56 protein-coding genes, 1 pseudogene and 1 riboswitch (1 of these 58 only partly in view) are annotated in these 55,971 nt (G+C 72.3%); of the genes and pseudogenes, 27 read left to right on the top strand and 30 right to left on the bottom strand.

The genetic code is table 11. The annotated features are described in order from the left end of the window. The 3 genes from tpiA to EBO15_RS18060 all read left to right on the top strand — a co-directional run. Window positions 1-476, top strand: partial view of a triose-phosphate isomerase gene (gene tpiA / locus EBO15_RS18070; RefSeq protein ID WP_122195570.1) — the 3' portion only. Its footprint begins 325 nt before the window's first position; only the last 476 of its 801 coding nucleotides appear in the window; its start codon lies beyond the left edge, outside the window; it ends in the stop codon at window positions 474-476. A 181-nt stretch (window positions 477-657) separates the two neighbouring features. Next, window positions 658-891, top strand: coding sequence for a preprotein translocase subunit SecG (gene secG / locus EBO15_RS18065; RefSeq protein WP_122195569.1), 234 nt, complete (start codon window positions 658-660; stop codon window positions 889-891). 130 nt (window positions 892-1,021) lie between these two features. After that, a complete protein-coding gene (locus EBO15_RS18060; protein ID WP_122195606.1) occupies window positions 1,022-1,393 on the top strand; it encodes an RNA polymerase-binding protein RbpA in 372 nt (123 codons plus the stop codon). 137 nt (window positions 1,394-1,530) lie between these two features. Here the strand turns inward: EBO15_RS18060 and EBO15_RS18055 are convergent, their stop codons facing one another. Next, entirely contained in the window at window positions 1,531-2,814 is a 1,284-nt protein-coding gene (locus EBO15_RS18055) for an acyltransferase family protein (protein ID WP_122195568.1), read from the bottom strand. Between the two features lie 77 nt (window positions 2,815-2,891). Then, a riboswitch (ZMP/ZTP riboswitch) is annotated at window positions 2,892-2,979 on the top strand. Between the two features lie 61 nt (window positions 2,980-3,040). On the opposite strand from EBO15_RS18055, the gene EBO15_RS18050 reads away from it, so the two are divergent. The 3 genes from EBO15_RS18050 to EBO15_RS18040 all read left to right on the top strand — a co-directional run bounded on the left by EBO15_RS18050 (window position 3,041) and on the right by EBO15_RS18040 (window position 5,874). Beyond that, entirely contained in the window at window positions 3,041-4,312 is a 1,272-nt protein-coding gene (locus EBO15_RS18050) for a serine hydroxymethyltransferase (protein WP_122195567.1), read from the top strand. A 132-nt stretch (window positions 4,313-4,444) separates the two neighbouring features. Further along, window positions 4,445-4,984 carry an RNA polymerase sigma factor gene (locus EBO15_RS18045; protein ID WP_122195566.1) on the top strand — a complete coding sequence of 180 codons (540 nt, stop codon included), beginning with the start codon at window positions 4,445-4,447 and terminating at the stop codon, window positions 4,982-4,984. Then, on the top strand, window positions 4,981-5,874 hold the full coding sequence (locus tag EBO15_RS18040; protein ID WP_122195565.1) for a hypothetical protein: 894 nt from the start codon (window positions 4,981-4,983) through the stop codon (window positions 5,872-5,874). The genes EBO15_RS18045 and EBO15_RS18040 overlap by 4 nt, the downstream gene beginning before the upstream one ends. A 62-nt stretch (window positions 5,875-5,936) precedes the next feature. On the opposite strand, the gene EBO15_RS18035 is transcribed toward EBO15_RS18040, so the two are convergent. Both EBO15_RS18035 and EBO15_RS18030 read right to left on the bottom strand, forming a co-directional pair. Then, entirely contained in the window at window positions 5,937-6,719 is a 783-nt protein-coding gene (locus EBO15_RS18035; RefSeq protein WP_122195605.1) for a class I SAM-dependent methyltransferase, read from the bottom strand. 39 nt (window positions 6,720-6,758) lie between these two features. Then, complete coding sequence (locus EBO15_RS18030) at window positions 6,759-7,826, bottom strand: GNAT family N-acetyltransferase (RefSeq protein ID WP_122195564.1); 1,068 nt, start codon at window positions 7,824-7,826, stop codon at window positions 6,759-6,761. A 195-nt stretch (window positions 7,827-8,021) separates the two neighbouring features. Here EBO15_RS18030 and EBO15_RS18025 point away from each other — a divergent pair, with 195 nt between their 5' ends. Genes EBO15_RS18025 through EBO15_RS18015 form a run of 3 tightly spaced genes read left to right on the top strand, consistent with a single transcriptional unit; the run spans window position 8,022 to window position 10,696 of the window. After that, window positions 8,022-8,609 carry a GNAT family N-acetyltransferase gene (locus EBO15_RS18025; protein WP_122195563.1) on the top strand — a complete coding sequence of 196 codons (588 nt, stop codon included), beginning with the start codon at window positions 8,022-8,024 and terminating at the stop codon, window positions 8,607-8,609. A gap of 26 nt (window positions 8,610-8,635) precedes the next feature. Beyond that, window positions 8,636-10,078, top strand: coding sequence for an NAD(P)/FAD-dependent oxidoreductase (locus tag EBO15_RS18020; protein ID WP_122195562.1), 1,443 nt, complete (start codon window positions 8,636-8,638; stop codon window positions 10,076-10,078). Window positions 10,079-10,096: 18 nt separating this feature from the next. Next, window positions 10,097-10,696, top strand: a complete 600-nt coding sequence (locus EBO15_RS18015; protein WP_122195561.1) for a class I SAM-dependent methyltransferase — start codon at window positions 10,097-10,099, stop codon at window positions 10,694-10,696. A 22-nt stretch (window positions 10,697-10,718) separates the two neighbouring features. Here EBO15_RS18015 and EBO15_RS18010 read toward each other — a convergent pair whose 3' ends face one another. The 4 genes from EBO15_RS18010 to EBO15_RS18000 are packed head-to-tail and all read right to left on the bottom strand — an operon-like array spanning window position 10,719 to window position 14,484. After that, window positions 10,719-11,654 (bottom strand): sugar kinase, encoded by a 936-nt coding sequence (locus EBO15_RS18010; RefSeq protein WP_122195560.1) that lies wholly within the window; start codon window positions 11,652-11,654, stop codon window positions 10,719-10,721. Continuing rightward, window positions 11,651-12,358, bottom strand: coding sequence for an SDR family NAD(P)-dependent oxidoreductase (locus tag EBO15_RS45350; protein ID WP_199744624.1), 708 nt, complete (start codon window positions 12,356-12,358; stop codon window positions 11,651-11,653). The genes EBO15_RS18010 and EBO15_RS45350 overlap by 4 nt, the downstream gene beginning before the upstream one ends. A gap of 59 nt (window positions 12,359-12,417) precedes the next feature. Then, on the bottom strand, window positions 12,418-13,308 hold the full coding sequence (locus EBO15_RS45345; RefSeq protein ID WP_199744623.1) for a dihydrodipicolinate synthase family protein: 891 nt from the start codon (window positions 13,306-13,308) through the stop codon (window positions 12,418-12,420). Further along, window positions 13,309-14,484, bottom strand: a complete 1,176-nt coding sequence (locus tag EBO15_RS18000; RefSeq protein WP_122195559.1) for a mandelate racemase/muconate lactonizing enzyme family protein — start codon at window positions 14,482-14,484, stop codon at window positions 13,309-13,311. Between the two features lie 47 nt (window positions 14,485-14,531). Here EBO15_RS18000 and EBO15_RS17995 point away from each other — a divergent pair, with 47 nt between their 5' ends. From EBO15_RS17995 to EBO15_RS17970, 6 genes are all read left to right on the top strand, one after another. Then, the gene (locus EBO15_RS17995; RefSeq protein WP_122195558.1) at window positions 14,532-15,350 is read left to right on the top strand and encodes an IclR family transcriptional regulator; all 819 of its coding nucleotides are present in this window, start codon (window positions 14,532-14,534) and stop codon (window positions 15,348-15,350) included. Further along, window positions 15,347-16,267 carry a carbohydrate ABC transporter permease gene (locus EBO15_RS17990; RefSeq protein WP_122195557.1) on the top strand — a complete coding sequence of 307 codons (921 nt, stop codon included), beginning with the start codon at window positions 15,347-15,349 and terminating at the stop codon, window positions 16,265-16,267. Before EBO15_RS17995 ends, EBO15_RS17990 begins: the two co-directional genes overlap by 4 nt. Beyond that, window positions 16,264-17,190, top strand: a complete 927-nt coding sequence (locus tag EBO15_RS17985; RefSeq protein ID WP_122195556.1) for a carbohydrate ABC transporter permease — start codon at window positions 16,264-16,266, stop codon at window positions 17,188-17,190. The genes EBO15_RS17990 and EBO15_RS17985 overlap by 4 nt, the downstream gene beginning before the upstream one ends. Window positions 17,191-17,281: 91 nt before the next feature. Continuing rightward, the gene (locus tag EBO15_RS17980) at window positions 17,282-18,577 is read left to right on the top strand and encodes an extracellular solute-binding protein (protein WP_122195555.1); all 1,296 of its coding nucleotides are present in this window, start codon (window positions 17,282-17,284) and stop codon (window positions 18,575-18,577) included. 11 nt (window positions 18,578-18,588) lie between these two features. After that, window positions 18,589-19,851, top strand: coding sequence for a BNR-4 repeat-containing protein (locus tag EBO15_RS17975; protein WP_122195554.1), 1,263 nt, complete (start codon window positions 18,589-18,591; stop codon window positions 19,849-19,851). Beyond that, complete coding sequence (locus tag EBO15_RS17970; RefSeq protein WP_233616274.1) at window positions 19,848-20,450, top strand: bifunctional 4-hydroxy-2-oxoglutarate aldolase/2-dehydro-3-deoxy-phosphogluconate aldolase; 603 nt, start codon at window positions 19,848-19,850, stop codon at window positions 20,448-20,450. The genes EBO15_RS17975 and EBO15_RS17970 overlap by 4 nt, the downstream gene beginning before the upstream one ends. Here EBO15_RS17970 and EBO15_RS17965 read toward each other — a convergent pair. Beyond that, entirely contained in the window at window positions 20,447-20,737 is a 291-nt protein-coding gene (locus EBO15_RS17965; RefSeq protein ID WP_122195553.1) for a hypothetical protein, read from the bottom strand. The two genes, EBO15_RS17970 and EBO15_RS17965, sit on opposite strands and share 4 nt — an antisense overlap. 181 nt (window positions 20,738-20,918) lie before the next feature. Here EBO15_RS17965 and EBO15_RS17960 point away from each other — a divergent pair, with 181 nt between their 5' ends. Both EBO15_RS17960 and EBO15_RS17955 read left to right on the top strand, forming a co-directional pair. Then, window positions 20,919-21,341 (top strand): DUF3592 domain-containing protein, encoded by a 423-nt coding sequence (locus EBO15_RS17960; protein ID WP_122195552.1) that lies wholly within the window; start codon window positions 20,919-20,921, stop codon window positions 21,339-21,341. A 772-nt stretch (window positions 21,342-22,113) separates the two neighbouring features. Beyond that, a complete protein-coding gene (locus tag EBO15_RS17955) occupies window positions 22,114-22,431 on the top strand; it encodes a hypothetical protein (RefSeq protein WP_122195551.1) in 318 nt (105 codons plus the stop codon). Window positions 22,432-22,471: 40 nt separating this feature from the next. Here the strand turns inward: EBO15_RS17955 and EBO15_RS46115 are convergent. After that, window positions 22,472-22,765 (bottom strand): annotated as a pseudogene (locus EBO15_RS46115) (hypothetical protein); the annotation flags it as partial. Between the two features lie 133 nt (window positions 22,766-22,898). On the opposite strand from EBO15_RS46115, the gene EBO15_RS17945 reads away from it, so the two are divergent. From EBO15_RS17945 to EBO15_RS17930, 4 genes are all read left to right on the top strand, one after another. Then, window positions 22,899-23,474: a hypothetical protein gene (locus EBO15_RS17945; RefSeq protein ID WP_122195550.1), complete on the top strand. Its 576-nt coding sequence runs from the start codon at window positions 22,899-22,901 to the stop codon at window positions 23,472-23,474. Between the two features lie 54 nt (window positions 23,475-23,528). Beyond that, window positions 23,529-23,852 (top strand): putative quinol monooxygenase, encoded by a 324-nt coding sequence (locus EBO15_RS17940; protein WP_122195549.1) that lies wholly within the window; start codon window positions 23,529-23,531, stop codon window positions 23,850-23,852. A gap of 237 nt (window positions 23,853-24,089) precedes the next feature. Then, window positions 24,090-25,694 (top strand): alpha/beta fold hydrolase, encoded by a 1,605-nt coding sequence (locus EBO15_RS17935; RefSeq protein WP_158628264.1) that lies wholly within the window; start codon window positions 24,090-24,092, stop codon window positions 25,692-25,694. Between the two features lie 125 nt (window positions 25,695-25,819). Further along, entirely contained in the window at window positions 25,820-26,257 is a 438-nt protein-coding gene (locus EBO15_RS17930; RefSeq protein ID WP_199744622.1) for a nuclear transport factor 2 family protein, read from the top strand. Window positions 26,258-26,306: 49 nt separating this feature from the next. Here EBO15_RS17930 and EBO15_RS17925 read toward each other — a convergent pair whose 3' ends face one another. Beyond that, on the bottom strand, window positions 26,307-26,942 hold the full coding sequence (locus tag EBO15_RS17925) for a response regulator (RefSeq protein WP_122195547.1): 636 nt from the start codon (window positions 26,940-26,942) through the stop codon (window positions 26,307-26,309). Then, complete coding sequence (locus EBO15_RS17920; protein WP_122195546.1) at window positions 26,935-28,335, bottom strand: sensor histidine kinase; 1,401 nt, start codon at window positions 28,333-28,335, stop codon at window positions 26,935-26,937. Before EBO15_RS17920 ends, EBO15_RS17925 begins: the two co-directional genes overlap by 8 nt. Window positions 28,336-28,502: 167 nt before the next feature. Between EBO15_RS17920 and EBO15_RS17915 the strand changes: the two genes are divergently transcribed. Beyond that, on the top strand, window positions 28,503-29,591 hold the full coding sequence (locus EBO15_RS17915) for an ABC transporter permease (protein ID WP_122195545.1): 1,089 nt from the start codon (window positions 28,503-28,505) through the stop codon (window positions 29,589-29,591). Further along, window positions 29,588-30,298, top strand: a complete 711-nt coding sequence (locus tag EBO15_RS17910) for an ABC transporter ATP-binding protein (protein ID WP_122195544.1) — start codon at window positions 29,588-29,590, stop codon at window positions 30,296-30,298. The genes EBO15_RS17915 and EBO15_RS17910 overlap by 4 nt, the downstream gene beginning before the upstream one ends. A 90-nt stretch (window positions 30,299-30,388) precedes the next feature. On the opposite strand, the gene EBO15_RS17905 is transcribed toward EBO15_RS17910, so the two are convergent. Continuing rightward, on the bottom strand, window positions 30,389-30,937 hold the full coding sequence (locus tag EBO15_RS17905; RefSeq protein WP_122195543.1) for a hypothetical protein: 549 nt from the start codon (window positions 30,935-30,937) through the stop codon (window positions 30,389-30,391). A gap of 26 nt (window positions 30,938-30,963) precedes the next feature. Further along, window positions 30,964-31,572 carry an NADPH-dependent F420 reductase gene (locus EBO15_RS17900; RefSeq protein ID WP_122195542.1) on the bottom strand — a complete coding sequence of 203 codons (609 nt, stop codon included), beginning with the start codon at window positions 31,570-31,572 and terminating at the stop codon, window positions 30,964-30,966. 90 nt (window positions 31,573-31,662) lie between these two features. Here EBO15_RS17900 and EBO15_RS17895 point away from each other — a divergent pair, with 90 nt between their 5' ends. Next, a complete protein-coding gene (locus EBO15_RS17895; RefSeq protein ID WP_233616273.1) occupies window positions 31,663-32,016 on the top strand; it encodes a winged helix-turn-helix transcriptional regulator in 354 nt (117 codons plus the stop codon). A 68-nt stretch (window positions 32,017-32,084) separates the two neighbouring features. Next, window positions 32,085-32,603 carry a pyridoxamine 5'-phosphate oxidase family protein gene (locus EBO15_RS46820; RefSeq protein WP_122195541.1) on the top strand — a complete coding sequence of 173 codons (519 nt, stop codon included), beginning with the start codon at window positions 32,085-32,087 and terminating at the stop codon, window positions 32,601-32,603. Between the two features lie 819 nt (window positions 32,604-33,422). On the opposite strand, the gene ctaD is transcribed toward EBO15_RS46820, so the two are convergent. The 8 genes from ctaD to EBO15_RS17845 all read right to left on the bottom strand — a co-directional run bounded on the left by ctaD (window position 33,423) and on the right by EBO15_RS17845 (window position 41,720). Then, window positions 33,423-35,078 (bottom strand): aa3-type cytochrome oxidase subunit I, encoded by a 1,656-nt coding sequence (gene ctaD / locus EBO15_RS17880; protein WP_122195600.1) that lies wholly within the window; start codon window positions 35,076-35,078, stop codon window positions 33,423-33,425. Window positions 35,079-35,354: 276 nt separating this feature from the next. Continuing rightward, window positions 35,355-35,966 (bottom strand): hypothetical protein, encoded by a 612-nt coding sequence (locus EBO15_RS17875; protein WP_122195539.1) that lies wholly within the window; start codon window positions 35,964-35,966, stop codon window positions 35,355-35,357. Between the two features lie 80 nt (window positions 35,967-36,046). Next, window positions 36,047-36,715: a response regulator transcription factor gene (locus tag EBO15_RS17870; protein ID WP_122195538.1), complete on the bottom strand. Its 669-nt coding sequence runs from the start codon at window positions 36,713-36,715 to the stop codon at window positions 36,047-36,049. 37 nt (window positions 36,716-36,752) lie between these two features. Next, complete coding sequence (locus EBO15_RS17865; RefSeq protein ID WP_199744621.1) at window positions 36,753-37,931, bottom strand: sensor histidine kinase; 1,179 nt, start codon at window positions 37,929-37,931, stop codon at window positions 36,753-36,755. 127 nt (window positions 37,932-38,058) lie between these two features. Next, a complete protein-coding gene (locus EBO15_RS17860; protein WP_122195536.1) occupies window positions 38,059-38,829 on the bottom strand; it encodes an ABC-2 transporter permease in 771 nt (256 codons plus the stop codon). Further along, window positions 38,826-39,770: an ABC transporter ATP-binding protein gene (locus EBO15_RS17855; RefSeq protein ID WP_122195535.1), complete on the bottom strand. Its 945-nt coding sequence runs from the start codon at window positions 39,768-39,770 to the stop codon at window positions 38,826-38,828. The genes EBO15_RS17860 and EBO15_RS17855 overlap by 4 nt, the downstream gene beginning before the upstream one ends. A gap of 92 nt (window positions 39,771-39,862) precedes the next feature. Continuing rightward, complete coding sequence (locus tag EBO15_RS17850; RefSeq protein WP_378238883.1) at window positions 39,863-40,516, bottom strand: response regulator transcription factor; 654 nt, start codon at window positions 40,514-40,516, stop codon at window positions 39,863-39,865. Between the two features lie 19 nt (window positions 40,517-40,535). Next, a complete protein-coding gene (locus tag EBO15_RS17845; RefSeq protein WP_122195533.1) occupies window positions 40,536-41,720 on the bottom strand; it encodes a sensor histidine kinase in 1,185 nt (394 codons plus the stop codon). A 104-nt stretch (window positions 41,721-41,824) separates the two neighbouring features. Here EBO15_RS17845 and EBO15_RS17840 point away from each other — a divergent pair, with 104 nt between their 5' ends. After that, the gene (locus EBO15_RS17840) at window positions 41,825-42,535 is read left to right on the top strand and encodes an SDR family NAD(P)-dependent oxidoreductase (protein WP_233616272.1); all 711 of its coding nucleotides are present in this window, start codon (window positions 41,825-41,827) and stop codon (window positions 42,533-42,535) included. 170 nt (window positions 42,536-42,705) lie between these two features. Here EBO15_RS17840 and EBO15_RS17835 read toward each other — a convergent pair whose 3' ends face one another. Next, complete coding sequence (locus tag EBO15_RS17835; protein WP_122195532.1) at window positions 42,706-43,308, bottom strand: CGNR zinc finger domain-containing protein; 603 nt, start codon at window positions 43,306-43,308, stop codon at window positions 42,706-42,708. 65 nt (window positions 43,309-43,373) lie between these two features. On the opposite strand from EBO15_RS17835, the gene EBO15_RS17830 reads away from it, so the two are divergent. Then, complete coding sequence (locus tag EBO15_RS17830) at window positions 43,374-43,763, top strand: RidA family protein (protein WP_122195531.1); 390 nt, start codon at window positions 43,374-43,376, stop codon at window positions 43,761-43,763. Window positions 43,764-43,838: 75 nt separating this feature from the next. On the opposite strand, the gene EBO15_RS17825 is transcribed toward EBO15_RS17830, so the two are convergent. From EBO15_RS17825 to tkt, 8 genes are all read right to left on the bottom strand, one after another. Next, entirely contained in the window at window positions 43,839-44,996 is a 1,158-nt protein-coding gene (locus EBO15_RS17825; RefSeq protein WP_233616271.1) for a L,D-transpeptidase, read from the bottom strand. Window positions 44,997-45,150: 154 nt separating this feature from the next. Beyond that, window positions 45,151-45,933 carry a 6-phosphogluconolactonase gene (pgl, locus tag EBO15_RS17820; protein ID WP_122195530.1) on the bottom strand — a complete coding sequence of 261 codons (783 nt, stop codon included), beginning with the start codon at window positions 45,931-45,933 and terminating at the stop codon, window positions 45,151-45,153. After that, on the bottom strand, window positions 45,930-46,976 hold the full coding sequence (gene opcA / locus EBO15_RS17815) for a glucose-6-phosphate dehydrogenase assembly protein OpcA (protein WP_122195529.1): 1,047 nt from the start codon (window positions 46,974-46,976) through the stop codon (window positions 45,930-45,932). The genes pgl and opcA overlap by 4 nt, the downstream gene beginning before the upstream one ends. A gap of 3 nt (window positions 46,977-46,979) precedes the next feature. Further along, window positions 46,980-48,509 carry a glucose-6-phosphate dehydrogenase gene (gene zwf, locus EBO15_RS17810; RefSeq protein ID WP_122195528.1) on the bottom strand — a complete coding sequence of 510 codons (1,530 nt, stop codon included), beginning with the start codon at window positions 48,507-48,509 and terminating at the stop codon, window positions 46,980-46,982. 259 nt (window positions 48,510-48,768) lie between these two features. After that, on the bottom strand, window positions 48,769-50,460 hold the full coding sequence (locus EBO15_RS17805) for a phosphoheptose isomerase (protein ID WP_122195527.1): 1,692 nt from the start codon (window positions 50,458-50,460) through the stop codon (window positions 48,769-48,771). 180 nt (window positions 50,461-50,640) lie between these two features. After that, on the bottom strand, window positions 50,641-52,299 hold the full coding sequence (locus EBO15_RS17800) for a glucose-6-phosphate isomerase (protein ID WP_122195526.1): 1,659 nt from the start codon (window positions 52,297-52,299) through the stop codon (window positions 50,641-50,643). Further along, complete coding sequence (tal, locus tag EBO15_RS17795; protein ID WP_122195525.1) at window positions 52,296-53,411, bottom strand: transaldolase; 1,116 nt, start codon at window positions 53,409-53,411, stop codon at window positions 52,296-52,298. Before tal ends, EBO15_RS17800 begins: the two co-directional genes overlap by 4 nt. Window positions 53,412-53,431: 20 nt before the next feature. Then, window positions 53,432-55,558 carry a transketolase gene (gene tkt / locus EBO15_RS17790; protein WP_122195524.1) on the bottom strand — a complete coding sequence of 709 codons (2,127 nt, stop codon included), beginning with the start codon at window positions 55,556-55,558 and terminating at the stop codon, window positions 53,432-53,434. Between the last annotated feature and the right edge of the window lie 413 nt (window positions 55,559-55,971).

The raw sequence follows: 55,971 nt of genomic DNA, 5'->3' as shown, positions 1-55,971 counted from the left end.
AGCGCCGCCAGTACCACCACGAGGACGACGCGCTGGTCAACGCCAAGGCCAGGGCCGCGATCGCGAACAAGATCACTCCGATCGTGTGCGTCGGCGAGGGCCTGGAGGTGCGCAAGGCGGGCGAGCACGTCGGCCACTGCCTGAGCCAGGTCGAGGGCGCGCTGGAGAAGATCACCGCCGAGCAGGTCGCCGAGCTGGTGATCGCCTACGAGCCGGTCTGGGCGATCGGCACGGGCGAGGTCGCCACCCCGCAGGACGCGCAGGAGGTCATCGGCGCGATCCGGGCCCGGGTCGGCGAACTGCACGACGGCGAGACCGCCTCGAAGGTGCGGATCCTGTACGGTGGCTCGGTCAAGGGGAACAACATCGCCGGGATCATGGCGCAGCCCGATGTGGACGGCGCTTTGGTCGGAGGTGCCAGTCTGGACGCGGGTGAGTTCGTCAAGATCTGCCGGTACCGGGACCTCCCGGCCTGATTCCGGCGGAGCGGGACCGGTGACTTGAGATCAATTCGGTCTCGACCCGCCGGTTCTTGCCGAACCAGCGAAGAGTTCGTCGTACCCTGCGGGGGTGACGGGTAAACGGCCCGGCTAGATCCTCCGTCCAACATCAGACAGGCCCCGCCTCGGCGGGGCAGGCCAGAGAAGGCGCGCAACTGTGATCATCGCTTCGTCCATCGTGCTTATCATCACGAGCTTGCTGATGGTGGTTCTCGTCCTGATGCACAAGGGCAAGGGCGGGGGACTGTCCGACATGTTCGGTGGCGGCATCTCGTCGTCGCTGGGCGGATCGTCGGTGGTCGAGCGTAACCTGGACCGGCTGACCATCGGTGTCGGCGTCGTCTGGTTCGCCTCGATCATCGTGCTCGGCCTGCTGTTCAAGCACAGCTGAGCCGCGTTCACCGGGTCTGGTCCCGTAGCACCTGAGCCGAAGAGAAGAACACCAACACCGCCGAGCCGCCGCCCGGCTCCCCAGAGCGACCTCGAAGCGGGCGGCGGCATATCGACCGAGGAGTATGTCCGTGGGTAGTGGCAACGCGATTCGGGGAAGCCGTGTCGGCGCCGGTCCGATGGGTGAGGCCGAGCGTGGGGACGCGGCGCCTCGCGTCTGGGTGACCTTCTACTGCGCCAACCGGCACGAGACCCGTCCGAGCTTCGCGACCGACGTCGCGGTTCCCGACACGTGGGACTGCCCGCGCTGCGGGTTCCCGGCCGGGCAGAACAAGGACGCCCCGCCGGCGCCGCCGAAGACCGAGCCCTACAAGACGCACCTCGCGTATGTGAAGGAGCGGCGCAGCGACGCCGACGGTGAGGCCATCCTCGAGGAGGCCCTCAACAAGCTCCGCGAGAAGCGTGCCGCCGTGAAGCGCGCCATGGAGGCCGCGCGCTCCTGACGCGCGTTCTCCGGCCCGGTACCCGACACCAGGGGCCCGGGCCGTTCCGTTTCCGGCGTCGCCGGCACGAAGGCCCGGCCCCTCCGCGTCCCCTGCGGAGGGGCCGGGCTTTTCCGCGTCCGCTCTCGTCGCGTTCGTCAGGAGGCCGCCGATGCGCGGGACGGCTCGGCGGCGGGCGCCGGGGCCGGGTCGGGGTCGAAGCGGCGGGCGAGGACCCGGCCGAGGCGCTGGCCGGGCTTCTCGATCCAGCGGTGGGACGCCCAGCTCGCGGCCAGCAGGAGCGCCAGGAACGGGACGAAGAGCAGCGGCTGGTCGCCCTTGGGTCGTCCGATGGTCATGTCCAGGAGCATGAGCAGCAGCTCGTGCAGCAGGTAGGCGGAGTAGCTGACGACGCCGGACCAGGCCAGCCAGCGCGGGACATGCCGGTGCCGCAGCGCGTACCCGATCCCGAACAGGGCGAACGCGCCGATGACGGCGAGCGCCCAGGCGCGCTTCTCGCCGAGGTCGGTGTCCCAGGTGGTGTAGTGCCGGACGCGCCAGATCCCGGTGCCCGCCGCGCTGACCATGACCAGCAGGCAGACGGCGAGGGCGGTCCGGGGGCGGATCTGGCCGCGTTCGGCGCGGTGGACGACCGTCCCGGTGAACATGACGGCGAGGATCGCCAGGCCCTGCCAGGGGTCGACGCGTCCGTTCACCAGGACGAGGGTGAGCGCGAGGGCGCCGCCGGCGAGGGCCCCGGCCCGCGCGACGGCGGTCCGGCGCGCGCAGGCGAGCGTGATCGAGGCGGCCATCAGCACGAACGCGGCGAGGGAGACCCGGCCCTCCCCGAACCGGGTGGACAGCGCCGTGGCGGGCAGGACGAGGGCGAGCGCGGGCGCCGCGACCGCCAGCGTGGACGCCGTGGCGACCGACCGGCGGTGCCATCCGACGGAGAAGAGCGCGACGACCAGCAGGTAGAAGGCCATCTCGTAGGAGAGCGTCCAGAGCACGTTGATCGCGCTCGGGATGCCGAGGAGGTCCTGCATCATCGTCAGGTGGGACAGGGCGACCGCGACCGGGTGGTAGGCGGTGGCGAGCCCGTCCCGCAGCTCGTACCGGCCCGTCACGTGCAGGACGACGACGAACGCGATGGCGGCGAGCAGCAGCGGGTAGATGCGGAAGAGCCGGCCGGTCCAGAACCGCCGCATGGATCCGCGCCGTTCCAGGGACGCGGGGACGATGTAGCCGCTGACCAGGAAGAACACCAGCACTCCGAACGACCCCGGGTCGATCCATTCGAGGAGTGTCCGGCGGAAGTCCGGCAGGTAGTGGTAGGACGCGTGGTGCAGGGCCACGGTGATCGCGGCGACACCGCGCAGGGCGTCCAGCCAGCCCAGACGGACGGTCGCGTCCGGCCTGCGAAGGGGGAGTTCGGAACGCATCCCTGGCACCTTAGCGGGTCAAAGGTGGCGAAGGCGTGGAAAAGGATCATTAGGCACTTTCACCAGGGCCGCTATGATGACCCGCAAGCGACTGGCGCAGTCAAGGTGGAGCCGACCACCGGGGAGCGAACCGCCGTCCGCACACCGCGCGCCTGGGTGTACGGGACACCTCATCATGCCGGGGTGCCCGACACTGAGCCTCCGGCCCGACTTCGCGGAGGCAGCCATGCACGAGCCGTCGATCCCCCATCTCGCCGCCGAGGACCCCGAGATCGCCGGGCTGGTGGAGGCCGAGGCGCGCCGCCAGTTCGAGAAGATCCGGCTGATCGCCTCGGAGAACTACGTCTCGCCCGCCGTCCTGGAGGCGACCGGCAGCGTCCTGACCAACAAGTACTCGGAGGGCTACGCGGGCCGCCGGTACTACGAGGGACAGCAGAACATCGATCCGGTCGAGCTCGCCGCGATCGAGCGGGCCAAGGCCGTGTTCGGCGTCGACCACGCCAACGTCCAGCCGTATTCGGGCTCGCCCGCCAACCTCGCCGTCTACATGGCGTTCCTGAACCCGGGCGACACCGTCCTCGGGCTGTCGCTGCCGATGGGCGGGCACCTCACCCACGGCTGGTCGGTGTCGGCGACCGGCAAGTGGTTCAACCCCGTCCGGTACGGGGTGCGCGCCGACACCGGCCGCGTCGACATGGACGAGGTCCGCGACCTGGCGCTGCGGGAGCGGCCGAAGCTGATCTGGTGCGGCGGGACGGCCATTCCGCGCACCATCGACTTCCCCGCGTTCGCCGAGATCGCGCGGGAGACCGGCGCGGTCCTGGCCGCCGACATCGCGCACATCGCGGGCCTGATCGCGGGCGGCGCGCACCCGTCCCCCGCCGGCCACGCGGACGTGATCACCACGACGACGCACAAGACGCTGCGCGGCCCGCGCGGCGCGATGGTGATGTCGACCGAGGAGCACGCCAAGGCCGTCGACAAGGCGGTCTTCCCCGGTCTCCAGGGCGGCCCGCACAACCACACGACCGCGGCCATCGCGGTGGCGCTGCGCGAGGCGGCGCAGCCGGACTTCCCCGTCTACGCCCGCCAGGTCGTCGCGAACGCCCGCGCGCTCGCGGCGGCGCTGCTCGCGCGCGGCTACGACCTGATCTCCGGTGGCACCGACAACCACCTGATCCTCATCGACCTGACGAACAAGGGCGTCGCGGGCAAGCCCGCCGCGCAGGCGCTCGACCGGGCGGGGATCGAGCTGAACTACAACGCCGTCCCGTTCGACCCGCGCAAGCCGTTCGACCCGTCCGGGCTGCGCATCGGCACGGCGGCCGTGACGACGCGCGGGCTCACCGAGCGGCACATGGAGCCGCTCGCCGCGTGGATCGACGAGGTCGTCCAGGCCGCCGCGAAGGGCGACGAGGCCGTGGTGGGGCGGGTCGCCGCCGAGATCCGCGACCTGATGGCCGCGCACCCGATGCCGGGCTGGTCCGCGACGCCGTGAGCGGGCGTCCGGCCGGAGGACGGTCGTCCGGATTTCCGAGGGGGTGAAAGAACCGGGCGTGCTCCGGACATGTGCAGGTGATCGTTCACCAAGGGGTCACATGTTCAGGAGGTCGGATGTTGAGGAACCCGGATGGGTGAGGACGAGTTCGCGGACGTCTACGCCGCCACCTACAAGCCCCTGCTCGGGTACGCCCTGCGCCGGTGCGACTCGCCCGAGGACGCGGCCGACGTGGTGGCGGAGACGTTCGCGATCGCCTGGCGGCGCGCGGCGGAGATGCCGTCCGGGGACGAGGCCCGGTTGTGGCTGTACGGTGTCGCGCGCCGTGTCCTGGGCAACCAGCGGCGCGGGGCGCGGCGCCGCGGTCTGAAGACGGCGGCGCTGATCGCCGAGTTGTCCGTCGCCGCGCCGTCGCGGGACGGCTCCTCGGTGGTCGCCGACGTCTTCGGCCGGCTGCCGGATCGCGATCGTGAGCTTCTCGCGCTCGTGGCCTGGGAAGGGCTGTCCACCACCGAGATCGCGACGGTGCTCGGTTGTTCGTCCAACGCCGTGAGCATTCGCCTGCACCGGGCCCGCAAGCGCTTCGCGCGCGCCCTGCGGTCCGCGGGCGTCGACCGTCCGCCCGCAGCAGTACGGGCCAGGCCCGTTCTTCAGGAGAGTGATCTGACATGACGTCCCGTATCGACGATCTCGTGGCGGGCCTGGCGACGGTGCGCGACGGCGACATCACGAGCGAGCCGGACGGCGCCGGAGGGCGTTCGCTGCTCGCGGCCATCACCGCCGAGGACGCGCCGGCGCCTCGACGCCGCCGTCCCCGGCGCCTTCCCGGCCTGGTGGGCGCCGCGGTGGTCGTCTCGGCCGCCGCTGCCGCGGTGGCCGTCCTCCTACCGCACGGCGGGCGTCCGGTGCCGCTGCGCAGCTACGCCAACGCGGCCATGTCGATCCAGGTCAAGGGCACCGAGTACGAGGTCGAGGTCAAGGACGCCTACGCCGACCAGCGCGAGTTCGGCAAGGCGTTCGCCAAGGTCGGCCTGGACGCCAGGCTGCGCATCGTTCCGGTCACGCCGGAGCATGAACGCGAGATCGTTCAGAGCGGCTCGCTGCACGCGCCCAAGGGCGGCGAGTCCACGGTGGGAATGCTGGGGATGTCCGACATCGTGATGAAGTGCCCGCCGGGCCAGAGCGCCTGTCCACTGAGGGTCCGGCTGAGCGGCTCGGTGTACCGCCTGACGGGAGCCGACATCGTCATCGGCCGGAAGGCCGGGCCCGGTGAGGTCTTCTTCGACGCGAGGCCGGTCCGTGGCGATCGGGCCCAGGGCCTGCGCCTGGCCGGCCGGACCGTCGCCGAAGCCCTCGCCGAGCTGCGCCGTCGCGGCCTGACCTCGGCGTTCACGCTCGGTGATGTCAATGCCGACGGGTCGGGTTCCTCCTGGGCCTCGCCGCTGACGTGGCGTCCCTCGGGCGAGCGCCGCATCACCGGAGCGTGGATGCGGAGCTCCGACTCGGTCGGGCTGATGGTCGTCCCGCAGCAGGGCGACCCCCGGCCCCGCCCGGTCGACTGACCGGCACGCCCTCGACGTGGCGGTTCGCGGCCTTCGGCGCGCGGACCGCCACCGGCGTGCCCTCAGGCGCGGCGGAGGACGGTGATCATGCGCCAGGCCCCCGCGTCGGTGAGGGCCACGTCGCCGAAGTCGCCGTACTGGGCGACGGTCTCCAGTGCGCCGGACAGGCGGACGGCGGCGGTGAGCTCGGTCGCGGTCCAGAAGCGGTAGGGGACGACGTCGTTGATGACCCGGACCGGGGCGTCCGGTTCGGTGATGGTCATGGTGACGTGGTCGTCGGCGATCTGCGTGACGGGGTCGAGCCGGTCGGACGGCTCGCCCCAGCGGACGGTGGCGGACACATCGCCGCGGTCGACCGTCCAGCCGGTGGAGACCGAGGGGTCGTCGGTGAGCCGGTCGCGGGGGTGCGACATCTCCAGGACGTAGAGGCCGTCGGGGCCGAGGTGGTCGGCGGTGCGGTCCAGGTGCGCGACGAACGCGTCCAGGGTCATGAGGTGGGACGTGGAGTCCAGCATCGTCACGACCAGGTCGAACCGGCGGCCGAGCGCGAACGAGGTCATGTCCTCCTGGACGACGTCCAGCTCGAGGCCCGCGTCCTCGGCCTGCCGGTCGGCGTAGGCGCACATCGCCGGGTGCAGGTCGAGGGCGGTGGCGGTGAGGCCGCGCCGGGCGAACTCGCGGGCGTGCTCGGCGGGGCCCGCGGCCAGCTCCAGGACGGTCCGGGCCGCCGCGCCGGACGAGCGGTGCCGGACGGTCCACTCCAGCAGGGTGTCCACCTCGGCGGACACGTCGCGGAACGAGCATGCCAGCTCGTAGGCCCAGGGGTCGTCGTAGATGCCGGTCACGACGCCCATCCTGCCAGGCGCGGCGGGGGCGGCCCGACGTCAGCCCCGCTCCGCCCGCTCCGGCGCGGGCGCGGACGGGGTGGGCGCGGGACGGCCGTCCAGGCGGAGCCGGACCTCGACGACGCCGGGTTCGCCGGTGCGGCGCGTCCGGCCGCCGAGGGAGACCAGCAGCCGCCGCATCCGGGTGTTCTCGGCGAGCGCGGTGGCGCGGAGTTCGACCAGGCCGCGCTCGCGGCCGAGCACGGCCAGCAGCTCGGCGAGCGCCCGGCCGAGGCCGCGGCCCTGCCAGGCGTCCTCGACGAGGAACGCGACCTCCGCGACGCCGGGGTCGAGCACGTGGATGAGGTGCGCGAGGGCGAGGACGGAGCCGTCCGGGCCCTCGGCGACGAGCGTCAGCCCGTGCCACGGCTCGCAGAACCGCTCGACGGCCGCGCGCGGCGGGAACGGCTTGGGGCTGAAGTACCGCATGCGCCGGCTGTCCAGGGAGCAGCGCTCGTGCATGGCGCGGACGGCGTCCGCGTCGTCGCGTTCGATGGGCCGGACGGTCACGCGCGTTCCGTCGGTCAGGGGCACCGGCTGGGATGCGGCGGACGGCGGCCCCGCGGGCAGGGCCGCGCGCACGAGGGCGTCCGCGCGGGCGGCCTCGGTCGCGGTGAACGGCAGCCCGGGGCGGCTCATCCGCACCGCGCGCCGCCCGGCCCGGACGGTCAGGATGTCGCCCTCGTCGTCGCCGACCGCCGGTGCGGTCGTCCAGGCGGCCTCGTGCGCGCGCAGGAGTTCGGCCAGGATCTCGGGCAGCGCGTGGGGTTCGACGCGGGCGCGGGAGGCGAGGGCGAGCGCGCGGGTCGGCTCGTCCACCAGCTCGCGCGGGCGCGCGGGGACGACGGCCGTGCGGACGCCTCCCGCCGACGCCGCGGCGCGGGTGAGCTCGTCCGGGCCCGCGCCGCCGGACGGCACGTCCACGACGAACTCGTCCACGACGCCCTCGGTTCCGACCTGGACGGTCAGCCCGAGGATGTTCGCGCCGCGCGCGGCCAGCGCCGCGGTCAGGGCGGCGAGGCGGCCGGGGCGGTCCTCGATCTCGGTGCGGATGCGCAACAGCGGCATGACCTGGTCCTTCCGGGGGCGGTGGGTTCTGCTCCGGCCACTGTCGCCCGCCGGTGTTACGGAAGCGCTACACCGGCGTGAGGTGAGAGTTTCACCTTCGCCACCGGCCTTGAGCGCGCCCGCGGGAGCGCTTAGCGTCACGTGGGTGATCTGCGTTCCGACCGTCCGCGGCGGAGGTTTCCGCCGTGCGGGGCGGTGAGCGAAGAGGTGCGCACCGGGCGGCTGGCGCTGCGCCCGGTGAGCATGAGCGACCACACGGCGCTGCTGGCCCACTGGACGGGGCCGCTCGTCCGCAGGCACCTGTTCGGCGACCGCCGGGTCTCGCCCGAGCAGGTCACCGAGATCATCGCGGCCAGCCAGCGGGACTTCGCCACCGAGGGCTACGGGCTGTGGGCGCTGCGCCCGGCCTTCCGCCGGTTCGGCGAGCCGGCGGTGACCGGCCGCGCGCTGCTCGGGGTGGCCGGGCTGTGCGGCACGGACGCGGCGGGCGACGTCGAGATGGTCTACAGCCTCGAACCCGACCGCTGGGGGCAGGGCCTGGCCGCCGAGGCGGGCCTGGCGGTCCTCCGGCACGCGTTCACCGACGCCGGGCTGCGCCGGGTCGTCGCCGAGATCGACATGGCGAACGCGTCGTCGCTCGGCGTCGCGCAGCAGCTGGGGATGCGGCACCGGGGGATGGGTCCCGGAGGCACCGCGATCTACGCGATCGACCGCACGCAGTGGATCGGAACACGTCACACTCTGGCGCGCAGACAACAGAATCCGTCGCCAGAGATGCTTTAAGCAGTCGAATACAGCAGTATTGGCATATGTCTACTGCGTCCGACGCTGCCCCCGCCCCCCGTTCCGCCGCGTTCGGCGACGGCGCGGTGTCCCACTGGTACCGCGAGCCCGGCCTGCCCGCGCCCGGCGACCGCCTGCCCGGCCCCCGCACCGCCGACGTCTGCCTGGTCGGCGCGGGCTACACCGGCCTGTGGACGGCCTACTACCTCAAGAAGGCGCGGCCCGACCTGCGGATCGTCGTCCTGGAGAAGGAGTTCGCCGGGTTCGGCGCGTCCGGGCGGAACGGCGGCTGGGTCGTGGGGGAGCTCGCCGGGTCGCGGGAGCGGTACGCGCGCCGCCACGGGCGCGAGGCGGCGGCCGAGCTCCAGCGGGCGATGTTCGCGACCGTGGACGAGATCCTGCGCGTGGCGGAGGACGAGGGCATCGACGCCGACCTCGTGAAGGGCGGCGTCCTCAACACCGCGCGGAATGCCGCCCAGGCGGCGCGGGTGCGGGCGCTGGTCGAGGAGAACCGCGCGTGGGGCTGGACGCCGGACGACATGGTCCTGCTGTCCGGGCGCGAGGCGGACGCGCGGATCGGCATCGCGGGCCAGCGGGCCGCCACGTTCTCGCCGCACTGCGCCCGCGTCCAGCCCGCCAAGCTCGCGCGCGGGCTCGCGGCGACCGTCCGGGCGCTCGGCGTGGAGATTTTCGAGGACACGCCGGTGCTGCGCCTCGTCCCGCGCCGGGACGGGCGCCCGGCCGCCGCCGTCACCCCGTACGGGACGGTCACCGCCGAGTACGTGCTTCGCGCGACCGAGGGGTTCACCGCGCGGATGGCCGGGCACCGGCGCGACTGGCTGCCGATGAACAGCTCCATGATCGTCACGACGCCGCTGCCGGACGCGGTGTGGGACGCGATCGGCTGGCGGAACGGCGAGGTGCTGGGCGACATGGCGCACTACTACATGTACGCGCAGCGCACGGCGGACGGCCGCATCGCGTTCGGTGGACGCGGCAGGCCCTACCGTTACGGCTCTGGTGTGGACGACGCGGGCGCCACCGCGCCGGGCACCGTCGACCAGCTCTGGCGGATGCTGACCGGGATGTTCCCCGGCGTCGCGGGCGAGGCGAGCGTGGACCACGCGTGGTCGGGCGTCCTCGGCGTCCCGCGCGACTGGTGCTCCACGGCCGTCGTGGACCACCACACCGGGCTCGGCCACGCGGGCGGGTATACCGGGCACGGCGTCGCGACCACCAACCTCGCCGGACGCACCCTGCGCGACCTGGTGCTCCGCCGCGACAGCGAGCTGACCGCGCTGCCGTGGGTGAACTGGCGGGTGCGGCGCTGGGAGCCCGAGCCGCTGCGGTGGCTCGGCGTCCAGGCGATGTACGCGCTGTACCAGGTCGCGGACGGCCGGGAGGCGGCCTCGGACGCGCCCCGCACCTCGGTGGTCGCCCGTGTCGCGGACGCGATCACCGGCCACTGACCTGGTAATTTCGGTGAGATGATCACAAAGGGGACGCAGGGGTACGGCGCCGAGGCGGACCGGCTCGCCCACGAGTACGAGTCGCTGCCCAGCGAGGACGTCTTCAGGGACGTGCTCCACCTGATCCCGGGCAAGCCGGGACGCGTTCTCGACATCGGCGCCGGGACGGGCCGGGACGCCGCGGCCTTCGCGGTCCGCGGCCACGCGGTGACGGCGGTCGAGCCGACGCCCGAGCTGCTCGCGCACGCCCGCCGCCTGCACGCGGGCGCGGGGATCGCGTGGCTGGACGACACGCTTCCCGACCTCGCCGCCGTCCAGGGGACGTTCGACCTGGTCACGCTCGTCGCCGTCTTCATGCACCTGGACGCCGGCGAGCGTCCGCGGGCGATGCGGCGCCTCGCGGGGCTCCTGGAGCCCGCGGGGGTCGCCCTGCTGACGCTGCGGCACGGCCCGACCCCGCAGGGACGGCACATGTTCGACATCCCGGACGAGGAGACGGTCGCGCACGCCGCCGGGGCGGGGCTGAGCGTCGTCCACCGGAGCACGTGGAACGATCTCCTCGGCCGCCCCGGCGTCAGCTGGACGACCCTCGCCCTCACCCCGGCCGAGGCCCCTTAAACGCGCCCCTTGACCGAGCCCCTCAACCGCGGGACGCGGTGAGCATCGCGCGGGCGAAGCCGGCGTCGGGGAGCCCCTCGGTGTCGCCGGGGGACGCCACGACCGACGCGGCCAGCGCCGTCCCCAGCCGGGCCGCCCCGGCCGGGGACGCGCCGGAGAGGCGTCCGGCCAGGTAGCCGCCCAGCATCGCGTCGCCCGCGCCGACCGGGTCGACGACCGTGACGGCCGCGCTCGGAAGGTGCCGCGGACCCTCGGCCGACGCGTGCCAGACGCCGTCCGGACCCGCCTTCAGCAGGACCTCCCCGACGCCCGCCTCGCGCGCGGCGGCGAACACCGCCTCGGGGTCGTCCGTGCCGAACAGGGCGTCCGCCTCGTCCGTCCCGAGCGCGAGCAGCCCGACACGGGGCAGCAGCGAACGCAGGACCTCCGCCACCGGCTCGACGGGCCCGAGCGCCGGACGCAGGTTCGGGTCGAGCACGACGAGCCCGTCCGCCTGCTCCGCGAGCCGCCGCACGAGCGCGGCGGGTCCGGGCCCCAACGCGACGGTGATCCCGGACAGGACCACCGCGCGCGCACGAGCCGCGAGTACGCGGTCGGCGTCGGACTCGTCCATCGCCGAAGCCGCCGACCCGCGCCTGTAGTAGTGCACGCGGCGCCGGCCGTCCGGCCGGACGTCCTTGAAGAACACCCCGGTCGGACGGTCCGCGTCCACGCGCACGAGACCGTCGTCCACGCCGAGCGCGCCGACGTGCCGCAGGACGCGCGCGCCGAGCGGGTCATCACCGACGCGCGAGGCGAACGCGGCGCGCAGCCCGAGCCGGGCCACGGCCGCGCACGCGTTCAGCTCGGCCCCGGCCACGTGCGCCTCCAGGGCGGGCGCGTCGGCGAGGTCGTCCCCGGCGGGCGGCTGGAGCAGCACCATGGCCTCCCCGACGCCCACCACGTCCGGTCCGGTCACAGGAACCGTTCCCGCAGGTCAGGACGGAGGAACGCGGCCGGGGAGGCGATGCTGAGCCCACCGTCCACCGGCAGCACGACGCCCGTGACGAACCCGGCCTCCGGCGAGGCGAGGAACGCGACCGCGGCCGCGACGTCCTCCGGACGGCCCGTCCGGCCGACGGGATAGCCCTCCGTGGCACGTTCCAGATGCCCGCCGCCGATCAGTCCGGGTGCGACCGCGTTCACCCGCACGCCCGACGGCCCGCACTCCAGCGCGAGCTGCCGGACGAGCGCGTCCAGGCCGCCCTTCGCGGTGGCGTACGCGGCCAGCCACGGCGCGGCGAGGAACGCGTTCACCGAGCTCACCGCGACGATCGCCGACCCGCGTCCCAGGTGGGGGAGCGCGGCGCGGGTCAGGAAGAACGCGGTGTCGAGCACCGAGCCGAGGGCCGTCCGCCACTGCTCGTCCGTGGTGTCCCGGACGGACGCCACCGGCATCACGGCCGCCGCCGGGACGAGCACGTCCAGCCGTCCGAGCGTCGCGGCGGCCGACGCCACGACCTCGCCCGCCACGGACGATTCGGTGCAGTCGGCCACGAGGAAGTCCGCGTACACCGGGTCGTTGCACGCCTCGAGCCCGACGCCGACCACACGGTCGCCGCGCGCCGCGAAGCCCGCGGCGATCGCCCGCCCGATCGGCGAGTTCCCACCGGACAGCAACACGCCTCGCGAGCGGTCTGCCGAGGTCACGGCGTCTGCGGGGGGCACGGCGTCCGCGGGGGTCACGGTGTCGCCGGGAGGTCGAGGACGGCGAGGATCTCGTCCAGGCCCGCGAGGGCGCCCGCGTCCAGCGGACGGGCCGGGGCGCGCACCGCCGCCGACGCGATCAGCCCGCGCCGGACCAGCACCTCCTTGTGCACCGCCCACGCCAGGCCCGCCTGCATCCCGAACCGGATGAGGGGCAGCAGCCGCGCGAACGCCGCGTGCGCGTCGGCGCGGCGTCCCGCCGACCAGTCCGCGAGGATCGGCGCGATCACGTCGGTGAACTCGCACGCGGGCATGGTGCCGACCGCGCCGCCCGCGTACTCCTCCAGGACGAACAGGGCGTTCTGCCCGCCGAACACCGCGAAGTCCGGGGCGACGCCGCGCACCACCGCGGCGACCTTCGGCGCGGTCGGCGGGGCCTCGACCTTGACCGACCCGACGCCGGGCAGCCCGCTCAGCTCGACGATCAGGCCCTCCGGCATGGCGACGCCGGTCGCGCCCGGCGCGTCCTGCACCATCACCTCCGGCCCGACCTCGCCGACCGCGCCGTAGAAGTCGACCAGCTGCCCCGGCGTCGGCTTCACCATGAACGGCGGCAGCACCATGAGCGCGTCCGCGCCGCCCTCGGCGGCGGCGCGGGCCTGCTCCAGCGCGGTCAGCGTGCCGGTCGCGGCGACGCCCGCGACGATCGGCACCGCCCCCGCGACGGTCTCGCGGACGGCCGCCAGCACCCGCGCGCGGTCGTCCGCGGTGAGCGCGAACCCCTCGCTGGCCATGCCGAACAACGCGACTCCGGTCGCGCCGGACGCGACCTGGAACGCGGTGAGGCGGCGCAGACCGGGCAGGTCCAGCGAGCCGTCGGGGGCGAAGGGGGTGGCGAGAACGGGGACGAGCCCGGACAGGCTCACTCAGACCTCCAGAGGGGTTGACGAAAGTTCGGCGACGGCGTCGAGGTCGACCTCGACGCCGAGACCGGGACCGGACGGCACGGCGAAGCCGGTCGCGCCGCCGGTGATCGGGGTGGTCAGGACGCGTCCGCCGACCTCGTGGGACGTCGGCTGGTACTCGAAGAACGCCAGCTCCGGCAGTGCGGCGCTGACGTGCAGCCCGGCCGCGAGGACGACGCCGAGGCCGGTGGAGTGGTGCGGCGCGACGGGCAGGTGCCGCGCGGCGGCCAGCTCGCCCATCGCCATCAGCTCGGTGATGCCGGTGCGGCCCACGTCGGGCTGGACGAGCCCGGTCGCGCGCCGGTCGAGCCAGTGCGTCAGCTCGTACCGGTTGCGTAGGGTCTCGCCGATCGCGATCGGCAGGTCCACGCGGCGGGCGAGGTCGCGGTGGCCCTCGACGTCCTCGGGCGCGAGCGGCGCCTCGAGGAACAGCGCGCCGCGCTCCGCGAGCGCCTTCCCGAGCCGGACGGCCTCGGGCAGGGAGTAGGCCCAGTGGGCGTCGACCGCTACGTGCAAGCCGGTTGCGGCGACGACGTCGAAGGTGGCGAGGTCCTCGTCGACGCCGTGCCCGAGGTGCAGCTTCACGCGGGTCGCGCCGCGCTCCACCCATTCCACCGCGAGGGCCGCGCGCTCCTCGTTCGTCGGTCGCGGAAGCCCGCTCACGTACACCGGGACCTCGTCGCGGAAAGCGCCTCCCAGCAGGGCGGACACCGGCCGGTCGGTGAGCCGCCCGGCCAGGTCCCACAGCGCGATGTCGACGGCGGCGAGCGCGTCGGCCTGGTGCCCGACCAGGTGGCCGCGCTCGCGCATGAGGTCGCGCAGCTTGTGCCAGAGCGGGCGGACGGCCGTGGGGTCCTCGCCGATCAGGACGGGCCCGAGCAGCCGGTCGACGATCGCGGCGGTCACCTCGGGCGCGACGGGGGACAGCGCCTCACCCCAGCCGGTCGTGCCGTCCGCGCAGGTGACGCGCACGAGGAGGGTCTCGAACCGGGACGAGTAGAGGCTGCGCCAGGGCGGGCGGAGGAAGTACCCGTCGCCCGCCGTGTCCGGCGGGGCGCCGAGGTAGGCGTCGGGATTTCGGATCTTCAGGGGGAACGCGTCGACCCGTGTCACTGGGGGTTGACTTCCGTGCAACATGTGGGCAACCTTCCCACATCTTGCAAATCGAATTCAATGGAGACAGGGTGGCTTCCGATCAGAGCAACAACCAGAGCGTGGAACGGGCCGCGTCGGTCCTGAACGCGTTCCTGACCGGGCGGCCGGAGCTGCGCGTGTCGGACGTCGCCAAGGCCACCGGCCTCGGCACCTCCACCGCGTCCCGGCTGCTGGCCACGCTGGAGTCGCTGGAGTTCGTGGAGCGCGACCCGGTCAGCGGCCTGTACCGGCTCGGCACCGCCCCGATCACCCTCGGCGGCGTCGCGCTCAACCAGCACCCGGTGCACCGCGAGGCCCGGCAGATCGCGCAGGACCTCGCCGCGTCCCTCGGGCTCGGCGTCAACGTCGCGGTGCGCCGCGGCGACTCCATGTTCTACCTGCTGAACTTCGAGGGACGGCTCGCCCCGCGCGGCTTCGTCCTCACCGGGCAGCGCAAGCCGCTGCACGCCACCGGCATCGGCAAGTGCCTGCTGCTCGGGCTGGACGGCGCCGGGCGCCGCGCGCTGCTGCCCGCCCTGCCCGGCTACACGGCGCTCACCATCACCGACCACGACCGCCTGGACGCCGAGCTCGACGCCGTCGCGCGCCGCGGCCACGCCACCGAGACCGAGGAGCTCGCGCTCAGCCGCGCCTGCGTCGCCGCCCCCATCCGGGACGGCTCCGGCGCGATCGCCGCGGCCATCTCGATCTCCGGCCCGCTCTCGGCGATCGACCTGCCCGCCCGCCAGGACGAGCTGGCCCGCACCGTCATCGAGGCGGCCGACTCCATCAGCGTCGGCCTCGGCTACGTCGGCCCGACCCAACCGGGCTACGCCCCGGGTGCGTCCCCGGCCCGGAGCCCCCGATGAGCACGGTCGACACCCCCGGCCCCCGTCCGCGCGGCGTCACCGCCGCCGGGCGGCTGTCGGACCGCACGTTCGCGTGGCTGCTCGTCCTGCCGGGCCTGGCGATGTTCGCCGTCATCATCGTGTACCCGCTGGTCGCGTCCCTGGCCACGGGCTTCTTCGAGCAGAGCCTGGTCAAGCCCGGCCGCCGCTTCACCGGCCTGTCCAACTTCGCGGACGCGCTGAAGGGCGACTTCTGGCCCGTCCTGTGGCGGACGGTCGAGTTCACCGTCGGCGCGACCGCGCTGCCGTTCGTCCTCGGCCTCGCGCTCGCCCTCGCGCTGAACTCCGGGATCAAGGGCGGCGGCCTGCTGCGCGGCCTGTTCCTGTTCCCCTGGGTCATCCCCGGCGTCGTCGTCTCGTTCCTCTGGCTCTGGATCTTCAACGCCAACTACGGGGTGCTGAACGGCGTGCTCATGCGCAGCGGCCTGATGGACACCGGCATCAGCTGGCTCGGCCGCACCGACACCGCGATGCTCGCGGTGATCGTCACCAAGTCGTGGGCGAGCTTCCCCTGGATGATGGTCATGCTGCTCGCCGGGCTCCAGACCGTCCCGAAGGAGCTGCACGAGGCCGCCGCCGTGGACGGCGCGGGCGCGATCCGCCGCTTCCGCAACGTCACGTGGCCGCAGATCAGGGGCATCGCCGGGATCGTGGTGCTGCTGGAGTTCATCTGGAACTTCCAGCACTTCGACACCATCTACGTCCTCACCGGCGGCGGCCCGGCGGGCGCGACCCGCACCTTCGCCGTCGCCGTCTACGACACCGCCTTCAAGGGCTTCGACCTGGGCCACGCCACCGCGCTCGGCGCGCTCTGGATGGTGCTGCTGCTCGGCGCCGTCGCCGTCTACCTCCGCGCCGAGGGGAAGGGGGCCCGATGAGCCTCAACGTCGCCGGAACCGGTACCGCGAAGCCGCGCGTCGCGCGCGCCGCCACCCGCGACCGCGCCGGACGCGTCGGGCGCCGCCGCATGCGGCCCGAGCAGCGGCGCTCCCGGATCGTCGCCTGGATCGCCGTCGTCGTCATCGGCGCGTTCGGCTTCCTGCCGGTGTACTGGCTGGTCGCGACCGCGCTGACGTCTGACACCCAGGCCTTCAAGATCAAGCCCGACCTGTTCCCGCGCGAGATCACGTTCTCGCACTTCACCAAGCTCGCGCGGAACGAGGACCTGTTCCACTACATGGTGAACAGCGTGCTCGTCTCGGTCCTCACGGCCGTGCTGAGCGTGTTCGTGTCGGCTTACATGGCCTACTCGTTCAGCAAGTTCCGGTACCGGGGCCGCAAGTCCCTGATGAACCTGGTGCTGGCATCCCAGATGTTCCCGCAGGCGCTGCTGCTGGTCACCCTGTACGCGGTGTTCAGCTCGCTCGGCCTGCTCAACACCTACCTCGCGCTCGTCCTGTCGTTCACGACCTTCACCCTCCCGCTGTGCGTCTGGATGATGAAGGGCATCTTCGACACCATCCCGGACGCCCTGATCGAGGCCGCCGCGATCGACGGCGCGTCCCGCTGGCGGACGCTGCACACCGTCGTCCTGCCGCTCGCCGCGCCCGGCCTGGTCGCCTCCGGCCTGTTCGCGTTCGTCCGCAGCTGGAACGACTTCGTCTTCGCGCTCACCCTGACCGGCTCGGACAAGCAGACCCTGCCGCCCGGACTCGTCCACACCTACCTCGGCGAGTTCCAGACCGCCTGGCCGGACCTCATGGCCGCGTCGTTCGTCGTGTCCATCCCGGTCGTCGCCGCGTTCATGATCCTGCAGCGCTACCTGGTGGGCGGCCTCGCCGCCGGCGCCGTCAAGGGCTGACCGGCCGCCCGTTCCCCGTCCACCGCTTCGCCCGCTTCACCCGCCTCGTCCAGAGGCACCCCCCGTATCACCGCCAAGGAGCACCACCGCCATGCGCAACTCCACCCCCGCCCCCGGCCCGTCCCGTCGCGACGCCCTCCGCCTCTTCGGCATCACCGGCCTCGGCCTCGCCGCGGCCGCGGCGTGCGCGCCGTCCACCAGCGGAAAGGCCGGCGGCGACCGCAACGCCAACGGCTTCACCTTCACCGCCTGGTCCCTGAACGAGGCCGCGCAGAAGGACGCCGTCCAGGGCATCGTCGACAAGTACGCCGCCGCTACCAAGGTCAAGATCCGCACCGGCTCCTATCCCTACAACGACTTCCTCAACCAGCTCGTGCTGAAGCTGCGCGGCGGCGACATCACCGGCGCGGTCCAGCTCGACCACTCCTGGCTCGGGTCCATCGCGTCCATGGGCAAGCTGGTCGACCTGTCGCCGCAGGCGGCCAAGGGCGGGTACACCGACGCGGCGCTCTCCGGCGGCACCTACCAGGGCAAGCAGTACGCCCTGCCCTGGACGACCGGTTCGATCGGCCTGGTCGCGAACATGGACCTGCTGGCCAAGGCCGGGGTGGAGAAGGCCCCCGAGACCGTCGAGGAGTTCGAGGCGGCGCTGCGCGCGGTCGCCAAGCTCGGCGGCGGGGTCGTACCCTACGCGGCGTCCACGAAGGTCGCGCAGCTCAAGGACATGATCCCCTGGATCCAGACGTTCGGCGGCAAGCTCGTCGACAACGGCGCGCCCGTCCTCGACGAGGACCCCGCCGTCGAGGCCCTCGCCTGGTACAAGCGGCTGTACGACGCCAAGCTCATCGCCCCCGACGTCGACCGCTTCGACGCGCGGGCGCTATTCGCGCAGGGCAAGGCCGCGTTCTACGACGACGCGCCGATCGCCAAGGGCATCATCGCCAAGTCCGCGCAGGACCCGAAGCTCGTCGACCACATGCAGCCGGTGACCCGCCCGGTGCTGAAGGCGGGCGACCGTCCGCACTCGCTGCTGTGGGGCCACCTCATGGTCGTCGTGGACGGCGAGGGCGCGAACAAGGCCGTCGAGTTCGCCTCGCACACCACCTCCGACACCGCCACCGCCGTGGACTTCTTCGGCAGGGTCGCGCTGCCGCCGAGCACCACCGCGGCCCTCGCCGACCCGAAGGTCAAGGGCGACGCGTTCAACGCCGCCTGGGCCGAGAAGATCACCAAGACCGCCGGGCCGAACCCGTTCTGGCAGTTCACCGGCGCCGCGCAGATCGACTCGGCGATGGCCCAGCAGGTGCAGGCGGCCCTCGTCGGCCAGGCCAAGCCGAAGGACGCCCTGCGCAAGGCCAACGAGACCGTCAAGCCGCTGATCAAGTGAGGAGGAACGCGATGATCCGCCCCCGTACCGCCGTCCTCCGCGGCGGCGCGGCCGTGGTCGCGGCGGCCGCGGCGCTGGCCGTGCTGCCCGCGACCGGCGCGTCCGCCGAACCCGTCGCGCCGACACAGGTCCCTTACGCGATGGACTCGGCCAACGCCGCCGGATGGTGGACGCCGCTCGCCACCTACAAGGGCGCGGGCGAGTACACCTACATGGCGTTCAACGAGCCCGGCGCGACCGAGGCCACCCACCGCGTCGCGATCGCACGGCGCGACCCGTCCGGCGCGTGGACGCGGCTGCCCCTCATGAACGGCTCGGCGCAGGCCGAGTACGCCGACGACATCGGGCACAACGCCCCGTCCATGGCGCGCGACGGCAGCGGACGCTTCCACGTTTTCGCGTCCATGCACAACGTGAAGTGGCAGTACTACCGCTCCGACACGGTCGGCGGCACGCCCACCAACCACTCGGCGGACCTGCCCGACCCGAACGGCCTGTTCACCTACCCGGTCGTGGCGACCGCCCCGAACGGCGACCTGTACCTCGCCGCCCGCATGGACGGCGGAACCTTCCGCTCCGGACGCCTCTACCGCTGGGACGACGCCGCGTCGACGTGGAGCACGGTCGGGACGTTCGCGTCGACCGACAACCGGTCGGTGTACCCGGACGACCTGCAGATCGACGCGTCCGGGAACGTCCACCTGCTGTTCGAGTGGGCGCTCGCGCCCGCGTCGGCCTACCGGCACCAGCCGTCCTACCTGAAGTACAGCCCGTCCACCGGAAAGTTCAGCGATCACACGGGCGCGGCGGTCACGACCCCGGTCGGCACCGCCACGGCGGACGTGATCCAGCCGCTCAGCGCGGGCGAGGACTACCGTCCCGACGCCACCGAGACCGGGCCGGTCGTCCAGAGCGCCAAACTCGCCCTCGACGGCACGACCCCGCGCGTCGCCTACCGCTACCGGACACCGACGAGCGGCGACCTCTACAACGTCCGGTACGCCGCCCCGAGCGGAGCCGACTGGACGCGCAGCACCATCTACTCGGCCACGCAGACGCGCGCGGCGCTCGGCATCACCGCACCGGCCACGATCTACTACGTGACCGAATCCGGGACGGACCGGGTGTTCGCGGCGACGCCGTCCAGTCCGGGGGTGTCCGTCGCGCCGGGCCTGCCGATCCAGCGGCTCGCGGTGACGCGGGACGCCGACGGCGAGGACGCGCTGTACCTCGCCGACCCCGCCGGCCTCAAGCTCTACTTCGCGCGCCGGTGACCGGCTACCGCTGGGCGTCGACCGCCCGCCTCGTCGCCGACCGCGTGATCGGCATCGTCCGCGGACCGGACGCGTCCACCGCCCTCGACCACGCCCGGCGGCTGACCGCCGCCGGGCTCGGGTCCGTCGAGATCTCGCTGACCACCCCGGGTGCGCTCCGGGCGATCGAGGAAGCCTCCAAGGTCGGCTTCGTCGGCGCGGGCACCGTCCTCGACGGCCACCAGGCCGCGATGACGATCTCCGCCGGGGCCCGCTTCCTGGTCTGCCCGACCCTGTCGGAGGACGTCATCCGCACCGCGCACCGCCACGGCGTCCCCGTCGTCGCGGGCGCGGCCACGCCCACCGAGATCGTCCAGGCGCTGGAGGCCGGGGCCGACCTGGTGAAGCTGTTCCCGGCGTCCCAGTTCGCCCCGGCCGACCTGAAGGCGATCGTCCAGGCCGTCCCGCACGCGCCGCTCGTCCCGACGGGCGGGGTGTCGCTCGCGTCCGCCGCGTCCTGGCTGGAGGCCGGGGCCGTCGCCGTCGGCATGGGCGGTGAGCTGGTGCGAACCCCCGAGGAGGAGGTGCGCGCCTTCCTCACCTCGCTGAGAACGCCCTAATCGGGGAGCCTGCGCAGAATCTCTTCGAGCAGCTCGTGCCGGCGGAGGGTGGCGCTCCAGAAGAAGGACGCCAGCCCGGAGAAGAACGCCGCCCCCGCCAGCACGGCCGCCACGAGCCCGCCCAGGAACCAGATGACATGGACGAGCCGCAGCGACGCCCCCATTCCCGGCGCTCCGAAGGGATCGCTGTCGAGCGCGGTGAACACCAGCCCCACCGACACGACGACCAGCGCCCCGGCGACGACCAGGAGGAATCGGCCCCAAGAGATCCAACTGTCAGGCGTCATGCCGCGATCGTGATCCTGTGACGTCTCAGGCCGACCCCACCGTCCGCATCCGGCCGCAACCCAAGGCGGCCCGGCGCCCGGCCCGCCTTCACCAAGGACGGCGCGTCCGTTCTCTGACACCTTGGCCAGCCTAGAGCCAGCGGGGCTGCTGCGGGAGGGCGGGACGATCTAGGCTTTCCGCATGAGCAAGGAGCAAATCGTCGGTGGCCTCTTCACCGTTCTGCTGGGAGTGCTCTCGTTGGGCGCCCTCATCGGGGCGTGGGTCGATCTGCGACTGAGCCTGCGGGGGCGTCGGGCCGACGGCGAGCTCGTCCGGATACGTGAGCAGACCTACTCCGATGGCGACTCCCGGTTCTACCCGGTCGTCGCCTTCACGCCCCGCGGCGGGGAACGGATCGAGGTCGAATCCGGAGTCGGAAAGGCCCACCCGCCGCAGTGGCCGGCGGCATCGCCCGGCAGCAAGGTGGGCGTCCTGTACGACCCGGCCAGGCCCCAGCGGGTCGAGGTCGACGGGTACGAGCGCGATGGCAGCGTCATGAACCTGCTGCTCAGCGCCGCGTTCGCCGGAGGCGCGGCGCTCGTGTTCCTCAGGATGGTCGCCTGACCTCCGGCCGCACTGACCAGACCCCTGTCACTCGCCCCCCGACCGGCACCAAGAGCACTCGGCGCACACGAACTACGGCCTGCCGATCTCCGGCGGGACACAGAGCGTGTGTGCTGTTCTTGCGCGTCCTGGTCGTGCCGCCGCCTCTGCGAGGCGATGGTGCCGATCAGGCTCTGCTCTGCAGGTCAGTGATCAACATGTCGCAGTGGGGAGAGTCCTTGTACGGCTGAGCCTTCCCGATTGTTCCGTCGGCCCCAGCGAGCGTAGGCGCGCTGAGGCGAGTCGTTGCCTTCGAGTACCAGCAGCGTCGCGCGCTCCTGCGGACGGCTCAGCAGGTCGTCGTGAGGCGCGTGAGCAACTCCTTGGCCCTGCCATGTGGGGGCGACCATCAGCTCGTTCAGTGCGAACGTCCGGCGGCATCGTCGGCTTTGCTCAGCTCTGCTGAAGGTTGGCGCGTCACCGGGATACCCGGGGTGGACCGGCGGGAATGCGGCCGGGTGTGAACGTTCGTCCGTCAGTTGTCGGGTCCTACCGGTGATGGCGCCTGTTCTCCGTCCAGCGGGGCCGGTGGACGATCGCCAGGGCCGCAGTCCCTTGCCGCTGCGCTCGACCGCCCCGGCCATCAGGCGGCGCACGGCGGGTGGTTCACGCGAACGGGTTCTTCTCTGGTGGGGCCTTCTTCTGGCATCGAGGCCCCCGGCCCCCCCCCACCCGCTCGCCTCGGCGCCGCTGCTCGTGACGCGGACGCAACCTGCAACGAAGGGAAACCGCGATGACCCACAAGAAGATCGACGTTGCCGCCGAGCCCGGCACCGAGTTCGACACCGAGCGCGGCCTCAACCAGGCGACCACTTGGGTCGACTTCACCGGGTCCGGAGACTTCCTCGTCAATGTCCAGGCAGGCTGGTTCACACCGTCCACCCTGGTGGTCGGCTCGATCACTGAGTTGAACACCAGCGGCAACCCGATGATCGGAAGGGCGCGGATGACGCTCCACAACGTGGCGCCCTACCAGGGCGGCGTCATATTCCGGGTCAACATCGAATGGGACAGTGACCTGCCTACACGGATCGTCATCTTCTACCAGTGACCTGCTTCTCGCCTGACCTGCTTCTCGCCTGGCCGGCTTCTCAGGATTGCGTCCCAGCGGCCACGGCGTTCGACGAACGGTGAGGTCGGGACGGGCGGACCCCTCTGGTGGCCGCGCAGTGAAACACGGCCGTGGCGTGCGCGGTGTTGTCGTCCGCCTCGCCACCGTCGCCGGGGTGTGGGGCGCCGGGGTCTGAGGGTGGGGCGGCGGCCAGGAAGGCCAGGTGGGCGTGGGCGACCATGGCCAAGGTGACGTGCCGGTACCAGGCGGTGTGCTTGCGGACCTGGTAATGCTCCAGGCCGACCTCGTTCTTGGTGGCCTGAAAGCATTCCTGTCTTCCTCGGTTCGTGAAGGACGGCGCGTACGACCTCTGATGCGGCGTCGACCCGGCTGCGGTGGACGTCGGAGCCCTGGCCAAGGCGCGGGAACTGGTCCATCCTGCTTTCCTGACAACCCAAGGGAGACATGTGAGGCGCGCGCTTTGGATCGGTGCTGGGGCGGTAGTGCTGTTCGGCGGTGCGGCTGGGACATGCACCGCCTGTGGGGCCGGGGGTGACACGGGTGACGGCAAGCTCAGCAAGCCCGTTCTGCTGACCGTTGGTGACGGCTGGACCCTGGAGGCCCGAACCGAGCAGCGTCACGCATCCGGCTTCAAGGCGCGGCTGTGCCTCAACGTCATGTCGCGCGGCGAGCAGATCGCCGGGGGTTGTGAGTTCGACGGCAGGCCGGGCGGCGGTTACTACACCATCGGTGCAGGTCCCCGGGGATCGTTTCTGATCCTTGGGCCGGTGCCGTCCTCGGTTGTACGCGTCCGGATGAGTTATCCGGGGAGGCGCGACCACTTTGTCGCCACCAAGCCGCTTCCCGGGCTTTCGGGTGTCAGGTCGGGCCGGTACTTCATCGACAAGGTCGACACCGACGGGGAGCCGACCAGTACTCCCGTACCGGGAACGACTCCGCAAGGGTTCGGCGTCGCCGGGAAAGCGTGGTCGGTGACGCTTCTGGCCGAGGACGGAACGGCCGTGCCTTTCGTGTCATATTAGGCAAGGTGGGCCCGCGTAGGCTGCGCGTCGACGAACTCGGCGAAGGGTGAAGGCATGTCCAGCACGAACATGTTCAGCGTCTACGGACGAATGACCGCCCTGCCCGGACGGCGCGACGATCTGATCGCGCTGCTCCATGAATGCGCCCGGGCCGGTGGAGATGACTGTGGCCTGCTGAACTACAGCGTCAACACGGCCCCCGAGGACCCGGACACGATCTGGATGACGCAGTTGTGGGTTGATCAGGCGGCACACGACGCCACCACTCGTTCCGAGCCGGTCGCGGCTGCCACACGCCGCCTTCTTCCGCTCCTGGTCAGGGAACCCGAAGGCTCCTACGGCCACGCTGTCTACGTTCACGACCGAAGGTCCGAATGACCAGTTGGTGAGCAGTACTCACATTTCGCCGGTCTCCATGTGTCGCTGCACGAACGGTCAGTGTGACGGTGGGGTTAGCCCTACCGGGGGCTCGGCTGCCAGCCGCATGGGCGAAGGGAGCGCTACGTTCTACCGTTTTGCTTGGTACAGCATTCGAAGCAAATCGGGGGATTCGTGAAGAAGCTTGTCGCCGTGGTCGCAGCGGGCGGTCTAGGCATTACCGGACTCGGTGTACTCGTGGCCACAGGTCCCTCCGCGGTCACGGGTCTGGTCGCGGCGGCCACGGACACGGCCGCGGTGACCGACGCGTCCGACGCCTTCCGTCCCGCGGGGTTGAAGTGGCATCGCTGCGCCACCCCCATCGTCAAGGGCGCGACGGCCTTCGACCGCGTCGGCCCGGTCACGGTGTCCAAGATCATCCAGTGTGCGGAGCTGAAGGTCCCGCTGGACCACGCCCGTCCGAACGGGCAGAAGATCACGCTCCAGCTGACCCGGCTTCCACACCGGGGCAAGGGCAAGGCCAAGGGGGACATCGTGGTCAACCCAGGTGGCCCGGGGGCCAGCGGCGCTTTGTTCGCCCCCGCCTTCTACGCGCTGAACTCCCCGTCGATGCAGGCGGCCTACAACGTCATCGGGTTCGATCCGCGCGGCATCGGTTTCAGCAAGCCCGCGCTCACATGCGATGCCGACTACGGCAACGCACCCCGTCCGGCCTACGGCCACGGGGACGCCACGTCCATCGCGGTCTGGCTGAAGCGGTCGAAGGCGTACGCGGACGCCTGCGCCCGTAAGTACGGCAAGGGTTCCCCGGTGAATCTGCTCGACCACTCCAAGACCACCGACTCGGCTCGCGACCTGAACACGATCCGAGCCGCCCTCGGCCACAAGAAGCTGAATTACTACGGCGGCTCCTACGGCACCTACCTCGGCTCGGTCTACGCGACGATGTTCCCCAAGCGCGTCGGCAAGATGGTCCTCGACGGCAACGTCGACCCGGCCAATGTCTGGTACGGCGCGCAGAAGCCCCAGAACATCGCGTTCAACGAGAACATGGAGTACTACTTCGGCTGGCTGGCCCGATACGACGACCGCTACCACCTGGGCAAGACCAAGGCGGCCGTCCGGGCCTTCTACTACTCCCTGGAGGCCAGGCTCGCCAAGGCGCCCGTCGTCAAGAACGGCACCGCGGTCGGCGCGCCCGAACTCCTGGACACCCTTCAGAACGCCGCGTACAAGCGCAGCCAGGGGGTGTGGCACAGCCTCGCCGTCGGCCTCTCCGCCTACAAGACCGGCGACCTGAACACCTTCCTCGAAACCTTCGGTTCCAACACCATCGGCGGCAGCGACGACAATGAGTTCGCCGCCTACCACGCCATTCAGTGCTCCGACGTGCAATGGCCCAAGAACTGGCGGAAGTGGCAGGCGGACGCGACCCGCATGGACCGGATCGCGCCGTTCTCGACCTGGTACAACACCTGGTACAACGCCCCGTGCATGTTCTGGGGCGCCAAGCCGGGAACGCCGGTCAAGGTCGGCCAGACGCGGAACCTGCCGAAGAACATCCTTCTGTTCCAGGCCACCAACGACGCGGCCACCCCGTACGCCGACGCGCTGAAGTTGCAGAAGCTTCTGAAGGGCTCGCACCTGGTCGTCCAGGACGGCGACCGCACGCACGTCATCGTCCACCGAGGTGACCGCCGTCCGGGCGGCGTCGATGCCATCTTCGACGCCTACTGGCTGAAGGACAGGCTGCCTGCCAAGCCCATCGTGCACGTCTCGCAACTCGGCGACCCCACGCCGCCGCCCACCCCGTCCAAGACCGGCGCCCCCGCCGGGAAGTAGCGAACTCCGAACGGACCCCCGGGCACCCGGGGGTCCCCTCCCATGCGCCCACAGCACGCGCCGCCGTCCGGGCGAGCTTGCTAGCTTGCTTGACGAACGGCGTTTCCGATCTTTGAGGAGGGCTCGTGACTGACTCGAAGGGCACCACCGCCGGACCGCGCGACGTGCTGGCGCGCTACCAGCAGGCCTCGATCGACAAGGAACTGGACGTCATGGTCGACCTCTACGCCGAGGACGCCGTGCACGAGTTCCCCTTCAGCCGTCCGGACATCCCGTCCGAGCTGCGCGGACGCGAGGCGATCCGCGCCTTCCTCGAGGCGAACTGGAAGGACGGCCCGCTCCGCTACGACGCCTACCGCGACGTCGTGGTGCGCGACACCACCGACCCCGGGGTCATCGTCGTCGAGCGGGTCGCCGTCGGGTTCTCCAATGCGACCGGACGCGACTTCGCGCTTCCCAACATCGTCGTCATGACGGTCCGCGAAGGACGGATCGTCCACTTCCGGGACTATGTGAACATCCTGGCCGCCAGCGAGGCCCTGGGACTGGCGCCGCCCTCCTGACCCCGACCCGATCGACCGCATGGACGGCGGTCAGGGGATGGGGGTGGGGTCAGCGGTGGATGAGGCCTAGGGCGGAGGCGGCCGCGACGGCGGCGGTGCGGGAGTCGACGTCGAGTTTCGCGTAGACGCGGGCCAGGTGGGACTTCACGGTTCCCTCGGTGAGGTGGAGCCTGCGGCCGATGGCCTGGTTGGACAGGCCCTCGGCGACCAGGGCGAGCACCTCGGTCTCGCGGCGGGTCAGCGAGGTGGCGGGTGTGCGCAGCCGGTTCATCAGCCGGTCCGCGACGGTGGGGGCCAGCGCGGTGCGCCCGGCGGCGGCGCTCCGCACGGCGGCGGTGAGATCCTCGGGCGGGGCGTCCTTGAGGACGTAGCCCGTCGCGCCCGCCTCGATGGCGGGCAGGGTGTCCGCGTCGGAGTCGTAGGTGGTGACGATCAGGACGCGCGGCGCGTCCGGTCTGCGGGTGATCGCCGCGGTCGCCTCGGCTCCGCCCATCCCCTTGCCGAAGCGCAGGTCCATCAGCACCACGTCGATGTCGCCGCCCGCGGCGCGCGAAACGGCCTCTTCGGCCGTGGCGGCCTCGGCCACGACCTCCAGGCCGGGCTCGGTCTCCAGCAGGGCGCGCAGCCCGGCCCGAAGGACGGGATGGTCGTCGGCCAGCAGCAGCCGGATGGGAACGTCAGTCACGGGTGCGCCCCCATCCGGGGTCGGTGTCCGGGTCGTCCTGCGAGCCCTCTGAAGGCCGGCCGGTCTCCCGGGGAGCGGGTTGTGATTCCGGGGCCTGGGGGAGGGGGAGCTGTACCGCCAGCGCGGCGCCGAGGCCGGGGCTCGATTCCACGGTGAGCGTGCCGCCCAGGGCCCGCGCCCGTGCCCGCATGGCCGCCAGCCCGAAACCGCTCCCACCGATGGGGGTGGTAGAGGACGCGGACGGCGGACGAGACGGGCCACTGACGGCGGTGGCCGTGGGCAGGGCGGGGTCGAAGCCGATGCCGTCGTCGACGATGTCGAGGGCGACGTGGTCTCCCAGGAAGCTGAGGGTCACGTCCACACTGCCCGCCTCGGCGTGCTGGACGGTGTTGGCCAGCGCCGACTGCGCGACGCGCAACAACGCGACCTCGTAGGCCGTCGGCAGCGGGAGCGGCGAGCCGGTGAGGTGGAACCGCGCGGTGAGCGGATGCCGTGCCGAGGTGGCGGCGCACAGGCGTTCCAGCGCGCCCGCCAGCGACACGTCGTCCAGCGACGGCGGCATCAGGGCGGCGACGAAGCGGCGTGCTTCGGCGAGGTTGTCCATGGCGGTCTGCCGGGCCTGGTCGACGTACCGCGCGACCTTGTCGAGCGAGTCGTCGGCGGACGATCCGTAGGACGTGCCCGCCGAAGTGTCGCCCGGCGCGGTGGCGGAGCGGCTCGCGGGACGGGGGAGGGAGCGTTCGGCGGCTCGGAGGAGAAGCTGGATGCTGGACAGGCCCTGGGCGAGGGTGTCGTGGATCTCCTGGGCCAGGCGTTGCCGCTCCTCCAGGACACCGGCGGTGTGCTGGACGGCGGCCAGGTCCGCGCGCGTGGCGGTGAGCTCCTCGATGAGCCTGCGCCGCTGCTCGCTCTCCCGGTACAGGGCCTGATAGCCCCACACCACCGCCACCGCGACGGCCGCGCCCAGCGTCGGGCCGATCGCCACCGCCGGGGTGAACTGGTGGTTGTGGGCGGCGACGGCCGTGATCGCGGCGGCGGCGGTCGCCGCGGTCGCCGCGAGCCCGACGCGGCGGGGCAGCAGGTGCAGGTGGAGGAAGTAGAGCGGGAACGCGACCCACACGCCATCGGCCGTCAGGACCAGCAGGACCAGCCATGCCGCGCTCAGGGCCGCGAGCCACACGGCCGCGGCCCGCCGCGACCGGCGTACCCGGGGCGTCAGCGGGCCCGCCGCGTACACGGCCGCGCAGATCACGGCCACCACGAAGATCAGGGAGGCGTGCGGCTCGCCGTTGCTCAGCGCCCGCACCGGGGCCAACGCCAGGAGCGCGACGGCTAGCAGGTGCAGGCACCACTCCAGGGCGCGCGGGGTCGGGGTGTGGGCGGCAGGGTTCACAGCCCCTTCAGCCTAGCCACGGCGGGGTCAAGCGACCTCCATCGAAAGTTACAACCGCAGTGCCTGCTTTCGGCCCCTCAGGTCCTGTCCCCGGCCAGATCCGGTGGACGGCCGCGACGGCCAGGGTGGAGGCATAACGTCCACTCGATCCGAAGGAAGGCCACAGCGTGTTCGTCGCCTGGAGAGATCTCCGGTTCGCCAAGGGCCGGTTCGCGTTGATCGGCTCCGTCATCGTCCTCATCACGCTCCTGGTGGGCCTGCTGTCGGGCCTGACCGCGGGGCTCGGCGACCAGAACATCTCGGCGATCACCGGCCTGCCCGCCGACAAGATCGCCTTCAGCGCGCCCGGCGGGGGCGAGAGCCTGTCCTACACCAACTCCACCGTCACCGAGGCGCAGTGGCGCCGGTGGGCCGGCACCCCGGGTGTCACCAGCGCCGAACCGCTGGGCATCACCACGACCAAGGCGACCGCCGGCGGCAAGAGCGCCGCGGTGTCGGCCTTCGGCGTCACCCCCGGATCGGCGCTCGCCCCCGGCGGCGGCACGATCGACGACCACTCGGTGGTGGTGTCGACCCGCGCCGCCGACGAGCTGGCCGTCCAGCCCGGGCAGACCGTCACCCTGGCCGGGCAGCGCCTGAAGGTCGCGGCCGTCCGCGGGGACGCCTCGTTCAGCCACACCCCCGTCATCTGGACCAGCCTGCCGGTCTGGCAGAAGACCGCGCCGCCCGCCGGGGCCGGGCAGGGCCCGACCGCGACGGTCATCGCCCTGAAGACCACCGGCGACGTCGACGTGGCCGCCGCCGACCGCGCCGCGGGCACCAAGACGCTCTCGCGCGACGGCTCGGTCTCGGCGATCGGCTCCTACACCTCGGAGAACGGTTCGCTGCAGCTGATGCGCGGATTCCTGTTCGCCATCTCCGCGCTGGTGATCGGCGCCTTCTTCACCGTCTGGACCATCCAGCGCAGCGGCGACATCGCGGTGCTGAAGGCCCTGGGCGCCTCCACGGGCGGCCTCCTGCGCGACGCCCTGGGGCAGGCCGCCATCCTGCTGGTGGGCGGAACCCTGCTGGGCACCGGCATCGCCGCCGCCCTCGGGGCGCTGGTCGCGGGCGGCTCCGTGCCGTTCCTGCTCAGCCCCGTCACCCTCCTCTTCCCCGCGGGCGTGATGATCCTGCTCGGCATGCTCGGCGCCGCGCTGTCCATCCGCCGCATCACCTCCGTCGACCCGCTGACCGCACTGGGGAGCGCCCGATGAGCCTCAACCTGACCGACGTCACCCTCACCTACCCTGACGGACGCTCCCGCCTGACCGCCCTCGACGACGTGTCGCTGGACGTGCCCAAGGGCACCCTCACCGCGGTGGTCGGACCGTCCGGATCGGGCAAGTCCAGCCTCCTGGCGGTCGCGGCCACGCTCATCACCCCCGACGCCGGAACCGTCACCGTCGAAGGGACCGACACCACCGGCATGAGCCGCGGCGACCTCGCCCGGCTGCGCCGCCACAAGATCGGCATCGTGTTCCAGCAGCCCAACCTGCTGGCCTCGCTCACCGCCGTCGAGCAACTGCAGGTCATGGCGCAGATCGACGGCCGCCGCCCGGTCCGCGTCCGTGACCGGGCCCGGGAGCTGCTGGACGCCGTCGGCCTGGCGGGCGAGGCCGACCGGCGTCCCCACCAGCTGTCCGGCGGGCAGCGCCAGCGCGTCAACATCGCCCGCGCCCTGATGAACGATCCCACCGTGCTGCTGATCGACGAACCCACCAGCGCGCTCGACCACGAGCGCGGCGCGGCGATCATCGACCTGGTCACCGCCCTCACCCACCAGAAGGCCACCGCCACCGTCCTGGTCACGCACGACCGGACGCACCTCACCGCCGTCGACCAGATCGTCGAAGTCCAGGACGGCCGCCTGCGCCCGACCACGCCCGCTCCCCGACGCACGGACGCCACCTCCGCAGCCTGACAGCCCGCCGCCGCCACGCCCTGACCTGCGGGCATCCGCCCCGGCGACCAGTGACCGGCACACGTCGCCGGCGGCGGACGCCGCCCGCGGTCAGAGGTCGAAGCCGAGAGTGAAGACCCGCTCGATCCAGGCTTGGGTCGCCTCGTGGTCGTCGCGGGGTGGTGGGAGGTCACCGGGTCGCGGGTCGGCGCGGCGCCGCGCGGCGTCCTCCGAGCGGTCGCGTGCGGTGGTCAGGCGGCCGTCCTCGAAGGCCAGCTCCCACACCTCCTCGAACTTCCACGCGCTCGGATATCCCATGGGGACGTACAGCCCGAAGTCGAATTCGTCGCCGAGCAGCAGCCGTCCGGTGAAGGGCACCGGTGCGTGAAGGCCCTCGTAGCGGGGGCCGTGGATCCCCTCGAAGGGTTCGACTCCGAACAGCGCCGGTGCCTCGCTCTTCGTGCCCATTTCCAAGCCGGTCAGGACGAGCGCGCCGTCCGCCACCGCGTACTCGCAGAGGAAGCCGCGGTAGCAGCCGGTCGACATCCAGGCGGGCTTCAGGCCGTGGGCGGGCGGGTCGAACAGCCCGCCGCCCTCTTTCCCCGTCAGGGAGTACGCCCGGTCGCGGTAGTGAACCGTGTCGGGGAGCTGCACCGTCATGCCCGCCCACCGTAGTCGGCGAAGGGTCAGGCAGCGGGAACCGCGGCGGACGGATCATGTCCGGCAAAGGCCATTCCGATGATGAATCCGGCGACCTCCTCCGACTGCCGGGCCCGGTCCAGCCCGCCGAGGACGACCGGCTCCCCGCCCAGGTCCCGGGCGAGGTCACCGACCGTCTCGAGCGCGCCCGGGTCGTCCCCGCACATCAGGACGATTGGCGCACGGCCTTCGGACGGCTGCGTCCACCGCATGAACGGGAACGTGTGGAACGCCTTCACGACGTGCGCGCCGGGCGCGGCCTGCGCGATCCGTCCCGCCATCGACTCGCCGGGCCCGATGACCAGCGTGCCGACCCCGTGCTCCACCGCATTGGTCGCGTCGATGAGGGCCGTCCCGTCCGGGACGTCCGCCAGGGCGACCATGTGCTCGGCCGCGTCCCACGGGACGACGACCAGCACCGCATCGCGTCCGACGGCGACCTCCTCCAGAGGCACCGCGCCCGCGCCCGACTCGTCCGCGAGCGCCTGCGCCTTGCCCGGCGACCGGCCCGCGATCGCCACGTCGTGTCCCGCCCGGACCCAGGCCGTCCCGAGCGCCTTCGCCATGTGGCCCGTCCCGATGATCCCGATGCGCATCTCTCAGCCTTCCCTCGCTGGTCGGAGGGGCCAACGTAGGCATTCCGAAACGCACCGTCCGGTACGTTTCGAATCGGGGACCATGGATCCGTGACGGATGACCTGATCGTCGACTGCCGGCTCCGCGCGGGCCTGGAACTCCTCGCGCACACCTGGGACCCGCTCATCATCGTCGCGCTGCGCGACGAGCCGCTGCGCCGCCGCGTCCTGAAGGACGCCATCGGCGGCGTCAGCGACAAGGTGCTGACCGAATCCCTCAACCGGCTGCTCGCGAACGGCCTGGTCACCCGGCGCTCGTTCGCCGAGGCCCCGCCCCGCGTCGACTACGGGCTCACCCCGCTCGGCCGCACCCTCCTGGACGGCCCGCTCCGCTCTCTCGGACACTGGCTCGACGGACACGCCGACGAACTCCTCGCAGCTCAGGAGGCCGCCGAGGCAGGATGAGGGGCGACCGCCGCTGAGCTCAGGCCCACCCGGTGGTCACTCCTGAACCGACGACGAGGGGGAAGACCATGCTGCCGGAGCCCGTCGAAGCGACCGACCTCAACATCTACGGTGACGCGAAACTGCCCTGGAACCGGGTCTCCGCGGCCCTCGACGCCGGCCTTCCGATGATGGAGACCCCGGTCTTCCTCGGAACCGTCGGCCCGTCCGGCCGTCCGCACTCGGCGGGCATCGGCGCCGCCGAGTCCGAAGGCCACCTCTACTTCACCAGCGGCCCCGAGTCCCGCAAGTCGCGGCGCCTCGCGGCCAACCCCGCCTGCACGATCTCCATGCGGCTGCCGGGCGTCGACCTCGTCCTCGAAGGCGACGCCGTCCGCACCACCGACCACGCCGAGATCGCCCGCGTCGCCGACATCTACGCCGCCGGCGGCTGGCCCGCCGAGCGGGACGGCGACGCCATCACCGCCCCCTACAGCGCCCAGAGCGCGGGCCCGGCCCCCTGGCACCTCTACCGCTTCACCACCCACGCCGCCGTAGGCGTGGCCCTGGCCACCCCCTTCGGCGCCACCCGCTGGCGCTTCGCGTAACAGCTCCGAGGTCCTCGTTGCCGCTCCGTCAGCCCATTCAGGTAGCGGGAAGGCATATGGCGTAAACGCTGTAGGAACCCGTGGTGCTAACCGGATTGACGAACGACACGGTCCACGTGTTCGCGGCTGACGGGAAGGACGCGTACTGCTGGATGGTGAGGTTGTTGCCTCCCAGGGGCGTCACCAGCCCACCACCCGTGATGAAGGTTCCCGGCGGGCAGGTCGCGGTTCCCGTGTTGAGCTGGGACACCAGTGTGTGGGTCTCCTGGAGGATCTCTGGCGGCAGCGTCGGTCCGGCCGGTCCTCTCGGCCCCTCTGGTCCTGTCGGCCCCTGTGGCCCCGTCGGCCCTTCTGGCCCTGTCGCTCCCTCCGGTCCTGTTGCTCCTGTTGGTCCTTCTGGCCCTGTCGGCCCTTCTGGCCCCGTCGGCCCTTCCGGTCCTGTCGCTCCCGTCGGTCCTTCCGGTCCCGTCGGTCCTTCCGGTCCCGTTGGTCCTTCCGGTCCTGTGGGGCCAGCCGGTCCTTCCGGTCCCGCGGCTCCAGGGGCCCCGGGAGGACCAGGAGGGCCGGGGGGCCCGGGACGACCGTGCTTTCTCGGCGGGCACTTGACCGGGCAGGGCCACTTTGCCTTGCCGTCACCGCTGTCGGCCGCCGCCTGGCCGGTCGCTGCAAGCCCGGTCAGCAGCACCGCTGCCAGCCCCGGCAGGGCGGCACGCCGCAGAAGGATTGTGCATTTCTCTCTCATTCTGTCTCCCTTGACTCATCGTGAAAGGGACTCACGGGCCGGCTAAGCCCATTGATGCCGGACCAGTGCGCGCGCCCCTACGTCTCGACTTGCTTGGACGGGGCACCCAGATAGGGATGGTGCAGGTCGAACGCGGGTCGCTCCGACCTGATCTGCGGGATCGAAAGGAAATTGTGGCGAGGGGGTGGGCATGAAGTGGCCCACTCCAGGGAGTTTCCCCAACCCCAGGGGTCGTCGACCTTGACCCGATCGCCCTTCCTCCACGTGATGTACACGTTGTAGAAGAACGGCAGCATGGACGCGCCGAGGATGAACGAGAAGATCGAGGACACCTCGTTCAGCCCGGTGAACTCGCTCGCGTAGTCGGCGTACCGGCGCGGCATGCCCGCCGCGCCCAGCCAGTGCTGGACAAGGAACGTGCCGTGGAAGCCGATGAACAGCAGCCAGAAGTGGATCTTGCCGAGCCGCTCGTTGAGCATCGTGCCGGTGAACTTCGGCCACCAGAAGTAGAAGCCGGCGAACATCGCGAACACGACGGTGCCGAAGACGGTGTAGTGGAAGTGCGCCACCACGAAGTAGGAGTCCGACAGCTGGAAGTCCATCGGCGGGGACGCCAGGATGACGCCGGTCAGGCCACCGAAGAGGAAGGTGACCAGGAAGCCGATCGACCAGAGCATCGGCGTCTCGAACGTGAGTTGCCCTCGCCAGATCGTTCCGATCCAGTTGAAGAACTTCACGCCTGTCGGGACGGCGATGAGGAACGTCATGAACGAGAAGAACGGCAGCAATACCTGGCCGGTCACGAACATGTGGTGCGCCCACACGGCCATCGACAGGCCCGCGATCGAGATGGTGGCGAAGATGAGGCCGATGTAGCCGAACAACGGCTTGCGGCTGAACACCGGCAGGATCTCGGTCACGATGCCGAAGAAGGGCAACGCGATGATGTACACCTCTGGGTGTCCGAAGAACCAGAAGAGGTGTTGCCACAACAACGCGCCGCCGGTCGCGGCGTCGTACACGTGCGCGCCGAACTTGCGGTCGGCCTCCAAAGCCAGCAGCGCCGCGGCGAGAATCGGGAACGCCAGCAGCACCAGGACCGAGGTCAGCAGGACGTTCCACACGAAGATCGGCATCCGGAACATGGTCATGCCCGGAGCGCGCATGCACAGGATCGTGGTGATGAAGTTGACCGCGCCCATGATCGTGCCGAAGCCCGACATGGCGAGGCCCATCACCCACATGTCGCCACCGACGTTCGGCGAGCGCACGGCGTCCGTGAGCGGGGAGTAGCCGGTCCAGCCGAACGGCGCCGCGCCGCCCGGGGTCAGGAAGGCCGCCACGACGATCAGGCTGCCGAACAGGTACAGCCAGTAGGCCAGCATGTTCACGCGCGGGAACGCGACGTCGGGCGCGCCTATCTGCAGCGGCATGATCACGTTCGTGAAGCCCGCGAAGAGCGGGGTCGCGAACATCAGCAGCATGATCGTGCCGTGGATCGTGAACGCCTGGTTGAACCGCTCGTTGCTGAAGATCTGGAGGCCGGGCCTGAGGAGTTCGGCCCGGATCAGCAAGGCCAGGACGCCGCCGAACAGGAAGAAGGCGAAGGAGGTGATCAGGTAGAGGTACCCGATCTTCTTGTGGTCGGTCGTGGACAGCCAGTCGGCGACCAGTCTTCCCTTGCTCGTTCGGTATACGGGAACGGCAGCCTGGGCGGGTTCCGCAGTCCTCATGTCCATCCGTCGGGTTCGGCGAAGTCGTCAACCGGCATCTGAGTGCGCCGGGCGGCCGTGCCCCGCACCTTCGCCGCCCGTCCCGCGCATCTCGTGAAGGATGTACCAGCGGCGGGAGAGAAACCAACGCCCCGAAGAGTAAATGATCACGCCGAATTCAGCATGAACAGGCATGGTGGCATGTCACGCGATTCGGTGCGGAATCCCGCCGACCGGACCGGCCCTCGGTCCGTCCCCGGCCCAGAGGGCCCCAACGCCCGTGATGTTGCGGTGGGATCAAGAGTGTTCTGTTCGGACGGCTGCCGGTGTCGTCGTTCTGGCTGGTGTGTTCCTCAGGGTCTGGACGGCGAGGTGGGTGAAGGGGAGGAGCAGGATGAGGTCGGCCATGTGGGCGATGGTGGCCTCGCGGGGGATTCTGCTCAGGGGGAAGATGATGCCGCCGGCCACGATGAGGGCGCCCGTGGGAAGTGGGACGTATTTGATACGGGTGAGGACGGCGCCGAGTGCGATCAGGCTCATGGGGAACAGAGGACCTCCCATCCACAGGGTGATGAACGCCGCGGCGGGGTGTTGCCCTATGAGGTCGACGGTGTGGTCGTGGCTTACTCCGAAGAGTTCCTCGTACATGCCCTGGAGGCCGAAGGAGGCGCCGCCGACACAGCCGTACACCGCCAGGGGGAAGGCGATCGCCGCATAGCGGGGGACGCGTTTCTCGATGTCGTGGAAGATGTACGCCAGGCCGACGATCCAGCAGGGGGTCGAGAGCACGATGAGCGTGCCGGTGCTGATTCCCTGGCGGTCCGCCTGCCAGAAGAACGTCGAAATGGCTTGGAGGACCGGGGCGAGAATCAGGCAGCTCCCGGCGATGAATCCCTTGTTCGCAACCATGTGCAGGACGGTACGGAAAGGCGCGCCGGATTCCGTCGGCCCCGGGGACGCTTCGTTCTGCGATGTTCGCGGTAGGGGCGCTACTCCGTGCGCGGTAGCCCGGCCAGGCCCGACCGGTAGGCGATGACGACGAGATGGGCCCGGTCGCGGGCGCCGAGTTTCGTCATCGCCCGGTTGACGTGGGTCTTCGCGGTCATCGGACGCATGGCCAGCCGGTCCGCGATGTCCTGGTTCGTCAGGCCCTCCGCGACGAGGGCCACGACCTCCCGCTCCCGGACGGTGAGTGTGCCGAGCCTCTCGGGCTCGACCGGCGTCCGGCCCGTCCGGCCCACGAACGCCGAGATCAGGCGTCTGGTCACGCGGGGGGACAGGAGCGCGTCGCCCGCCATCACCGTCCGGACGGCCTGTCGCAGCCCGTCCGGATCGATGTCCTTGAGGAGGAAGCCGCTCGCGCCCGCGTGCAGGGCGCCGAACACGTACTCGTCGTCGTCGAACGTAGTCAGGACCACGACCCTCGTCGCCGCGAGCCGCTCGTCCGCGAGGACGGCGCGGGTGGCGGCCAGGCCGTCGGTGCCGGGCATCCGGACGTCCATGAGGACGACGTCGGGCCGGTGCTCGCGGGCCAGCGCGATCGCCTCGTCCCCGTCCGCGGCCTCGCCGACGACCTCGATGTCGTCCGCGCGTTCGAGCAGCACCCGGAACCCGGCCCGCACCAGCGTCTGGTCGTCGGCCAGCAGCACCCGGATCATGTCGTTCCTCCGTGGGACGGCCACGCGCTCACCCGGATCATGGCATCTCTCCGACGGGCAGCCAGGCGCGTACCCGGAATCCCCCCTCGGGGGCCGCCGCGGCCTCGATGTGCCCGCCGAGCCCGGCGGCGCGTTCGGCCATGCCTCGCAGCCCGTGCCCGCCGGACGTGCCGTGCCCGCCGGACGTGTCGTGCCGGGCGCCGTGCCCGTCGTCCCGGACCTCGAGATCAAGACCGCCGCCACGGTACCGGACGACGACCTCGACCGTCCCGGGATCTCCATGCCGCAGGGCGTTGGCCAGCGCCTCCTGGACGATCCGGTACGCCGTCAGGCCGACGAGCCGCGGCACCGGCCGGGCCTCGCCCTCCGTCCGCACCTCGATGCGAGGCCCGGCGTCCCCGTAGGTGCGGACGAGGCGCCCCAGGTCGTCGATCCCAGGAGCGGGGGCCGTGTCGTCGGCGTCGTCGTCGCGCAGCACCCGGACGGCCACCCTGAGCTCTCCGAGGGCCTCGGCCGTCGCGCGCCGAACGGCCAGCAGCGCCTCCCGCGCGCGCGGGGGATCGTCGTCGAGCAGCTCCGCCGCGACACTCGACTGCACTCCGATCACCGCGATCGTGTGCGCGGACACGTCATGCAGTTCGCGGGCGATCCAGATGCGCTCCTGGGCGAGGCGTTGGGCGGTCTCCTGCTCACGGCGCTCCGCGAGTGCCGCGATGCGCCCCTCGAACTCCACCCGGCGCGCGCGCCTGCTCCGGACGGCGTCCCCGAGCAGCAGCATCGCCACGAACACCACGGTCGACCCGTCCAGGACGGAGTCGAACAGGCCCGCCGAGGTGTGGCGCATCCGTCCCGCCAGGTCCGACACGATGAGCTGCCCGGCCAGGACGAGCCCGATCCGGCGCCGCCGCGCGACCGCCACCGAGTACAGCGCCACCCACACCGCGACCGCGGGCGCCCCGCCCGGATAGTCGAGGACGTGGTACACCACCCACAGGGCCGACACGGACGCCAGGACGGGCGCGGGCCACCGGCGGCGTCCGGCCAGGCACGCGGCCATCACGCCCCCGATCGCGAACGCCCACCCGTCCGCGGGGCGGCCGCCCGCCTCCACCGTGCCCGTGGCGATCCGGTACAGGTTCCCCGACGCCGCGACCAGGCAGATCGCGGCGTCCACGGCCCAGGGCGCCCACCCGAGGTCGTCTCGTCGGCGGCGCACCAGACTGTGCCGAATCGCTCCGAATCGCCCGTCCATCCTGAGCAGAGTCGCACACGCCCGCCGAGGACGGCGCGAAACGCGGAGGGGCCGCCTTCGAGTGAGAAAGGCGGCCCCTCCGTGCTTCGTGCTACTTCACCTCGCGCCTCATGAGGCGGTAGGCGCCGATCACCAGCGGGACGACCATCCAGACGGCGACGGCCGTGCCCGCGCGCGCCCACTCGACCCCGGAGGCCGGGGTGTCGCCGGTGAGCGGCTCGAAGGCGCGGTTCGTGTCCAGCCACGCGGACGCGCTGCGCAGGGCCTTCACCATCGAGCCGACCGTCGTCCAGACCGTCGGGAGGACGAAGTACAGGACGATCGCGACCGGCGTGTTCATCAGCAGCGCGCCGAAGGCGACGCCGATCAGCACCGTCGCGATCTCCACCAGCAGCATCGAGGCGACCGCGCGGACCGGCAGGTCCCAGTCGCCCGACGACACCCCGAGGACGCCGCCGAGCGCCCGGCCGAGGACGCCCAGGGCCAGGCCGAGCAGCACGAACCCGGTCGCGAGGACGACCGCCGCGAGCAGCTTGGCCGTCAGGACCCGGAGCCGCTGCGGGACGAGCGCGAACGTCGTCAGCGCCGTCCGCTGCGACCACTCGCCGGTGACCGCGAGGATCCCGACGACCGGAAGCAGCAGGCCCACCCCGATCTGCGACAGCGCGAACAACTGGCCCGCCGACTGCTCGTCGGCCGGTCGCACGGACATGAACACCACGACCGTCGCGACCGCGACCAGCGCGATGATCGCCAGGAGCCAGCGCCCCGCGCGGGTGTCGGTCATCTTGCGGAGCTCGACCAGCGCGAGCCGCGTGAGCGGCGGGCGCGCCGGGGCCTGCGCGAGGTCCAGCACGGTCATCGGAGGGCCTCCTGCGGAACGGACGGGGTCGTCGCCGGGCCGGTCTGCCGGCCGGTGAGGGTGAGGAAGAGCTCCTCCAGGCCGCCCCCGCTGGCCTGGCGAAGTTCCAGCAGGACGACACCGGACGCGGCCGCGGCCCGTCCGACGGCCTCGCCCTGGGCCTCCACGACGAACGCCTCCCCGCCGCCGTCGGCGGGCGGCTCGCGGCGGACGACCGGCAGGCCCGCGCCGACCAGCGCGCTGTACAGCGCGGCCGGGTCCAGCGCGCGGACGAACGTCCGGCCGGACGGCGCGAGCAGCTTGGACTTGGTGCCGCTCGCGACGACGCGTCCGCCCGCGATGACGACGAGCGTGTCGGCGACCGCCTCCACCTCGTGCAGCAGGTGCGACGACAGCAGCACCGCGCCGCCCCGGTCGGCGAAGTCGCGCAGCAGCGTGCGCATCCAGTAGATGCCCTCGGGGTCCAGGCCGTTGGCGGGCTCGTCCAGCACCAGCACGGACGGGTCGCCGATCAGCGCCTGCGCGATCCCGAGCCGCTGCCGCATGCCGAGCGAGTAGTCGCCGACCCGGCGGCCCGCGGCCTTCCCGGCCAGTCCGACCGTGTCGAGCATCTCGTCCGCGCGCGCCGCCGGGACGCCGAGGATCCGCGCGGTCAGGGCGAGGGTCTCCCGCCCGGTCCGGCCCGCGTGCTGCGCCGACGCGTCCAGCAGCACGCCGACGTGGCGGCCGGGGTTCGGCAGGGAGGTGAACGGCACCCCGAGCACCGTCGCCGTCCCGGACGTCGCGGGCGTCAGCCCGCAGAGCATCCTCATCGTGGTGGACTTTCCCGCGCCGTTCGGCCCGAGGAAGCCCGTCACGGTGCCCGGGCGGCACACGAAACTCACGTCCTCGACGACCGTGGCCGGGCCGTAGCGCTTGGTCAGTCGCTCGACTTCGATCATGCCCCCAGCCTCGCCTTCCGCCCGGGATCTCCGAAACGTCCGAAAGTCGGCGGATGATCGACCGAGGTCGATGGAAGCGGTCGGGGCGGCGGTCAGCCGTCGAGCGCGGCGTCGTGGACGAGCAGTGCGATCTGGACGCGGTTGTTGAGCTCCAGCTTCGCCAGCAGCCGCGACACGTACGCCTTCACCGTCGCGACGCTCAGCGACAGCTCACGGCCGATCTCGCTGTTGGTGAGGCCGCGCCCGACCCGGGTGGCGACGGCCAGCTCGCCCTCGCTGAGCCGGTCGAGCAGGCCCCGCGCCCGCACCTGCCGCGGGTCGACGCCCGCCTCGGCGACGTACCCCATCATCCGGCGAAGCACCGCGGGGGACAGCATCGGCTCCCCGGCCGCGACCTGCCGGATCGCCCGGATGATCTCCGGCGGCGGGGTGTGCTTCAGCAGGAAGCCGCTCGCGCCCGCGCGCATCGCCCGCAGGATGTGGTCGTCGGTGTCGAACGTGGTCAGGATGATGATCTCGGGCGGCTCGCGGCGGGACCGCAGCAGCTGGGTCGCGGCCAGGCCGTCCACGCGCGGCATGCGGATGTCCATCAGCACCACGTCCGGGTGGTGCGCGTTCACGGCCGCGACGACCTCCGCGCCGTCCGCGACGTCCGCGACGATCTCCAGGTCGTCCGCGCCCGCCAGCATCATCGTCAGCCCCGCACGGACGAGCGGGTCGTCGTCCACGATGAGCACCCGGATCACCTCAGCCACACCTTCCACCCTATGAGTCGCCCAGCGGTAGCCGCGCCACCAGCAGGAACGTGCCGTCGGGGGTGCGCCCGTGCGTCAGCGTCCCGCCGACGAGCGCGACCCGCTCGCCCAGCCCCAGCAGTCCGGCACCGGCCCCGGGCAGTCCCGCGACCGCCCGCCCGGCGTCCGCCGCCCCCGACCCCGGAGGCAGCGGATTCTCGATCATGACGATCAGCCGCCCGCCGTCCGCGAGCAGCCCCACCCGCACCCGTGCCCCGGGCGCGTGCTTCCGCGCGTTCGTCAGCCCCTCCTGGACGATCCGGTAGGCGTGCCGCCCGATCCGTCCGGGCACGCCTCCGTCCTCGCCGACCTGGTCGTCCAGGTCGACGCGGTCCCCGGTGGAGCGCGCCTCGGTGACCAGGGACGGGATGTCGGCGAGCGTCGGCTGCGGACGCTCCGGGGCGCCTTCCACGACCTCCGGGCCGGTGCGCAGGACGCCGATGACCTCGCGCAGGTCCTCCATCGCCTCGTACGCGCCGCGCCGGATGATCCCGGCGGCGTCCCGCTGCGCCCGCGGCGCGTCCGGGCCGAACTCCAGGGCCCCGGCGTGGACGGCGAGCAGCGAGATCCGGTGCGCCAGGACGTCGTGCATCTCGCGCGCGAGCCGCTCGCGCTCCAGCAGCCGCGCCTCCTCGACACGCAGCCGCTGCCCCTCCTCCGCCTGCCGGGCCCGCTCCCGCAGCGACTCGACCAGCAGCCGCCGCGACCGGACGAGCATCCCCGCCGTGACCAGGACGGCGTGCAGCAGCGTGAAGACGACCGCGCCCTCCAGGACGCCCTGCCGGGACGTGGACGCCAGCGTCATCAACCCGCACACGACGGCCGTCTCGGCCACCCCGATCGGCACCGCCACCCGCCACGGCCGCATCGCCGCGACGTTGAACACCGCGACCGCCGCCACCCCGTACGCGGCGGCCCCGAGGAACTGTGCCAGGATCAGGACGACCGCCAGCGGCACCGGACGCGTCCGCCGGAACAGCAGCACGGCCAGGCAGCACACCGCGCCGAGCACCAGCTCCCGGATCTGCGCGGGCCCGCTGTTCCGGCTCGGCTGGTCGATCTGGGACAGCCCGACGGTGACCAGCGCCAGCAGCGCCCCGAGCGCCGTGACGCCGACGTCCCCGGCCCACTTCCGGGCCGACCGTCCACCTCTCACGGGCCCGACGCTATCGACCCGCGTGACCTGCCCGAGCCCTCCAACGGTCGCCGGACCATCGACTTTGGTCTATCCCGGCCGGACGGCGGTTGACCCTCACACCGATGTCAGGGTCTACGGTCGTCCCGACAATGATCATGAACGAGGAGGTGGCGTCGATGCCGGGTGCGGTGATCATCGGAGCGGGTCCGGGAGTCGGACGGGCCGTGGCGCGCAGGTTCGCCGAAGAGGGGCTGCCCGTCGCCCTGCTCGCCCGCGGCGGGCGAACCCTGAGGGACGCGGCGGACGCGCTTGCTCCCACCGGCGTTCCCGTGGCGGCGTTCACGGCCGACGCCGCCGACCGCGCCGACCTGGACGCCGCGCTCGACAAGGCCGTCGGCGAACACGGCGTCCCGGACGTCGTCGTCTACAACGCGGCCCTCATCCGCCCGGACGCGCTGGGCGAGCTGTCGGTCGCCGAGCACATGGAAGCGTGGGCGGTCAACGTGGTCGGCGCGGCCAACGCCGCCGCCCGCCTCGTCCCGGCCATGGCCGCGCGCGGCGGCGGAACGTTCCTGATCACCGGCGGCATGCCCGAGCCGAAACCGGAGTACGTCAGCCTCTCCCTCGGCAAGGCGGGCGTCCGGACGCTGGTCGCCCTCATCGACCGGCAGTACGGCGCGTCCGGCGTGCACGCGGCGAGCGTCACGATCGACGGCCCGGTCGCCCCCGGCACCGACTTCGACCCCGACGTCATCGCCCACCACTACTGGACCCTCCACAAGCAGCCCCGCCCCGACTGGCAACACGAGATCCTCCACACCGGCCGCCCGTGACGCCTGCCGCGGTCCCATGAACGCCGCCGCTGGTGTTACGGCCCCTGGCTCGCTTTGTCTGGTGTGACGGAAGGGGATTGTCGGACAAATCCGCACGTCCCAGCTCTCTGTGCCAGGCCACAAGCGGATGAGCAGTGCGCTTTTAGAACACAGGCCCGCGCCCGCCGGGCTCAGCCGTCTGACGACGGACGAGCACGGTGGGTGCGGAGCTTGTGCCGGTTGCCGCAGCGTTCCATGGAGCACCAGCGCCGTGCGCCCGGACGGGACGAGTCGACGAACACGAGGGGGCATCTCTCGCCCGCGCACTCGCGGATGCGGCCGGCGAGCGGCCCGGTCAGCAGGCCGATCATCTCTCGCGCCAGCGTCGACATCGCCTGGCTGGCCGTCACCGGGGCCGCCCAGCCGGCGGTGACGCCGTCGGACGCCAGTTGGGCGGCCAGCGAAGGAGCGGACGCGGCGTGGTTGATGACCGCCACGTCCGTGGCGGGGAGCGGCAGGCCGTCCGCGCGTGCGTGCGCGACGACCCACATGGCCTGCCGCAGGGCCTTGGCCGTGTCCAGCTCCGCCGCCGTCATCGGGACGGTCAGCGTGACGTCCAGTGGCGGCTCGGCCAGCCAGGCGGCCAGGTCATCGGGGGCATGAAGCGACTCGAACACCGCGTACGGCCCTTCGCCGCCGGTGTGGACGAAGTCGAGGCACACGGCCCCGGCGTCGAACCGAAATGACCCGCCCTTGGGGTCGTGCAGAACCCGTCCGGTTGTGCTCGCTCGCATGTAACCACTATAACTGGTTTCACATGACACCGGTTAAACCGGTTTCCCGTCGAGGAGGGCCTCCGATGACCGTTCGCCACATCAACCCCGAGGGCATGCACCGCAGCCCGGCGTTCAGCCAGGCCGTCGTGGTCGAGCAGCCCGCGAAGACCATCTACGCCGGCGGCCAGAACGGCGTGGGCCCCGACGGCAAGGTCGTCGGCCCCACGGTCGCCGAGCAGAGCGCCCAGGCGCTCCGCAACCTCGCGACCATCCTGGAGAGCGAGGGCGCGACCCTGGCGAACATCGTCCACTGGCGCATCGCCGTCGTCGACGGCCACTCCTTCAACGAGGGCTACGCCGCCTTCCAGGAGCTCTGGGACCCCAAGAACCCGCCGCCCGCCATCACCGTCCACGTCGTCGCCGGCCTCGGCCCCGACCACCTCGTGGAAATCGACGCCGTGGCCGCCCTCTGACCCACGGTCGCGGCCGAACCTTGTCCGCTGTGGGCAGAGCCGGCTCCGGCATGCGCGCATCATGACAGCGGGCGGTTAGCTGAGAGGGGCCGTGGTGACGGGTTGGCCGAGGGCGCTGCCCTGGAGCCAGCTGGTCCAGGATTTGGCCCAGGGGGTGGGGCCGTTGCCGAAGCGGAGTTTGCGGGTGGTTCCCGTGACCTCGATGATGTCGCCGCGGTCGGTGAAGTTGAAGAACCACCTGGCGTCCGAGGGGGACGCGTTGACGCAGCCGTGGCTGACGTTGGAGTTGCCCTGGGCGCCGGTGGACCATGGAGCCGCGTGGACGAAGGTGCCGCTGTAGGTGAGGCGGACGTTCCAGTCCGTCGGGATGCGGTACGCGCCGGGGGCGCCGGTGGTCGCGGAGTCCATGATGATGTGGGCGTCCTTCTCCTGCGCGATCATCACGCCGGTGTAGCTGTCGTCGCCCGGACGCCCCAGGCTGACCGGCATCGTGCGGACCGGCTTGTCGCCGCTGTAGACCTTCGCCTCGTGGGTGCGCGCGTTGATCCGCGTGTAGTGCTTCGCGCCGACCGTGAACGAGAGCGTGCGGTCCTTCGTGCCGTAGAGGCCGTCGCCCGCCTTCACCCCGGACAGGTGCGCGACCAGCTTCACCTTCGTGCCGGACGGCCAGTACGCCTGCGGCCGGAAGTCGACCTCCCGGTCGCTGATCCAGTACCAGGCGCCCGTGATGGGCGTGGACGTCCGCAGCTCCAGGGACCGTTCGACGGCCTGTTTGCCCGCCTTCGTCGTCACGTCGTCGCCGAGCAGCAGTTGGATGGGGACGCCGACGCCGACGGCCTCGCCGTCCAGCGGGGCCAGGCCGCTCTCGAGCTTCTGTTCGGCGGCGAGCGTGGTGAACGTGGACGTCGCCGTCGTCTGCCTGCCGCCGTCACCGCCGTGCGCGGTCACCGTGTACGTCGCGCCCGGGGCGAGCCCCCACGACGTCTGCCAGCTCTTACCGTCCGGTGACAGTTTCCCTTCGGCCTTGCGGCCCTTGGCGTCGGCGACGGTCACGTCCGTCAGCTTGCCCTTCGCGGCCTTCACCACGACCGGCTGGTCCGGTGCGACCTGTTGCGTCCCGTTCGCGGGAGCGATCGTCGGCGGGGGAGCGGCGGCCGCGCCCCCGCCGCCGCCACCCCCTCCGCCCCCGGACGAACAGCTCGCCACCAGCGACGATGCCGCGACCAGAGCCACACCTTTCACAATTTTGCCCACGCCCGTACCTCCCCGTTGTCCTCTCCAGGGTAAGCACGGACCCCCGCCCCGAAAGGCCGAGCGGGATTCTGTGGATAAACCGAAGGGAGCCGTGCCCACGGCACGACTCCCTTCGGCTGAGCGGAGTGCTGCGTCACGGAGACGCGATGCGCTCGATTCCCCGCGGCAGTTCGCTCGCAGCGGCCCGGTCCAAGAGGAACAGGGTGGAACGGCGCCCGCGCGCCCCCGCGACCGGGACCTGCACAGGTCCCGCCTCGGGCGAGAGGCCCAGCCGGACGGCCTTGGCCTTCGACGAGCCCGCCGCGAGCACCCACACGTCGCGGGCCGCGCGCAGCGACGGCATCGTCAGCGAGATCCGCGTCGGCGGCGGCTTCGGAGCGCCGCGCACCCCGACCACCGGACGGTCGTCGTACAGCGCGGGCATCTCCGGGAACAGCGACGCGACGTGCGCGTCCGGCCCGACGCCCAGCATCAGGACGTCGAAGGACGGGACGGGCCCGTGGTCCTCCGGACGCGCCGCGCGGCGCAGCTCCTCGGCGTAGCGGGCGGCGGCGGCCTCCGGGTCGGCGCCGTCCGGACCGTCCGTCGCGGGCATCGGATGCACCCGCGCCGGGTCGAGGTCCACGTGGTCGAGCAGCGCCGCGCGCGCCCCGGTCTCGTTGCGCTCCGGGTCGCCGGTCGGCAGGAACCGCTCGTCGCCCCACCAGATGTCCAGCTTGCGCCAGTCGATCGCGTCCCGCGCGGGCGTCGCGTTCAGCGCGGCCAGGACGGCCGTGCCGACGCCGCCGCCCGTCAGCACCACCGAGGCGGTGCCGCGCGCGGCCTGGGCGTCCACGACCCGGGTGACCAGCCGCGCAGCCGCGGCCTTGGCCAGCAGCTCCTGGTCGAGGTGGATCAGAACGGCGGGGGTGCTCACTTGGACGACCCCGACCGCTTGGCGGGCGCGGCGGGCGCGGCCTTCTTGGCGGCCCCGCCCTTGTCCGCGCCCTTGTCCGCGGCCCTGTCGGCGGCCTCGGCCTCCGCCTTGGCGTCCTGCGGCGCGGTCGCGGCGGACAGGTCCTTGGCGAACCGCGTCACCGCGTCCTGGTACACGTCGTCCGGGTCGAGGCGGCGCAGCTCCTCGGCCAGCAGGTCGGCCATCGGACGGCGCTGCAGCGAGACCTGCCGGTCCGGCTGCCCGGGACGCGCCAGCGTCGCGACGCGCCCGTCGGGCCGCGACACCGTGATGTCGCCCGACTTCGTGACGAGCCGGACGCCCGTGATGCCCGGACCGTCCGACGAGGCCCGGACGACCCGGACGCCGAGCCGCACCTCGAGCCAGGCCGCGAGCAGCTCGGCCGACGGGCTGTCCGGCTCCGCCGACACCTCGCCGCCGGTGATCTCGTCGTGGTCCTGGTCGAGCGCCGCGGCCAGCAGCGACCGCCAGTTGGTGATCCGGGTCCAGGCGAAGTCGGTGTCGCCCGGCCGGTACACCTCGGCGAGCCGGGCGAGCGTGCCGAGCCGGTCGCGGGCCGCGTACGAGTCGGTCACCCGGCGCTGCGCGAGCGCGCCGAGCGGGTCGGACGCCGGGGCCTTGGGGACCCGGCCGCCCGGCCACCAGGTGACGACCGGCGTGTCCGGCATCAGCAGCGGCACGACGACCGAGTCGGCGTGCTCGGCGAGCGGGCCGTACATGCGCAGCAGCACGGTCTCGCCCGGCCCGGTCTCGCCCATCCGGATCTCGGCGTCCAGCCGGGACGAGCTGCCGCGCGCGTCCCGGGAGATGACCGTCAGCACCCGGCAGGGGTGCTCGCGGGCCGCCTCGGTCGCGGCGCGGACGGCGTCGTACTGCGCCGACTCGTCCGTGACGATGATCAGGGTGAGCACCATGCCGACGGCCGGGCCGCCCATCACGTGCCGGGCCTGGGTCAGCGCCTCCTGGATCCGGCGGGTGGTGGTGTTGGTGAGATCGATGTTCATGGGTTAGAGCCGCCTCCAGACGCGGCCGTCGCGCGCCATCATCGCGTCCGAGCTCTCGGGCCCGTAGCCGCCGGACTTGTACTGGTCGACCTTCGTCTGGGACGCCCAGTGCTCCTCGACCGGGTCGAGGATCCGCCAGGACAGCTCGACCTCCTCCTGCCGGGGGAACAGCGGCGGGTCGCCGATCAGCACGTCCAGGATGAGCCGCTCGTACGCCTCGGGGGACGACTCGGTGAACGACTCGCCGTAGGCGAAGTCCATGTTCACGTCGCGGATCTCCATCGAGGTGCCGGGCACCTTCGACCCGAACCGGACGGTGATGCCCTCGTCCGGCTGCACCCGCATGACCAGGGCGTTCTGCCCCAGCTCCTCGGTGTCGGTCTGGGAGAACGGCTGGTGCGGGGCCTTCTGGAACACCATCGCGACCTCGGTGACGCGGCGCGACAGCCGCTTGCCGGTGCGCAGGTAGAACGGCACGCCGGCCCAGCGCCGGCTGTCGATCTCCAGCTTGACCGCCGCGTAGGTCTCCGTGGTGGACGACTGCGGGATGCCGTCCTCCTCCAGGTACCCGGCGACCTTCACGCCGCCCTGCCAGCCCGCTGCGTACTGGCCGCGCGCGGTCGCCAGGGACAGGTCGTCAGGCAGCCGCACCTGCGACAGGATCTTCGCCTTCTCCGCGCGGACGGCCTCGGAGCTGAACGAGGTCGGCTCCTCCATCGCGGTCAGCGCGAGCAGCTGGAGCAGGTGGTTCTGGATGACGTCGCGGGCCGCGCCGATGCCGTCGTAGTACCCGGCGCGTCCGCCGATGCCGATGTCCTCGGCCATCGTGATCTGCACGTGGTCCACGTGGTACCGGTTCCAGATCGGCTCGAACATCGTGTTGGCGAACCGCAGCGCCAGGATGTTCTGGACCGTCTCCTTGCCGAGGTAGTGGTCGATCCGGAAGATCGACTCCTCGGGGAAGACCCGGTGGACGATGTCGTTGAGCTCCTGGGCCGACTTCAGGTCGTGCCCGAACGGCTTCTCGATGACGACCCGCCGCCAGGAGTTCTCCGACCGGTCCGCCAGACCGCTGCGCTGCAGCTGCTCGGTGACCGTCGAGAAGAACTTCGGCGGGATCGACATGTAGAAGGCGTAGTTGCCGCCGGTGCCGCGGCTGGCGTCCAGCTCCTTGACCGCCATGGCCAGGGCGTCGAACGCGCCGGGGTCGTTGAACTCGCCGGGGACGAAGTGCATGCCCTCCGACAGGTGCTCCCAGACGTCCTCGCGGAACGGGGTGCGCGCGTGTTCCTTGACCGCCTCGTAGGCGATCTGGCGGAAGTCCTGGTGGTCCCAGTCGCGGCGGGCGAAGCCCACCAGCGAGAACCCGGGCGGCAGCAGGCCGCGGTTGGCCAGGTCGTAGATCGCCGGAAGCAGCTTCTTGCGCGACAGGTCCCCGGTGACCCCGAACAACACCAGCACGCACGGCCCGGCCACACGTGGCAGCCGCTTGTCCCGCGGATCCCGGAGCGGATTGGGTGCTGTGTCCGTCACGTGGCGGTCCCCTCTTCTCGCACTATGCCGTGGACCGTTCCTGCCCACTTGTTTTCTGAGCTCCCTCGCCGCGCGGTGCACGGCGCGAGCCGTCCGCGTGGGCGAGGGCGTCGCGGGCGGCGCGCCGGGCCGGGCACAGGGCACCGGTCCCGGACCGGCGCGAACACGCCGGTCACCCCCAGGTATACGCCCATCCCGCGAAGATCATTCCCGTCGCCGGGGTAACGGCAACCCCAGGCGATCGTCAGAGCCCGGTCGGTCACCCCGTGGCCCGCGTTCTCATTCCGGACGCCTGCTGCCCGGCCGTGCCCAGGGCGCGGACGGCCTCGGCGAGGCGTCCCGCGCCCTCCACGGCGTCCCGCAGGTGGACGCGGACGACCGGCAGCCCGAGCGCGCGCAGCGACCGCTCCTCGGCGAGCGCCCGCGCCAGCTGGAGCGAGGCCAGCCCGTAGGGACGGCCCGGCACCGGCGTGTCGGCGACCGGATCGCCCTCCGGCGGGTCGCCCGTGACCAGCAGGAACGCGCCGCCGCCGGGGCCGCGCTTGTGCACCGGCCCGGTCGCGTCCAGGTACCCGGGGCCCGCGCCGTACACGACCGGACGGCCCGTGTGCCGCGCCAGCGTCGGCGCGAGGTAACGCCCGGAGAACTCGCCGGACAGGTACGTCACCACCGACAGGTAGCCCTCCGGCGGAACCTGTGCCAGCAGCGCCACGAGCGTCGCGGACAGGCCGTCCGGGTGGTGCGGGACGGGAAGGTCGGTGTGGATCTCGACGTCGCCGTCGGCGAACACCGGGCGCCCGGTCGGCAGCGGGCCGCCCGCCGCGGCGGCGAGCAGCGCCGCCGCGTCGTCCTCGGCCTCCTGCGCGACCGTGCCGCCGGGCTCGAACGGGTTCACACCGAGCAGCCACCCGGCGACCGCCGTCGCGTACTGCCACAGCAGGAACTGCGCGCCGAGCGGCGCCCACACCGAGGTCTCGGCGTCGCCCACCGCGCCCTGCGCGCCGGGCTTCGGGTTCAGCGCGACGGCGTGCGCGTCGGGGAGCCCCCCCGGGCTGCCGGGCGGCTCCAGCGCCAGCACGCCCCGGCCGCGCTTGCCGGTCCCGGCCGCGAGCACCTGCGCGATCCAGCCGCTCAGCGCGCCCGACCCGCCCGGCTCGTGCAGCGCGACCTTGGCCCGCGCGAGTCCCTCGGGCCCGCGCTGCGCGCAGCCGCCGATGATGGCGCCGAGCAGCAGGCCCGGGTTGTCCTTGTCGTTCTGGAGCGCGGGCGCGAGCGCGGCCGCCTCGTCCAGCACCTGGCCGACGTCCGCGCCGGCCAGCACCGCGGGGACCAGGCCGTACGCCGACAGCGCCGCCATGTGCGCGGGCAGGCCGGGATCGGTCAGGCCGACCCGGTACCCCTTGCCGCGCGCGAAGCCGTGCAGCGGGCTGCCCTGGTCGGTGATCACCACGAACCGCGCGGCGACCTCCCGGTCGCTCATCCCGGCGCTCCGGAACGCGTTCGCGAGGATGCGCAGGTACGCGTCGCCTTCGAGGGACACCCCGGACTTGCTCGCCAGCACGACCATGGTGCGGTCGAGGCGCTCCAGCGTGAACGCGAGCGCCGCGGTGTCCGAGCCGTCCAGGACGGTGAGGGCGCCCGCCGTCTCGGCGTGCTCCTCCATGATGGCCTGCGCGGCCAGCGCGTCCGCGCCGACGCCGACCAGCACCACGTGGTCGAGGCCCGCGTACCGCGCCTCGGCGACCACGTCGTCGATCTTGTCCAGCAGGTAGCGGGAGGCGAACGGCAGGTCCAGCCACGCCAGCCGGCTGTGGTCGACGGCCCGCCGGCCCCACAGCCGCGGGTCCTTGGCCGCCAGTGCCGCGGGCACTCCGCAGGCGACCAGGTAGTCGCGCGCCTGCATCGCCTGCTCGAGCACGTCGCCGCGTGTCAGTACGTCGAATCCGGACACCGTTCCTCCCCGCCCCATCGTTTCAGGAGACAGCGGGCATCCGCGACCAACTCCCCGATCTTCCAGATGTCGATTTGTGAACAAGTGCGAGAAAACCGAGCGGAAGTCGCTTCTCATCCGCCTTCAGTGCGAACCGGACGCCTTCAGCGCGAACCGGACGCCTTCGGCGCGAGCCGGACGCTAGGCGAGCGCCTTCGCGAGCCTGGCCAGGCCGTCGGCGCGGTTCCTCAGGTGGACGCGGACGACCGGACGCGACCGTGCGCGCAGCGCGCGGAGGTCCCCGAAGGCCTGCGCCAGCTGGAGCTCGGCCATGGTGTACGGACGCCCGGGGATCGGGACGTCGTGGTCCGCGACGCCGGTGACCAGCAGGAACGCGCCGTTCTCCGGGCCGCCCTTGTGGTACTGCCCCGTGGAGTGCAGGTAGCGCGGCCCCCAGCCGAAGGTGACCGGGACGGGAGAACGGCGCAGCCGCTCGCCCCGCTCGGCCAGAAGCGGCCGCGACGCCGCCGCGGACGCGTCGCCCTCCGGATCCAGGTAGGCCAGGACGGCGAGGTAGCCGCGGTCCGGGACGGCCGAGAGCAGCGCGTCGAGGACGTCCGGGAGCGAGGAGAGGCCCTTGAGGAACTCCTCGCGGCCGTGCACCTCGACGGAGCCGTCGGTGAACGCCGGGACGCTCGGGATGACGGTCGGGGCCGCGCCCTCCGCCGCGCGCAGCAGCGCGGCGGTGTTGTCCGCCGACTCGGCGACGGCGGGCTGGTCGAACGGATCGACGCCGATGACCCGTCCCGCGACCGCGACCGCGTACTCCCACAGCAGGAACTGCGCGCCGAGCGGTCCGGAGACCGTCAGGCCCGCCTCGCGCGCGGGGCCCGGCTCGTCCGGCCGGGCGCCCAGGACGACGCGCCGGACGTCCGGGGTGAGGGTGAAACCGGGCGCGGCGACGTCCTCCACGACGACCGGGAGCAGCCCGCGGCCGTCCTTGCCCGTGGACGCCGCGACCAGCTGCTCGATCCACGCGGCGAGGCCGGGATGGCCCGAACCGTGGTCGGCGATGACGAGCTTGTCGCGGCCCGCGAGCGCGGACGCGCCGAGCGCCGCGCCCAGCGCCAGCGCCGGGTTCTCGTAGGGCTGGTCGAGCGTCGCGGCCAGCGCGGACGCCTCGTCCAGCAGCTCCTCGGGGTCGGCGCCCGCGAGCGCGGACGGCACCAGCCCGCCCGCGTCCAGCGCGCCGAACCGTCCGCCGGTCTCCGGATCGGCGTGGACGACGGCGTACCGCTCGTCCAGCCGCTCGTCCAGCGGCGAGCCCGGGTCGGTGACGACGAGAACGCGTGAGGCCGGGTCGAACCCGGCCTCACGGAACGCCTCTTCGAAGACGCGCAGGTGCGCGTCCGTCTCCACGGTGGTGCCGCCCTTGTCGACCACCACGAGCAGCGTCGCGGCGAGTTCGCTCAGAGCGGCCCTGACCGCGCTCGGGTCGGAGGTGGACAGGACGACCAGTTCCGTCCCCTCCGGAGCCGCCGACCGGACGATCGTCCCGGCCGCGGCGGCCGCCCCGCCGGTACCGGCCAGGACGACCCGGGTGAGCCCGGCGGCCCGGGCCTCCCGGACCCGCCCGGCCAGCGGGCCGAGCAGGTCACGGGAGGTCCCGGGCAGCCGGAGCCAGCCCAGGCGCCGCGCCGCCAGGGGCGCGGCGTCCGGGCCCCACAGCCGTCCGCCGCCGTGGAGCAGCGCGCCGGGGACGCCGTCGGAGACGAGCCGGTCCAGGACGGACTCGGTCTCGTCCACCAGCGGACCCCGGATGGTGACCGACACCCCCGCTGCGGTCACCACCGAGGTCACGCCTTGGCCGCCTTGTCCTTCAGCTCGCCGGCGATGATCTCGAGCATCTCCTTCCAGGAGACCTCGAACTTCTCCACGCCCTCGTCCTCCAGGACCTTCACGACGTCGTCGTAGTCGACTCCGGCGTCCTTCAGGGCCTGCATGACGGCGCGCGCCTCGTCGTACCGGGTGGTGATGGTGTCGCCCGTCGGGTCGCCCTTGGCGGCCTCGGCGTCGAGCGTCGCCTCCGGCATCGTGTTGACGACGCCCTCGGCCACCAGCCCGTCCACGTAGAGGGTCGGCGGGAGGTTCGGGTCCTTCACGCCGGTGGACGCCCACAGCGGACGCTGGGGACGGGCCCCCGCGTCGCGCAGCCTCGCCCAGCGGTCGGTGCCGAACCTCTCCTCGAACAGCGCGTACGCCAGGCGCGCGTTGGCCAGGCCCGCCTGGGAGCGCAGCGCCTTCGCCTCGTCCGTGCCGATCTTGTCGAGCCGCTTGTCGATCTCGGTGTCCACGCGGGACACGAAGAACGACGCGACCGACTCCAGCTTGGAGATGTCGTGCCCGTTCGCGCGGGCCTGCTCCAGACCGGCGAAGTAGGCGTCGATGACCGCGCCGTACCGCTCCAGGGAGAAGATCAGCGTCACGTTCACGCTGATGCCGTCGGCCAGCGCCGCGGTGATCGCGGGCAGGCCCTCCTCGGTCGCCGGGATCTTGATGAACAGGTTCGGACGGTCGACCATCCACCACAGCGCGCGCGCCTCGGCGATCGTCTTGGCGGTCTCGCGGGCGAGCCGCGGGTCCACCTCGATCGACACCCGGCCGTCCACGCCCTCGCTCCGGTCGTACACCGGGCGCAGCACGTCGGCGGCCCACCGGATGTCGTAGGTCGTGATCGCGCGGGACGCCTCCTCGACGTCCACGCCGCGCACCGCCAGGTCTCGGACCTGGTCGTCGTAGGCGTCGCCCTTGCTCAGCGCCTTGGCGAAGATCGTGGGGTTGGAGGTGACCCCCACCACGCTCTTCTCCTTGACGAGCTGCTCGAGGTTGCCCGTGCGCAGCCGCTCCCGGCTGATGTCGTCCAGCCAGATCGACACGCCCAGGCCCGAGAGCTTCTTCAGTACCTCGCTCATCGCGCTCGCTTCCTCTCGCCTCAGTTACCGGTGGTGCTGCCGCGGCCGGCGCCGGGGGCGGCGGCCTTGATGCGGCTGGCCCGCGCCGCCGCCGCGACGCGCTCGGCGGTGAAGCCGAACTGCTCGAACAGCGTCTTGTGGTCGGCGGAGGCGCCGAAGTGCTCGAGGCTGACGACCTCGCCGGCGTCGCCGACGTAGTAGCGCCAGCCGAGCCCGATGCCGGCCTCGACCGCGACGCGGGCGCGGACGCCCGGCGGCAGCACCTCCTGCTGGTACGCGGCGTCCTGCTGCTCGAACCACTCGACGGACGGCATCGAGACCACGCGGGTCGGGATGCCCTCGGCCTGCAGCTCCTCGCGGGCCGCCACGGCCAGCTGCACCTCGGAGCCGGTCCCGATGATGATCACCTCGGGACGGCCGCCGTCGGCCTCCGCCAGGACGTAGCCGCCGCGGGCGACGCCGTCGGCGGACGCCAGCTCGCCGGACCGGTCGAAGGTCGGCAGCTTCTGCCGGGACAGGATCAGGCCGGCCGGACGGTCGGTGTGCTCCAGGATCGTCCGCCACGCGACCGCGGTCTCGTTGGCGTCGGCCGGGCGGACGACGTCCAGGCCCGGGATGGCGCGCAGCGCCCACAGGTGCTCGACCGGCTGGTGGGTCGGGCCGTCCTCGCCGAGGCCGATCGAGTCGTGCGTCCAGACGTAGGTGACCGGCAGCTTCATCAGCGCCGCGAGCCGGACGGCCGGGCGCATGTAGTCGCTGAACACCAGGAACGTGCCGCCGTAGGCGCGGGTGCCGCCGTGCAGCGCGATGCCGTTGAGGATCGAGCCCATGCCGTGCTCGCGGATGCCGAAGTGCAGCGTCCGGCCGTACGGCCCGCCCGGGAACTCCTTGGTCTGGAACTCCTCAGGGACGAAGGACGGCTCGCCCTTCATCGTGGTGTTGTTGGACTCGGCCAGGTCGGCCGAGCCGCCCCACAGCTCCGGCAGGACCGGGGCCAGGGCGTTCAGCACCTCGCCGGACGCGGCGCGGGTGGCCAGGTCCTTGCCCGCCGGGAACGCCGGGACGGACTGCCGCCAGCCCTCGGGCAGCTCACGCCGCGAAATCCGGTCAAAAAGGGCGGCCTTGTCCGGGTTGGCCTTGCGCCACGCCTGGTAGCGCTCGTCCCACTCGGCGTGGGCGGCGCGGCCGCGCTCGACGACGCCGCGCGCGTGCTCCAGGACCTCGGGGGCGACCTCGAACGAGCGCTCCGGGTCCATGCCCATGATCTTCTTGGTGGCGGCGACCTCGTCCGCGCCGAGCGCGGAACCGTGGATTTTGCCGGTGTTCTTCTTGTTCGGCGCGGGCCAGCCGATGATCGTGCGCAGCGAGATCAGCGACGGGCGGGCGGTCTCGCGCTCGGCGGCCTCGAGGGCCTCCGCGAGCCGGCCCGCGTTCTCCTCGTACTCGCCGTTGACGGTCCAGTCGACGGTCTGGACGTCCCAGCCGTAGGCCGCGTAGCGGGCCTTGACGTCCTCCGACTTCGCGATCTGGGTGTCGTCCTCGATCGAGATGTGGTTGTCGTCGTAGATCATGACCAGGTTGCCCAGGCGCTGGTGCCCGGCGATCGCGCTGGCCTCGTGGCTGATGCCCTCCTCGATGTCGCCATCGGAGGCGATCACCCACACGCGGTGGTCGAAGGGGGACTCGCCCGCGGCGGTCTCGGGGTCGAACAGGCCGCGCTCGCGGCGGGCCGCCATCGCCATGCCGACCGCGTTGCCGATGCCCTGGCCGAGCGGCCCGGTCGTGGTCTCCACGCCCGCGGTGTGCCCGTGCTCCGGGTGGCCCGGGGTGAGGCTGCCCCACTTGCGCAGGCGCTTCAGGTCGTCCAGCGTCAGCGGGTAGCCCGACAGGTAAAGCTGGATGTACAGGGTCAGGCTGGAGTGCCCGCAGGACAGGACGAACCGGTCACGGCCCGCCCACTCCGGGTCGGTCGGGTCGTGCTTCAGGAAACGCTGGAAAAGAAGGTAGGCGGCGGGCGCCAGGCTCATGGCCGTCCCGGGGTGCCCGGAACCGGCTTCCTCGACCGCGTCCATCGCGAGGGCGCGGACCGTGTCCACCGCCCGCCGGTCCAGCTCGGACCACTCAAACGTGCTGTTGTCCCCACTCACGGAACGCCAGGCTCCTCTCGAACCACATATTCAGCGATATCTGTCACACGTGTCGGTTACACGGAGACGGAGTTGTTCTTCGCGTCCGTACGTCGCAACGTGACGCGCACCGCACGCGTTCCCCCTTCTCGGGGGCCCACGGGACGGTGGACGAACCGTGTCACGGGCGCTCCGGCGAGATCGCTCCGGCCCGCCTCCGAGCCTATCCAACCTCGGGGCCGGCTCCCGTGACCTCGTCCGCCCCGCGACCCGGTGGAACCCCCCGCGGACCGCCCCGTTCGGAGCCTGCCCGATCGTTTCACGCCATAACCCCCCGCCCGGACGAACCGGAGCCCGCCCGGCCGGCCCCCGCCGGAGGACCGTCCCGGGCCGCCGGGAGGACCGGCCCCCGCGCCCCCGGTTCCGGGCGTCCC

Origin of the sequence: Actinomadura harenae (assembly GCF_003696215.1) — a bacterium.
GTDB lineage: Bacteria > Actinomycetota > Actinomycetes > Streptosporangiales > Streptosporangiaceae > Spirillospora > Spirillospora harenae.
Note: the sequence above shows the minus strand (reverse complement) of the source record. Positions and strands in the feature narration are given on the sequence as shown.

Coding starts and splice junctions, on each gene's coding strand:
- EBO15_RS17955 (WP_122195551.1), top strand. CDS start 22,114: ATGACCCACAAGAAGATCGACGTTGCCGCCGAGCCCGGCACCGAGTTC.
- EBO15_RS17985 (WP_122195556.1), top strand. CDS start 16,264: ATGAGCCTCAACGTCGCCGGAACCGGTACCGCGAAGCCGCGCGTCGCG.
- EBO15_RS17875 (WP_122195539.1), bottom strand. CDS start 35,966: ATGGTTGCGAACAAGGGATTCATCGCCGGGAGCTGCCTGATTCTCGCC.
- ctaD (WP_122195600.1), bottom strand. CDS start 35,078: ATGAGGACTGCGGAACCCGCCCAGGCTGCCGTTCCCGTATACCGAACG.
- EBO15_RS17870 (WP_122195538.1), bottom strand. CDS start 36,715: ATGATCCGGGTGCTGCTGGCCGACGACCAGACGCTGGTGCGGGCCGGG.
- EBO15_RS17975 (WP_122195554.1), top strand. CDS start 18,589: ATGATCCGCCCCCGTACCGCCGTCCTCCGCGGCGGCGCGGCCGTGGTC.
- EBO15_RS18030 (WP_122195564.1), bottom strand. CDS start 7,826: ATGCCGCTGTTGCGCATCCGCACCGAGATCGAGGACCGCCCCGGCCGC.
- EBO15_RS17835 (WP_122195532.1), bottom strand. CDS start 43,308: ATGCGAGCGAGCACAACCGGACGGGTTCTGCACGACCCCAAGGGCGGG.
- EBO15_RS17990 (WP_122195557.1), top strand. CDS start 15,347: ATGAGCACGGTCGACACCCCCGGCCCCCGTCCGCGCGGCGTCACCGCC.
- EBO15_RS17830 (WP_122195531.1), top strand. CDS start 43,374: ATGACCGTTCGCCACATCAACCCCGAGGGCATGCACCGCAGCCCGGCG.
- EBO15_RS17940 (WP_122195549.1), top strand. CDS start 23,529: ATGTCCAGCACGAACATGTTCAGCGTCTACGGACGAATGACCGCCCTG.
- EBO15_RS18000 (WP_122195559.1), bottom strand. CDS start 14,484: ATGTTGCACGGAAGTCAACCCCCAGTGACACGGGTCGACGCGTTCCCC.
- EBO15_RS17910 (WP_122195544.1), top strand. CDS start 29,588: ATGAGCCTCAACCTGACCGACGTCACCCTCACCTACCCTGACGGACGC.
- EBO15_RS17980 (WP_122195555.1), top strand. CDS start 17,282: ATGCGCAACTCCACCCCCGCCCCCGGCCCGTCCCGTCGCGACGCCCTC.
- EBO15_RS18050 (WP_122195567.1), top strand. CDS start 3,041: ATGCACGAGCCGTCGATCCCCCATCTCGCCGCCGAGGACCCCGAGATC.
- tal (WP_122195525.1), bottom strand. CDS start 53,411: ATGAGCGAGGTACTGAAGAAGCTCTCGGGCCTGGGCGTGTCGATCTGG.
- EBO15_RS18045 (WP_122195566.1), top strand. CDS start 4,445: ATGGGTGAGGACGAGTTCGCGGACGTCTACGCCGCCACCTACAAGCCC.
- EBO15_RS17960 (WP_122195552.1), top strand. CDS start 20,919: ATGAGCAAGGAGCAAATCGTCGGTGGCCTCTTCACCGTTCTGCTGGGA.
- EBO15_RS17965 (WP_122195553.1), bottom strand. CDS start 20,737: ATGACGCCTGACAGTTGGATCTCTTGGGGCCGATTCCTCCTGGTCGTC.
- EBO15_RS17905 (WP_122195543.1), bottom strand. CDS start 30,937: ATGACGGTGCAGCTCCCCGACACGGTTCACTACCGCGACCGGGCGTAC.
- EBO15_RS18040 (WP_122195565.1), top strand. CDS start 4,981: ATGACGTCCCGTATCGACGATCTCGTGGCGGGCCTGGCGACGGTGCGC.
- EBO15_RS46820 (WP_122195541.1), top strand. CDS start 32,085: ATGCTGCCGGAGCCCGTCGAAGCGACCGACCTCAACATCTACGGTGAC.
- EBO15_RS17840 (WP_233616272.1), top strand. CDS start 41,825: ATGTCAGGGTCTACGGTCGTCCCGACAATGATCATGAACGAGGAGGTG.
- opcA (WP_122195529.1), bottom strand. CDS start 46,976: ATGAACATCGATCTCACCAACACCACCACCCGCCGGATCCAGGAGGCG.
- EBO15_RS18020 (WP_122195562.1), top strand. CDS start 8,636: ATGTCTACTGCGTCCGACGCTGCCCCCGCCCCCCGTTCCGCCGCGTTC.
- EBO15_RS17855 (WP_122195535.1), bottom strand. CDS start 39,770: ATGATCGAAGTCGAGCGACTGACCAAGCGCTACGGCCCGGCCACGGTC.
- EBO15_RS18015 (WP_122195561.1), top strand. CDS start 10,097: ATGATCACAAAGGGGACGCAGGGGTACGGCGCCGAGGCGGACCGGCTC.
- EBO15_RS17900 (WP_122195542.1), bottom strand. CDS start 31,572: ATGCGCATCGGGATCATCGGGACGGGCCACATGGCGAAGGCGCTCGGG.
- EBO15_RS18055 (WP_122195568.1), bottom strand. CDS start 2,814: ATGCGTTCCGAACTCCCCCTTCGCAGGCCGGACGCGACCGTCCGTCTG.
- EBO15_RS17860 (WP_122195536.1), bottom strand. CDS start 38,829: ATGACCGTGCTGGACCTCGCGCAGGCCCCGGCGCGCCCGCCGCTCACG.